Genomic DNA, 57,671 nt, shown 5'->3' with positions numbered 1-57,671 from the left:
TGATTTCTTGACCCCATTGATTTCTTGATTTATTTCCTTGATTGCGCACATTGATTGCGCAAACTCGGCAGGTTAAGCTGGGCTTGTGAAGCCAAACACGTCATCGCCCTCTACAGCCATCCATTTCATCACCCTTTCGCACGCTGCCTCACGGCTTCGTACAAGCAAATGCCGGTGGCTACGGAGACGTTGAGGCTCTCCACGCTGCCGTGCATGGGGATGCGGATCAGCACATCGCAGTGCTCGCGCGTAAGGCGGCGCAGGCCTTTGCCCTCGCCCCCCATCACCAGCGCCAGCGGGCCTTTTAAATCTGCATCGTAGAGGCTGGCGTCCGCCGTGCCGTCGGCGCCGATCAACCACACCCCAGCATCGCGCAACATGCGCAGGGTGCGGGCAAGATTGGTAACCTGAATAAACGGCACCGACTCGGCTGCACCGCTCGCCACCTTGCGCACGGTGGGCGTGAGGCTGACACTTTTGTCGCGCGGGGCAACCACCGCGTGTACGCCTGCGGCATCGGCGCTACGCAGGCAGGCGCCGAGGTTGTGCGGGTCTTGCACGCCATCCAGCACCAGCAAAAAAGGTGGTACGCTCAGCGTAGTGAGCAGGCTGTCGAGATCATCCTCGGTGTGTGCCTTGGCCGGTGCGCATTGCGCCACCACCCCTTGATGGGGCGCGCCTGCGGCCATCGCATCCAGTTGCTGACGCGTAATGGTATGCACGGTGACTTTCGCCTGCTGTGCCAGAGTTAATATTTCCTGCATGCGCGCATCACGACGTGAGTCGTCCACCCATACGCCGGTGACTGCTGCGGCATTACGGCACAGTGCGGCCTGCACAGCATGCAGACCATGAACAAGATGGATTGGGTTATGAGCCATAAAGGTAAGCGATGTGGCTCTAGCGCGCAGTGATGTCTTGCAGCAGCGGTGTGCATCCCCGCTCACGCGTGAGTTCGCCAGCGAGCCGATAGGTATGGCCCGCCTCTACTTCCACTGCAAGCGGAGCGCGAGCCTGTAGCACAATGGAGCGACGCGTGCTTGGCGTCAGCGTGTCGTAATCCGGGTCGAACAGCATGGATTTGACGCGAAAACTGCACTGTACCTCCACGGTATGCGCGCCGGGCAATACCTCTATGCGTAACACTGTGCCGCTCACATGTACTCCGTCCACGCTGCCGAAGAGCGCGCCGCGCGCGGTGATGCCGGGTATCATCGGGTCGGCCTCGATAACAGCGATCTGATCGGGCGCCAGCTCCGGACCGGGATAAAGTCTGGCAGTTGAGGCACAACCGGCAGTTAACAGCACCGCCAGCGCGAGGCCGACCAGAAGCTGACCGTGAACAGGAGTTGTTAGGGTGTGTGCCATGGCAATCACCTCATGCAGGGCTCGGCAGCGACGGCATACGCTTTAGTGTCGCGTACGCCTGCGCTTGGAACGTGACTTGGGCTTCTTTTCCTGGGCTGGTGCCGGCTTTTTGCCTTTAGTTTTGACTACTGTCTCTGCCAGCTCAAAATCGATTTTTCGGTCATCCATATTTACCCGCACCACCCTGACGCGCAATGTGTCAGCGAGGCGGTACACGGTATTGGTACGCTCGCCCAGCAGGCGATGCTTTCCGGCGTCGAAGTGGTAGTAGTCGTTACTGAGCGCGGTGACGTGCACCAGGCCCTCGACATAGATATTCTTCAGCTCGAGAAACAAGCCAAAGCTCGTGACACCGGTGATGACGCCTTCGAACTCTTCGCCAATCTTGTCCACCATGTATTCGCATTTGAGCCAGGTGACGGCGTCGCGCGTCGCCTCATCCGCCCGCCGCTCCGTCATTGAACAATGCTCGCCGAACGACTGCATGGCCTCGTGGGTGTAATCAAACTTCGCCACAGCCTTGCGTGACAAACAGTGGCGAATGGCGCGGTGCACCAGCAGGTCGGGATAGCGGCGGATAGGTGAGGTGAAATGCGTGTAGCCTTCCAGTGCGAGGCCAAAATGGCCGGTGTTGTCGGGTGTGTATACCGCCTGTGCGAGGCTGCGCAGCAGCACGGTCTGAATCAGGTGCACATCCTCGCGCTGCTGGATACTGGCCAGCAATTTGGCATAGTGCCTGGGCTCAGGCTTGTCACCGCCGCCCAGGCTGAGCCCCAGCTCGGCGAGAAATCCGCGCAGATCGGTAAGCTTTTCACTGCCGGGACCATCGTGCACGCGATACAGCGCGGGAATTTCGTGCTCCAGCAGGAATTCAGCCGCCGCAACGTTGGCTGCTATCATGCACTCTTCAATCAGTTTGTGCGCATCGTTGCGCACCACCGGTACGATGCTCTCAATCTTGCGTTGCGCACCAAAAATGATCCGTGTCTCGGTGGTTTCAAAGTCCACCGCGCCACGTTGATCACGGGCATGGCGCAAGGCCTTGTAGAGTGCATACAGCTCATGCAGGTGCGGCAACACTGTGGCATATTTCTGCCCCAGTGCCGTGTCGTCTTCAACCACCATTGCCGCTACTTCTTCGTAGGTCAGCCGTGCCTGCGAGCGCATCACACCTTCAAAGAACCGGTGCCGCTCCACCTTGCCCGTACTGCTCACCTGCATTTCGCACACCATGCACAGGCGGTCGGTGTTGGGGTTGATCGAGCACAAGCCGTTTGACAGCACCTCTGGCAGCATGGGGATGACACGCTGGGGGAAATACACCGAAGTGCCGCGCAACCGCGCCTCGGTGTCGAGCGCCGTGCCCGGCACCACATAACTCGATACATCGGCAATGGCGACCAGCAGCCGCCAGCCCTTGCCCTGACGCTCGCAGAACACGGCATCGTCGAAATCACGCGCATCGGCACCGTCGATGGTCACCAGTGGCAAAGCACGCAGATCTTCGCGGCCACGCTTGGCCGGTTCCGGCACCTCGGCGCCCAGCTGCCCTACTTCGGTCTCCACCTGTAGTGGCCACTCCAGCGGCAGATTATGGGCGCGAATGGCAACATCGATTTCCATGCCCGGCGCCATGTGGTCACCAAGTATCTCCACAATTCTGCCTACGGCCTGAGTACGCTTGCCCGGCTGCGCCGTAAGCTCGGCGATCACGATCTGTCCATGCGCTGCACCGGCCTGCTGGTCGGCGGGGATGACGACGTCATGGCGGATGCGCTTGTTGTCGGGCGACACGGTGCCGATGCCATGCTCGCAGTAAAATCGGCCTACGACACGCGTGGTGTTGCGCTCCAGCACCTCTACAATGGAACCCTCGCGCCGGCCGCGGCGATCTATGCCGGAGACACGCGCCATGGCCCGGTCACCGTGCACCAGTACGCGCATTTCGTGCGCCGAGAGGAATAGGTCATCGCCGCCCTCATCCGGCACCAGAAAGCCAAACCCATCCGGGTGACCGATGACACGGCCACGCACCAGATCCATCTTCTGCACCAGCCCATAGTCACCGCGCCGGTTGCAGATCAACTGGCCGTCACGCTCCATCGCCTTGAGGCGGCGGCGCAAGGCCTCAAGGCCCTGTTCGTCACTGATTTTCAGGTCAGCGGCGATTTGCGCCTGGGTCAGCGGCACACCCTGCTCGGCAAGGCGCTGCATGATGTATTCACGGCTGGCGATGGGGTGGTCGTACTTGGACGCCTCACGCCCGGCGTGCGGGTCATGTCTGTTTCTGGTAGTGGACTGTTTCTTCTTCATTGAAAAAATACCGCCTGTAGAGTAAAGTGCGCACCTTCGGCATGCATCTCAGCAGAGTGTGCCGATGAGCCGGGGTGGCGGAATTGGTAGACGCGCTAGCTTCAGGTGTTAGTGGGGGTAACCCCGTGGAGGTTCAAGTCCTCTCCTCGGCACCATTAAAACAGTAGCGAGTGGCTGGTTGCCAGTAACGCGGAAAAGCGGTTACTCGTCACTGGCTACTCGCTGCTATGCTTTCGGCAATGTTACCCCTGTCTGACCCTGATATTTGCCACCGCGATCCTTGTACGACACGTCGCAGACCTCGTCTGATTCAAAAAATATCACCTGCGCCACGCCTTCGTTGGCATAAATCTTCGCAGGCAACGGTGTAGTGTTGGAAAACTCCAGCGTTACATACCCCTCCCACTCCGGCTCGAACGGCGTCACATTGACAATGACACCGCACCTGGCATAGGTAGACTTGCCCAGGCAGATGGTAAGTACGTTGCGCGGAATACGGAAATACTCCACCGTGCGCGCCAGCGCAAACGAATTCGGTGGAATGATGCACACATCTGCCTTCACATCGACAAAACTGTTGGCGTCGAAATTCTTCGGGTCAACAATGGTCGAGTTGATGTTGGTGAAAATCTTGAATTCGGTGGAACACCGGATATCATAGCCGTAGCTCGATGTACCGTAGGACACAATTGGCCCCTTGTCCGTGTGCTTCACCTGACCCGGCTCGAACGGCTCTATCATGCCGTGCTTCTCCGCCATGCGGCGGATCCATTTATCGGATTTGATGCTCAATCAATCGCTCCTTTTAAGTCGCTAGTGGCCAGGCTAATTTTTTCCTCGCTGCTCACCACTAGTCACTCGCTACTGCAGTCAAGTATTTTGTATCACGATCTTGGGAAATTTAGCGCTGAAATCCCTGGCGCGCAATGAAAGCTTCGCACCGACGTGGCGCGCAATCTCGCGGTAGGCCTGAGCGATAAGACCTTCCGGGTCTGCCACCACGCTCGGGTGCCCCCCGTCGGCATTTTCCCGGATGCTGATGTCGAGTGGTACGGAACCGAGCAAATCCACCTTGTACTGCTGCGCCATGCGCTCGCCGCCACCGGCGCCGAAAATGTGCTCCTCGTGGCCACACTGGCTGCAAATGTGTGTGCTCATGTTCTCGATAATACCCAACACCGGCACTTCGACCTTCTCGAACATCTTGAGCGCCTTGCGCGCATCCAGCAGCGCAATGTCTTGTGGTGTGGTGACAATCACGGCGCCGCTCACCGGCACCTTTTGTGCTAACGTCAACTGGATGTCACCGGTACCGGGCGGCAGGTCTATGACCAGGTAGTCCAGTGCCTCCCAGCGGGTGTCGTTGAGTAGCTGCTCCAGCGCTTGGGTGACCATCGGGCCGCGCCAAATCATGGGTGTCTCTTCATCTATCAGATAGCCGACCGACATCGACTGCAGGCCGTGACCCATCACCGGCGCCATGCTCTTGCCGTCAGCCGACGTCGGGCGCGTCTGCACACCCAGCATACGTGGCTGGCTCGGGCCGTAGATGTCCGCATCTAGTATGCCGACGCTGGCGCCTTCAGCCGCAAGCGCCAAGGCAAGATTCACCGCCGTCGTCGACTTGCCCACGCCGCCCTTGCCGGATGCCACGGCAATGATGTTTTTGATATTCGCGTGCGGCTTTACACTCTTCTGCACGGCATGTGCGACCACACTGGAGGTGATGTTCACCGTCACCTTGGGTACACCCGGCAGGGCACTGACCTTGGACTTAATCGCCAGCGCAAGGGTGGCCTGAAAACCTTGCGCCGGATAACCGAGCACGACATCCACCGTCACGCCGTCAGCATCTATCCCTATGTTCTTTACGGCCTTGGCCGACACCATATCCATTTGCAGATACGGGTCTACCACCTCACGCAAGGCGGCCTCGACCTGTGTCTGGGTAACATTTGCCACTGCAATCCTCCGGGGCGCACCCCACAACTCTCTGCCCAAGCACATAATTTTACACGGATTCAGGGCAGCGCGGCGATCTTTTACGGCGCTGGCTTGCTACAATGGCACTCTTCACAGCCGCCCAACGCCATGCCAGACACACGTAAAATCCTCGTCACCAGCGCCCTCCCCTATGCCAACGGGCCAATTCACCTTGGCCATCTGGTGGAATACATCCAGACCGACATCTGGGTGCGGTTTCAGAAGATGCAGGGGCACGATTGCACCTATGTCTGCGCTGACGACGCCCACGGCACACCCATCATGCTGCGCGCACAGCAGGAAGGCATCACGCCCGAGGCGCTGATTGCCCGCATCAGCGACGAGCACCAGGCGGATTTCAAGGCCTTCGGCGTGGCGTTCGACAACTACCACTCCACCCACTCGCCCGAAAACGAGGCATTTGTACGCGCTATTTATTTAAAACTGCGCCAAAACAGCCACATCACCCAGCGCACCATCAAGCAGGCCTATGACCCGGTCAAGGAGATGTTTCTGCCCGACCGTTTCATCAAGGGCGAATGTCCGCGCTGCGGCGCCAAGGATCAGTATGGCGACAGTTGCGAGGCCTGTGGCGCAACCTACTCACCCACGGATCTGAAGAATGCCGTATCGGCGCTCTCTGGCGCGAAGCCGATCGAAAAGGAATCCGAGCATTATTTCTTCAAGCTCGGCGACTTTGAGCCGATGCTGCGGGCGTGGCTGAATCCTGACATCACCCAGACCCGCCACGTACAGTCCGAAGCGGCCAACAAACTCAATGAATGGTTCGACGCCGGCCTGCAGGACTGGGACATCTCCCGTGATGCGCCTTATTTCGGCTTCGAGATTCCTGACGCGCCCGGCAAATATTTTTACGTCTGGCTCGACGCGCCGGTCGGCTACATGGCGAGCTTCCAGAATTACTGCGCCCGTGAGGGCGTTAATTTTGACGACTACTGGCACAAGGACAGCAGCGCCGAGCTTTATCATTTCATCGGCAAGGATATTTTATACTTCCACGCCCTGTTCTGGCCCGCCATGCTGGAAGGATCTGGCTATCGCAAACCGACAGCGGTGTACGCCCACGGCTTCCTTACCGTGAATGGGCAGAAGATGTCGAAGTCGCGCGGCACCTTTATTACGGCGCGCACCTATCTGAATCATCTAAACCCGGAATATCTGCGTTATTACTACGCCACCAAGCTCAACGACAGCATGGCCGATATTGACCTCAGCCTTGATGATTTTGTTGCCCGCGTAAATTCGGATCTGGTAGGTAAATATGTAAATATCGCCAGCCGAGCTGCGCCGATTCTCCACAAACATTTCGGAGGAAACATCGGAGACCTTGCTCTCGGACAGAGGTACCGGAATAACCAACCAGTATCGGACTATCGAGACGTGATATTAGGGAATGCGCTTGTGTATGCTGACTCGATCTCACAGCTTTACGAACAAAGACGGTTCTCAGCTGCGACCCAGCTTATCATGAAGCTGGCGGATCAGGTCAATAAGTGGTGGGATCAGAGCGAGCCTTGGACCCTTTCAAAAAACTTTCTAACGCCTGAAAACCCGTCCGATCCGGCGTACTTGCACAGAGTGTGCTCCGTTGCAATCGAAGCGTTCAGACTGCTCACACTTCTCCTGAAACCAATCCTGCCAGCGCTGGCAGACAATGCGGAGAAGTTTCTAAATCTAAGCAAACCACTCGACTGGAATGATATACACGCGCACTTACAACCCAGCCATAGAATTGGAACATACTCGCACCTTATGACCCGTATCGACTCCAAACAAATTGATGCCATGCTCGATGCAAGCAAGGAAACCCACACCATGAATAGCCCCACAGCAACGCCCGTCACCAACGAAGCGGCCACTATCAGCATTGACGACTTTGCCAAAATCGATCTGCGGATTGCCAGAATTGTCACTGCCGAACACGTCGAGGGGGCGGAGAAGCTGCTGAAACTCACGCTCGATATTGGCGAGGAACAGCCTCGCACAGTGTTCGCCGGCATCAAGTCGGCCTATCAGCCCGCCGATCTGGAGGGCAAGCTGACAGTGATGGTGGCCAACCTCGCGCCGCGCAAGATGAAGTTCGGGCTGTCGGAGGGCATGGTGCTGGCCGCAGGGCCCGGCGGTAAGGATTTGTGGATAATGGAACCCCATGCCGGTGCTCAGCCGGGAATGCGGATAAAATAAACTCATTACATATAACCAAATATCATATAAATATAAAATAATATTCTTTTTATTTATGTAGGGACGGCCTTTATAATGCGCCTCCCACATAACTCTCAGCGACCATGACGGAATACGCGCTCATTCTCCTCAGCACGGTGCTGGTGAACAACTTTGTGCTGGTGAAGTTCCTCGGTCTGTGCCCGTTCATGGGGGTCTCGCGCAAGCTCGAGACCTCGACCGGGATGGCGCTCGCTACCACCTTTGTGCTCACGCTGTCGTCGGTATGCAGCTATCTGGTGAATGAGTATCTGCTGACGCCGCTCGGGCTGGAATACCTGCGCACGATAGGTTTTATTCTGGTGATCGCCGTGGTGGTGCAATTTACCGAGATGGTGGTGCACAAGACCAGTCCGCTGTTGTATCAGGTGCTGGGTATCTTCCTGCCGCTGATTACCACCAATTGCGCCGTACTCGGCGTTGCTCTGCTCAATGTGCAAGAGCAGCATGGCTTCACCCAGTCGGCCGTGTATGGCTTTGGCGCTGCCGTGGGCTTTTCCATGGTGCTGATTCTGTTCGCCGCCTTGCGTGAGCGTATTCTGGTTGCAGATGTGCCGGTGGTGTTTCGTGGCCCGGCCATTGCGCTCATCACGGCCGGGTTGATGTCGCTCGCCTTCATGGGCTTCACCGGCCTGATCAAGGTCTGAGCATGCTGGCGGCCGTTCTCGCATTGGCCGTGCTGGCGGTCGTCTCGGGGCTGGTGTTGGGTTTTTCCGCCATCCGCTTCAAGGTGCAGGGAGATCCGCTGGCGGACAAGATCGATGCCCTGCTGCCACAGACGCAGTGCGGCCAGTGCAGCTACGCCGGCTGCCGCCCTTATGCCGAGGCCATGGCGAAGGGCGAGGCCGATATCAACCAGTGTCCTCCCGGCGGTGAAACGACCATCGTGGCGCTGTCGGAATTACTCGGGCGCGAAGCCAAGCCGCTCAACGCCGAGCATGGCGTCAGCAAACCCAAGATGCTCGCCATCATAGATGAGCAACGCTGCATCGGCTGCACGCTCTGCATACAGGCCTGCCCGGTGGACGCGATCCTCGGCGGGGCCAAGCATATGCACACGGTGATCGCGGCCGAATGCACCGGTTGTGAATTATGCCTGCCACCTTGCCCCGTAGACTGCATTGATATGGTTCCGGTAACAGCTACTGCTGGCACCTGGAAATGGACTCAGCCCGCCGAGCTGGCACACCTCCGGGGCCAAGGGTGATGCAAAAACTGTGGCGCTTTCCCGGCGGGCTGCATCTCGACGGCCATAAAGCCGAATCCACTACCACGCCGGTTGCCGCGGCGCGCCTGCCCAAGCGGCTGGTGCTGCCGCTGCAACAGCACATCGGTGCGCCCGCCAAACCGCTGGTTGCTGTGGGTACCCATGTACTGAAGGGGCAGGTTATCGCGGCAGCGTCCGGCTATGTGAGCGTCCCTCTGCATGCCCCCACCTCCGGCACCGTGGTCGAAATTGCCGAGCACGCGATCCCGCATCCGTCCGGCCTCAGCGCATTGTGCATTGTGCTGGAAAGCGACGGCGAGGATCGCTGGGGAAAGCGGCACGTGATTGAGAATCCGGCAGCGGTCCAACCCAGTGCATTGCGTAACGTGCTACGTGAAGCAGGTATCGTTGGCCTCGGTGGCGCGGGCTTTCCGAGCTTCATCAAACTGAATCACCTGCCCGGCAGTGTGGTCGATACCTTGGTTCTGAACGGCGCGGAGTGCGAACCCTATATCACCTGCGATGACATGCTGATGCGCGAGCATGCGGATGAAATTCTCGCCGGACTGGCGATTATGCGCCATGCCTTGCAGGCCAGACGCTGCATTATCGGTATCGAGGACAACAAGCCGGAAGCCTACGCCGCCATGCTCCGGGCAGCACAACAGGCGAGCTTGCCGGATGTAGAAGTTATTCAGATACCGACGCGCTACCCTGCAGGGGGTGAGAAACAGCTCATCCATGTACTCACCGGCAAAGAGGTACCCAGCAATGGGCTGCCGATACAGATTAGCGTAGTGTGCCACAATGTCGCCACGGCCCGCGCCGTTTACCGCGCCATTACCCATGGCGAACCGCTGATCACGCGCTACGTCACCGTCACCGGTGACGGTGTCGTAGCGCCGCGCAATCTGGACGTGATGCTCGGCACGCCCATGCAGGAGTTGATTGAGCAATGCGGCGGCGCAGCAGACGGCGCCCGTCTGGTCATGGGTGGCCCCATGATGGGTTTTGTATTGCGGCATTCAGACATCCCGGTTATCAAAACCACCAACTGCCTGCTGCTGACGCGCCCCACCACAGCATCGCAGGCCCTGCCCTGCATACGCTGCGGCGCCTGCGTCGATGTCTGCCCGGCACAGCTGCTGCCGCAACAGATCTACTGGCATGCGCGCGCCAAGGACTTCGCCAAGACCCAGGCCTACAACCTGTTTGACTGCATCGAGTGCGGCGCCTGCGCAGCGGTCTGCCCCAGCACTATTCCGCTGGTGCAGTACTACCGCTTTGCCAAGGGCGAGATCTGGGCGCAGGAGCGTGAGAAGCAAAAGGCCGATGTCGCGCGCCAGCGCCATGAGGCGCGGCTGACACGCTTGACGCTGGAGAAGACTGAACGCGATGCGCGTCATGCCGAAAAGAAGGCCGCCCTGGCCAACAAGGTTGCGCCCCGGACGGAAAACATCAGCTAACATACGTACTCATGCCTACTTCAAGCTCCCCTTATCTGCACCGGGCTGACTCCGTCACCATCATCATGCTGCGCGTGCTATACGCGCTTATTCCCGGCGTGGCCGCCTACGTCTGGTTTTTTGGCTGGGGCGTACTGATCAACATCCTGTTTGCCGTCGTCGTTGCCCTGACCTGTGAAGCCATCATGCTGGCCATGCGCGACCGACCCCTCAAACCTTTCCTGCTTGACGGCAGTGCCGTCGTTACCGCCGTGCTGTTGGCGCTTGCCTTGCCGCCGCTCGCCCCGTGGTGGATGGTTCTGATCGGCACAGCCTTCGCCATCATCATTGCCAAGCAACTCTACGGCGGCCTCGGCTTTAACCCGTTCAACCCGGCCATGGTCGGTTATGTGGTGTTGCTGATTTCGTTCCCGCGTGAAATGACCGTGTGGCTGTCACCGGAGATGGTGAGTGGTCACAGCTTCAGTCTGGCAGAGTCTCTGACCGTTGTTTTCACCGGACAATGGCCCAGCGCACTGACGCTGGATGCCGTCAGCGCTGCCACCCCGCTCGACAGCGTAAAGACCGGGCTCAGCCAGGGGCACGCCGTGGGCGAGACCCTGACGACCAACCCCCTGTTCGGGAGTCTCGGCGGCAAGGGCTGGGAATGGATAAACGGCATGTTTCTGCTGGGCGGGCTGTGGCTGATCTACAAGAAGGTTATCAGCTGGCACATCCCCGTGGCCGTACTCGGCACCCTCGCCGTGCTGGCCGGGTTCTTCTATCTCGTGGAACAGGACACGTTTGCCTCGCCCGTGTTTCACCTGTTCAGCGGTGCGGCCCTGCTGGGCGCCTTTTTTATCGCCACTGACCCCGTCACAGCCAGCACCACACCGCGTGGGCGCATCTACTACGGCGTGGGCATCGGCGCATTCACGTACATCATTCGCACCTGGGGTGGTTATCCGGATGGTATCGCCTTTGCCGTCCTGCTGATGAACATGGCCGCACCTTTGATCGATTACTACACGCAGCCGCGCACCTTCGGCCATAAAGACTGATGACGATTGCAAAACACATTCTGATTACGGGCGTCGTGCTCGGCCTGTTTGCGATAGGCGGCACCGCCATCGTTGCCTATACCTTCGAGCAGACCAAGGCGCGTATCGCGCAAAACGAACGCGATGCCCTGTTGAGAAAACTGCATGCGCTGAGCCCGCCTGCCCTGCATGATAATGACCCACTGCAGGACACCCTCGTGATTCAGGACAAGGGACTCTCCAGCAAACCCGTCACGGTATACCGCGCGCGTAAATCCGGATTGCCTGTCGCGGCGGCATTCACGCCTGTAGTCGCACCCGACGGTTACAGTGGCCCGATCAAGCTGCTGGTAGTGATACGCTACGACGGCGTGCTCGCAGGCGTGCGCGTGATTGCCCATCGGGAAACACCCGGTCTCGGTGATCCGATCGACGAAACCCGCTCCGACTGGATTCTCGGTTTCGCCGGGCGTTCACTCGGCAACCCACCAGCGCCGCAGTGGAAAGTGAAAAAAGACGGCGGTATCTTTGATCAGTTTACTGGTGCTACCATCACCCCACGGGCGGTGGTCAAGGCCGTGCAGAATTGCCTCCACTATTTTGCGGCACACCGGGAAGCGATCTTCCGGCCTCGGCCCACCACAGAGCAGATACAAAAGGATGCCCATGGCTGAGATCGGCTACAACAGAATCATGCGTGACGGGCTCTGGAGCAACAACCCGGCCCTGGTGCAGATACTGGGTCTGTGCCCGCTGCTTGCCGTTTCCTCCACCGTGATTAATGGGCTGGGACTGGGGCTGGCTACAGCGCTTACGCTGTTTCTCTCCAACACCATTATCTCGGCTCTACGCCACTGGATCAGCGACGAAATCCGGTTGCCCGTCTTCGTGCTGGTGATTGCCTGCGTGGTGACAGCGATTGAAGTCGCCATGAACGCCTACTGGCACGAGCTTTACAACATCCTCGGTATTTTCATCCCCCTGATTGTGACCAACTGCATCGTGATCGCCCGCGCCGAGGCCTTTGCCTCGCGCAACAGCGTCGGTCGCGCCTCCATGGACGGGTTGTTCATGGGCTTGGGCTCACTGTACGTACTGGTACTGCTCGGCGCCCTGCGGGAAGCGATAGGTCAGGGCACCCTGCTGGCACATGCCGATCTCATGTTTGGCGAGGCGGCGCGGGGCATGACCATCACCCTGGTCGAGGACTACCCCGGCTTCCTGCTTGCCGTATTACCGCCCGGCGCATTCATCGGTCTCGGTCTGCTGATTGCCATCAAGAATGTGATCGATGCCCGCTTCGCGCGCAGCACTGCAAGCACCATTCCCGTTACGCAAGGTGCGGGCGCACACTTCTGAAACCCAGTCTGCCGCTGCATAGATACAATGGGTCACACTTCTTGCCTCAGACATCTACTATCGCTGTCGACATCCGAACCGCCAAGCCAGAATGAATCTGCAAAAACGCCGTGAGTTGTTCACACGCCTGCAACAGGCCAATCCAGCCCCCACAACCGAGCTGCATTACAATAGTCCGTTTGAACTGCTGATCGCTGTGATATTGTCTGCGCAAGCCACCGACAAGAGTGTAAACCGCGCTACTGCCAGCTTGTTCCGGGCTGCACGTACACCCCAGGCCATGCTTACGCTGGGCGAGGACGGCCTCAAGCAGCACATCAAGACCATCGGCCTTTACAACAGCAAGGCGCGCAACATCATCCGGACCTGCGGGCTGCTGGTCGAACAGCACCGAGGCCAGGTACCGCATGAACGTACCACTCTTGAAGCCCTGCCAGGTGTCGGCCGCAAGACCGCCAACGTCATCCTCAATACCGCGTTTGGCGAACCCACGATTGCTGTCGATACTCACATCTTCCGGGTCGCCAACCGTACCGGCCTTGCACCGGGAAAGAACGTAGTCGCAGTCGAGAACAAGTTGATGCGTGCGGTACCCCCGGAGTTTCGGCTCAATGCCCATCATTGGCTCATTCTGCACGGGCGCTACACCTGCATCGCGCGCAAGCCGCGCTGTACGGCATGCGTCATTTATGATCTGTGTGAATACAGGCACAAAATCACAGACGAAGGAACTTCGGCATGATATTTCCGGAGGGCCGAGAGGACATGCGGCGCATCTTTTTGCGCGCATGGGAAAAGCACAGTACAGAGGAACCGCTAGAGGAGATGGAGCGACGTATCGTGGATGTCATTCTGCTGCACCCCGAATATCATCAACTGCTTGCAGATGGCGATCATGCCCTCAGCCGCGACTACTCACCCGAGCAGGGTGTCTCCAACCCGTTCCTGCATATGGGTCTGCACATCGCCATACGTGAGCAGTTGGCGACCGGGCGCCCCTCAGGTATCGAATCACACTACCAGGCCCTGCTGCTGAAACTGCGTGACCCCCACCAGGCCGAACATCACATGCTGGAGTGTTTAGGTGAAGTGCTGTGGCGCGCACAGCGTGATGCCGCTGCGCCTGATGAAGCTGCCTATCTGGAGTGTTTGCGAGAAATCAGTGACAAGCACTGACAACAGACAAGGTTATGCCCTGCCAGACCCTCTGGCAAGGTCACTTATTCTCAGCCAAGTCTTTCGCTGATGGCCCGCTGCACCTGACTCAGCGTTGCCTCGATACTGACTATCGGCGTGAGGCACTGCTTCATGGCAGTGTCAGGATCTTTCAAACCATTGCCTGTCAGGGTACACACTATCCTGCTGCCTTGCGGTATTTTGGCGGATGCAATATCACGCATCGCACCGGCCAACGATGCCGCCGAAGCCGGCTCGCAGAAGATGCCCTCTTTCTCACACAGCAGTTTCTGCGCCGCAAGTATTTCTTCATCGCTACATTCGTCGAACCAGCCCTCCGACTCCTCGCGCACCTTCCAGGCCTGATCCCACGACTGTGGGTGCCCGATACGAATGGCTGTAGCTATCGTTTCCGGGTTATCCACCATTTTGCCACGCATAAAGGGCGCCGCGCCGCTGGCCTGATACCCCAGCATGCGCGGACGCTGATGAATAATCCCGCTGGCATGATATTCGCTGTACCCCATCCAGTAGGCAGTGATATTGCCTGCATTACCGACCGGTATGCAGTGAAAATCCGGCGCAAAGCCAAGCTCTTCAACGATCTCAAACGCCGCTGTTTTCTGGCCCTGCAGTCGATAGGGATTAATGGAATTAACGATGGTAACCGGCACGGCCTGTGCCACCTCCTTTACCAGGCGCATGCCGTCATCGAAATTGCCCTTGATCTGGATGACTTCGGCGCCATAAATCATGGCCTGGGCAAGCTTGCCGAGCGCAATCTTGCCATCCGGGATCAGTACAAAGGCGGTAATTTCCGCCCTGGCCGCATAGGCAGCGGCAGCAGCAGAGGTATTTCCGGTCGAGGCGCAGATGATCGCGCGACTGCCCGCCTCCACCGCCTTGGTCACGGCCATGGTCATACCGCGATCCTTGAAGGAGCCGGTTGGATTGAGGCCTTCATATTTCACATAGATGTCGACATCCTTGCCTAATTGCCGCGGGATGTTCTGTAGCCGTATCAGCGGTGTATTGCCTTCACCCAGGCTTATGATGCGTGTGTCATCGTGTACCGGCAGGCGGTCGCGGTATTTGTCGATAAGGCCGGTGTAGCGTGAATGCTGTGGCATGAAGAATCTCTCAACAGATAAATGCAGGGTAAGGCGAGACGCAGCGTATCAGCGTGACAGGTGCTCAAGCCGTATCCGCATGATATTACCGCTGATGGAAGGCAGCGCCTCGATACGATTGATCGCCTGGTTCATGGATTTTTCCAGCGTGCTGTGCGTGAGTATGATGATAGGCACCTCGCTCTCACCCGCCATCGGCTCTTTTTGCAATATCGACTCGATGCTGATCGCATGATCCGCAAGAATGCGGGTCACATCTGCCAGCACTCCGGGGCGGTCCAGCGCCTGCAGCCGCAGATAATAGGCCGTCTCCACCTGTTCCATCGGCAGGATCGGAACATCCGACAGCGCATCCGGCTGAAAGGCCAGATGCGGCACGCGGTTCTCGGGGTCAGAGGTCAATACACGCACCACGTCCACCAGATCGGCGACGACGGCAGACGCGGTGGGTTCTGCACCCGCGCCGGCACCGTAGTATAGCGTCGGGCCGACAGCGTCCCCTGTGACCACCACGGCGTTCATGACACCATCCACGTTGGCAATCAGCCGTCGCTGCGGAATCAGGGTGGGGTGTACGCGCAACTCAATACCCTGTGCACTGCGGCGTGCAATGGCCAGGTGCTTGATGCGATAACCCAACTGCTCGGCGTAACCAACATCGGCGCGCGTGATGCGGGTAATGCCCTCGGTATATACCTTGTCGAACTGCAACGGTATACCGAAGGCAATGGCCGCAAGTATGGTAAGTTTGTGCGCAGCGTCGATGCCTTCCACGTCATAGGTGGGGTCGGCCTCGGCGTAACCCAGCCGTTGGGCCTCTGCCAGCACGGCATTGAAATCCTGCCCTTCGTCGCCCATCTTGGTCAGGATGAAATTTCCGGTACCGTTAACAATACCCGCGAGCCATTCAATGCGGTTTCCCGCCAGCCCCTCGCGGATCGCCTTGATGATGGGGATGCCGCCCGCCACGGCGGCCTCGAACGCCACCATCACACCCTTCTTGCGTGCGGCATTGAAAATTTCATTGCCGTGGCGAGCGATCAGGGCCTTGTTGGCAGTAACGACATGCTTGCCATTGGCGATGGCGCGGCTCACCAGATCAAGCGCGAGGTCAGTGCCGCCGATCAGCTCTACAATAATGTCGATATCGGGATCATTGACCACCTCCAGAGGCTGATCTGTCAGCGTGATACCCCGGGTATCACATATGCGCTTCTTTTTGAGATCGCGGGCACTGGCATGCGTCACCTGGATACCGCGCCCGGCACGCCGTGCAATTTCTTCGGCGTTGCGCGCCAACACGTTGACCGTGCCTCCGCCCACCGTGCCGAGACCCAGTAACCCTACCTTGACGGGTTTCATGATATCAGTGCACGCGGCAATGACAGCTGAAAAAGAATGAGACTCATATACCGGCAACCGCTTTTAATGTGTCGTGCGCCGCATACACCTTGTCCTTCTTGAACATTTCACGAATACAACGCACTGCCTGGCGCGTACGGTGCTCATTTTCGATCAGCCCGAAGCGCACGTGGTCATCACCGTATTCACCGAAGCCAATACCCGGCGACACGGCCACCTTGGCCTCTTCCAGCAGCTTTTTGGAAAACTCCAGCGAGCCCAGATGGCGGTAAGCGGGGGGGATCGGCGCCCATACAAACATGCTGGCGCGCGGTTTTTCGACTGCCCAACCCAGCGCATTAAGCCCTTCACATAATACGTCGCGGCGCTGACGGTACATCTCGGAAATTTCGTGCACGCACTCCTGGGGGCCGTCCAGTGCCGTGATGGCCGCGACCTGGATCGGCGTAAACATCCCGTAATCGAGATAGGATTTCATGCGCGCGAGCGCCTCGACAAGATGGTGGTTACCACACATGAAGCCTACCCGCCAGCCAGGCATGTTGTAGCTCTTGGACAGGGTAAAGAACTCCACCGCCACCTCCTTGGCCCCCGGCACTTGCAGGATGGATGGCGCAACATAGCCATCAAAGGCGATATCCGCATAGGCCAGATCGTGCACCACCCAGATTTCGTGCTCGCGGGCGATAGCAATCACCTTCTCAAAAAAATCCAGCTCGACACACTGCGTGGTCGGATTACCCGGAAAATTCAGCACCAGCATCTTGGGTTTGGGCCACGAGCCCTTGATGGCCTTTTCCAGCTCGGCAAAAAAGTCTACGCCCGCCACCAGCGGCACATGCCGTATGTCCGCACCCGCAATCACAAACCCATACGGGTGTATCGGATACGATGGGTTCGGCACCAGCACGACATCGCCAGGCCCCATGGTGGCGAGTGCGAGATGGGCCAGCCCTTCTTTCGAGCCTATCGTGACGATGGCCTCCTTGGCATGGTCCAGTTCGACGTTAAAGCGCCGCTGGTACCAGTTACAGATCGCCTTGCGTAGCCGGGGGATGCCGCGCGAGAGTGAATAGCGATGGGTATCGCCACGCTGTACGGATTCAATCAGCTTGTCCACGATGTGGGGTGGTGTAGGCTGATCCGGATTGCCCATGCCAAAATCAATGATGTCCTCGCCGCGCGTGCGCGCCTTGGCCTTCAATTCGGTTACGATATTGAAGACATAGGGCGGCAGACGCTTGATTCGCTGAAAATCGGTAATCACGCTGGAAGACCCATAAGTATTATCATAAACTTGCAACGATACTGGCGACGCCGCAGCCTGTCAATTGCTTGACAGGCTGCGGCGTCGCCCCCAACCATGATCAACACAGCATGATGCAACTCAGTCAGGCAACAGGCACCGATCGTTACACCATACACTCTTACAGTGATGGTGGAATATGCATACTGCACTCCACCAGCACGGGCGTGAGCCCCCTGCCCGAAACGCTGCACCAAAGCCTGGTGCTCACCCCCAGCCGCCTGATCCGTAACTGGCCACCCCAGCAGTTCGATGCCCTGGCCACCGCGCATTTCGCCATCCTCGATGAACTTCAACCCGAGGTACTGTTGCTGGGGTGCGGCCCCCACCAGCGCTTTCTGCCGCCTGGATTACAGGCGCACCTGGCACAGCGCGGTATCCCTGTCGAACTGATGAATACCGGCGCCGCCTGCCGCACCTACAATATCCTGGCCAGCGATGGCCGCAATATCGCCGCAGCGTTACTGATGATATAGCCGCTGTGGCTCATTAACGCTGCCTGGGCAGATAATGCAAAGGGTCTACCGGTTTGCCATCCCTGCGTACCTCGAAATGCAGCATTACCCGATCGCTGCCGGTACGCCCCATATGGGCAATGGTCTGACCCGACTTGACCAGATCGCCTTCCTTGACCAGCCGCAGCTTGTTGTGCGCGTAGGCACTGAGGAAGGTGCCATTATGCTTGATAATAACCAACTCACCCAGCCCGACCAGACCGTTGCCGCTATACACTACACGCCCCTCGGCTGCCGCGTTAATCGCATCCCCTTCCCGGCCTGCGATATTGATGCCCTTGTTGCCATCGGCGTTGAAGGTCGCAATCACCTCGCCGCGCGTCGGCCATGCCCAGACAGGCCTGGCGGCAGCGGCCGCCACATCCTCATTCGGAGACGGCTGGGGCGGGGGTGCTTTATCGGCAGGGGTCGTAGCTGGCTTGCGTTGCTGTGGGCTTGCGGGTGTAGTCTGCTGCGTTTCTGCGGTTACGGCAGTTGGCTTCAGGCTCAACGTCTGCCCGGCATAAATCCGGTACGGTGCCCTGATGCGGTTCCATTGCGCCAGCGTTTTGTAATCCAGTCCGTACTGCCAGGCGATGGAATACAGGGTATCGCCACGCTGTACCCGATAGTAACCCCCGGCGGCCTGCCGCGCCTGCCCACTGGCGGACACGACGGGTGCAGCCCGCTCCGCTGGAGGCGGCACAGACTCTGCCCGCACCGGTGCCGCTACCTGACGGCCGCCACAGGCAACCAGCAGCAGGCACAGAACCACGACAGAGAGGGCCCGTTTCATCCGTGCCAAAGATAAATGGCCAGTGCAAGCAGCACAACGGTCCAGCCAATGCGGTCTATGTATTCCAGCAGCATGCGTTGCATGCGTACGCCACCCCAGACCATCAGAGCTGCTACCAGAAAAAACCGTGCGCCACGCCCGATCAGTGAAGCAATGACAAACGGCAACAGTGCCATCGCGATGACACCCGCCGCAATGGTAAACATTTTGTAGGGTATGGGTGTAAACGCGGCAATAAATATCGCCCAGAAACCCCAGCGCTGGAACCAGTCGTGGGCGCGCAGGTAAAGCTCCCAGTAACCGGCCTGGTGCAGGACTGGCTCAATCAGCGTAAAAGCGGTGTAGCCTATAACATACCCCAGCAGGCCACCCAGCACCGACGCTACCAGCGTCAGTGTAGCAAAGTGCCAGGCGCGATCAGGCTGCGCCAGCGCCATGGGCGCCAGCATCACATCCGGCGGCACCGGAAAAAATGACGATTCGCTGAAGCTCAGGGCGGTGAGATACCACGGCGCGCGGGGGTGGGTCGACCAGCGCATCACACGTGTGTACAGGGCGGAAAACAGGTGCATCAGGCCGCCCCGCCCAGCAACGGCACAAAACTTACCCGGTCGAGGGATTCGCGCGTGTAGCCGTCGCGCGTGCGTGTCACCCGGATCAGGTCTTGCGCACCGGGGGGGCCCACGGGCGCCACCAGGTGACCGCCTTCGGCCAGCTGCTCCAGCAGGCTCTGCGGCACCTCCAGCGGGGCGGCACTCACCAGAATGGCGTCGTAGAGGGCATGCTGCGCCCAACCGGCGTAGCCATCACCATGCTTGATCTGAATATTGCGCAGCTTGAGCTCACTGAAGCGCAAGCGCGCACCGGCGAGCAGCGATGCAATTCGCTCAACGCTGTACACTTCGTTGACCAGCCGGGCCAGTATCGCCGTCTGGTAGCCGCAGCCGGTACCTATCTCCAGCACCTTGTGTGGCGTGCCGCCCTCCAGCAGGGCCTGTGTCATGCGGGCAACGATATAAGGCTGCGAGATGGTCTGGCCATGGCCGATGGGGAGCGCCGTATCCTCGTAGGCACGGCTTGCCAGGGCCTCATCGACAAAGATATGCCGTGGCGTGGAGCGTATGGCCTGCAACAGGGCCGGGTTGCTGATGCCTTGTTCTTCCAGTCGCTTCACCAACCGTTCGCGGGTGCGTTGCGAGGTCATGCCAATGCCGTGGTGTTGCAGACTCACGGTTGGCCGCCCTCCCGCACCACATCACGCGTGGCATTGAGCCCGGACGCGCCCTTCAGCCAGCTCGCTACCTTGTCGAGTGCGGTATAACGCGTGAGGTCGATCAAAATAGGTGTTACCGATACATGCCGGCGCCGAACGGCATCGAAATCAGTGCCGGCACCGGCGTCCTGCTCCGCACCCGGGGGGCCAACCCAGTATATCGGCCGCCCCCGCGGATCCGCGGCCTGAATGACACGCTCCGCCCTGTGTCGGTGACCCAGGCGGGTGGCCTCGAAGCCCGCGATGTTCTGCCACGGCAGGTCCGGCACATTGATGTTCAAAATGGTATCCGCGGGCAACGGGTCGGATTGCAACCGCTCGATAATATGCAGCGCCACCTGCGCGGCAGTATCGTAATGCTCATGCCCTACCAGTGAGATGGCCAGCGCTGGCAGACCCAGAAACCGCCCCTCCATGGCAGCGGCCACCGTTCCTGAATAGAGCACATCATCGCCCAGATTAGCACCCGCATTAATTCCCGACACGACCATGTCCGGCTCCTGCTCCAGCAGGCCGGTGATCGCGAGGTGGACGCAGTCCGTCGGCGTACCGTCGACCCGGATGCAGTCATTGTCAGTCCAGGTAGCCCGGATCGGGCTGTCGAGTGTCAGTGAGTTGCTGGCGCCGCTACGGTCACGATCCGGGGCCACCACGGTCACATCGGCCCGTGTGCGCAGTGCCTGCGCCAGACGGATAATGCCCGGGGCCAGGTAGCCATCATCATTCGTCAGCAGAATTCTCATGACCCTATCGTTACAAGAACGTAAAAAATATTTACGCAAAAGGCTGCAGGATCCACCCTCGGACGCCTTACATAGAGGCAGGCCCGACGTAGTGCATCACAGCCGGTGCACCCCGGCATATACCACCAACCTAAGGCCTGATAATTAAACACCTCTTGATTATCAAGCCGTTTACTTTATTCTCACAGGGTTCAGTGACACTATAACAACGACGACTGGAGACAATCTGTCCCCGCCGGCTTGTCCCCGTCTTTTCCCATATGTCGGGTCGTATGTTTTTAGTGTAACCGCCATCTCAGGTACATTTTACCTGAGGGCAGTGCGGTTGCGGCTAATTTTAATGTGAGATCCGATATGAACCTGCAATTGCTGTTGGCAAGATGCCTGCCTCACCTGTTGGGCGTCTGTCTACTACTGCTCGGCAGTTCGTGGGCGCATGCCAAGTTTATCCTGTTCCCCACTCTCACACTGAAATCACATCAAGGCGCGAACCCGCACGCAGCGTGCAGCGCACCCAAACAGAGTGCGCTGGGGGCGCAACTCGACCTTTTTTACGCCGACGATAGTGGCCGTCTGCGCTTCCTGCCTGAAGCCCTGTTAACTCCGGAGCAGCATCCAAAGCGCCTGCAGGTCGGCTGGCCGTTTATGCCCGGCACTGCCATCTGGGCGTTCTATGGCGTGGGCGCCAAGGGCGTGGATAATATCCAGATTGCAGACAAACTCAAAAATCTCGGCTGTGACCATGCCCAAGGCTATTACTTTGGCCATCCACTACCCGCAGACAAAGTAACATTGTTGCTGAACGAATCACATCAGCCTGCATCCAATTAGCCATGCAGCGCAGATCAAAGATATCGCAGAAGGATGCCGAGTTGTTCCGTCATGCGGTCAGCAAGACCGTGCCTTTGCGCAACGACAAGGTTACTTTCATGGCGAAGAAGCCGTCACCTCACCCACGCCAAAAGGAGATCGATGAGCAGCAGGTTCTGCGTGACATGCTTTCAGACAGTCCCTACACGGCAGAAGTAGAAGCAGGTGAGGAGCTGCTGTTTCAACGCAGCAGCCTCCAGCACGGACTGTTACGCAAGCTGCGCCGCGGCCAGTTCAGCGTGGGTGCCGAGCTCGATCTCCACGGCATGACTGTGCCCGAGGCACGCAACGCCCTGACGCGTTTTCTGGCTGCTTGCCGCCGCAATGATGTGCGCTGTGTACGCATGATTCACGGCAAGGGCCTTGGGTCACGCCACAAGCTGCCGGTATTAAAGGGGAAGCTTAGTCACTGGTTACAGCAGCGCGATGAAGTGTTGGCATTCTGCTCGGCCCGCCCCGCAGACGGCGGCACAGGCGCCGTTTATGTACTGCTGAAAAAGGCGGGCAACTAGCACTCCACTCCATCGCAAAGCAGCAGCATCCTATCCTTCCCTGGGCGTGTCGGGCTGGAGCTCCTTCAGCATCACCACCGCATGGGCCTCGATACCTTCAGAACGGCCTATATATCCCATCCCCTCGGTGGTCTTGGCCTTGATGTTGAGGCGTGAGACATCCATGCCGAGGTCATCCGCCAGCAGCTTGCGCATATCTTCGATATGCGGCGCAAGTCTGGGTGCCTGCGCCACGATTGTGCTGTCGATGTTCGAAATGCCCAGACTGTGTCCGCGCAGCAAAAGCACGACCTCCTGCAGCAACACACGACTGTCAATGTCGTGGTAGCGGACATCAGTATCCGGGAATATTCGGCCGATGTCGCCCAGCCCCGCCGCACCCAGCAATGCATCGCAAACTGCATGAATCAGCACATCACCGTCCGAATGCGCCGCCAACCCTTTCGCATACGGGACAACGATGCCTCCCAGCACCAGCCTTCTCCCTTCCGCGAAGGCATGTGCATCGTAACCATAGCCAACTCTCACTGTTCATTCCTCTGTTGGCTTAAGTAAAACTCGGCGAGCACCAGATCCTGCGACCGGGTAATTTTGATATTATCAGCCGCGCCCTGTAGCATGAGGGGCACTGCACCGGTGCGCTCCATCGCAGCACACTCATCTGTCACTGGCACCCTGTCTGCCAGCACACCTCTCAGTGCAGCATCCAGCGCACCCAGCCGGAACGCCTGTGGCGTCAGGGCCCGCCATAACAAACTGCGGTCCAGTGTCGCCTCTACCCGGGATGCTGAGTCTACGCGCTTGATCGTATCAAGCAACGGGAGGCCCAACAAAGCACCTGCCACATGCCCACCAAGGGCTTGCAGCAAGCGGTCAATATCATCCCGGCGGATACATGGGCGCACCGCATCGTGCACCAGCACCCAATCCGTCGCGGAGGCTGTCTGCGCCAGCAACTGGAGCGCACTCAGCACAGACTGAAAACGCTCGGCCCCGCCCTCTGCTACCAGCAAAGGCTTGCCGTGGTCGGCAAGCCTGGCCCTGATCGCGGCAAAGTGACTATCGTCGGCGGCAACTGCCACGACAACGCCCGTTATCGTTTCATGATCGAGCAGGCGTTGCAGCGTATGCTCGATGACTGTACGGCCAGCAAGCGGCAGATACTGCTTCGGTAGCGCTGCCCCCATTCGTGTGCCACTACCGGCAGCAGGCACTACCGCCCAGTAACGCTGTTCAGTCTGTATGCTGTTTGGCTGTCTCAAGTCTGGCGCAAGCGGTCAGTATCTGCTATTCGTGTATAACCTGGTAAAATGTCTCGTCTTTTTTTGTCATGCCAAGCTCGCTACGGGCCCGTTCCTCAATTGCAGCCAGGCCTTGCTTCAAATCATTTACTTCGGCTTCAAGCGCCTGGTTGCGCTCCATGAGCATATGATTCTCTGCTTGCTGGACATCACGCTCCTGCCGTAACTTCCAGGTATCGACAAGGCTGCCGCTACCCATCCAGAGTGGATATTGCAGCGCCAGCACCAACACCCCCAGCAGAGCGATAACAATCTTCACAGTGCGCCTGTGACCCTCACGATTGCAGGCTGCGAAATGCGGCACGCCCGGCATACTCCGCCTGCGCACCAAGCTCCTCCTCAATTCGCAACAACTGATTATACTTCGCCACACGATCTGAGCGTGACATGGAACCGGTCTTGATCTGCCCTGCACCCGTCGCCACTGCCAGATCGGCAATGGTAGTGTCCTCGGTTTCACCGGAGCGGTGCGAGATCACGGCCGTGTAATCGGCCTGTTTCGCCATGGCAATGGCGGCCAGCGTTTCACTCAGTGTGCCGATCTGGTTTACCTTGATCAAGATCGAGTTGGCAATATTTTTGGCAATGCCCTGTTCAAAAATCCGGGTATTAGTGACAAACAGGTCATCACCCACCAGCTGCACACGTCCGCCCAGGCTACGGCTCAGTAACGCCCATCCGTCCCAGTCAGTCTCTGCCATGCCGTCCTCAATGGTGAGTATGGGGTATTTGTCTACCCAGGCCGCAAGATAGTCGGAAAACTCGGCGCCGGTAAGGCGCTTGTTTTCGGACGCCAGCACGTAGTGGCCGTCACGGTAAAACTCCGAGCTTGCGGCATCCAGGCCGAGGTATACGTCCTGCCCCGGCGTGTAACCGGCACGTTCGATGCCTTCCAGTATCACCTGTATGGCGGCCTCGTTGGAGTCAAGGTCGGGCGCAAATCCGCCTTCGTCACCCACTGCCGTGCAGAGTCCTTTATCGTGCAGCACCTTCTTCAGGGCATGGAACACCTCGGCACCACAGCGGATCGCCTCACTCAGGCTCGGCATGCCCACTGGCAGAATCATGAACTCCTGCAGGTCAACATTATTATCCGCATGCGCGCCGCCATTAATGATGTTCATCATCGGCACCGGCAGCACGAACTTTCCGCCCGTCGATGGTGCCAGGTACCTGTACAGTGGCTGACCTGAATCTGCAGCCGCAGCGTGCGCGGCCGCGAGCGAGACGGCAAGAATTGCATTTGCGCCCAGCCGAGCCTTGTTCGGCGTACCGTCCAGCTCGCACATAACAGCATCCAATCGTGCCTGATCACTGGCCGGGATACCTGTCAGGGCCTGGCGCAGCACCGTGTTCACATGTGCTACTGCCTGTAGCACGCCCTTCCCACCGTAGCGGCTGACATCACCGTCGCGTAGCTCGATCGCTTCTCTCGCACCGGTGGAAGCACCGGACGGCACTGCTGCCCTGCCACGCACACCTGACTCCAGAATAACGTCTGCTTCTACTGTGGGATTACCGCGTGAGTCGATCACTTCCCGTGCACGCACATCCTTGATTTTTACCACCGCGCCCTTTCCTTATAAATAATCGTGTTAACCCATTTCACAGCAGACTGCCGGTCCGAATCCCTGCGAATCACATAGCTGCTCATCGCCCAGCACAAAATACAAACTGGCCTAAAGTCGATCTTCAATAAAGCCGCGTGCCTTGGTGGCCTTATCCAGCAGCAGCAACGTCGTCAGCAACTCTTCCATGTGCGCCAGAGGCCAGGCATTAGGGCCGTCGCTCAGCGCCGTCTCAGGCGTGGGATGGGTTTCCATAAATACGCCTGCAACGCCTGCCGCGACGGCAGCCCGCGCCAATACCGGCACGAATTCGCGCTGCCCGCCGGAGCTCGTTCCCTGCCCGCCGGGGAGCTGCACCGAATGCGTTGCATCAAACACCACTGGACAACCTGTCGCTCGCATCACCGCGAGCGAGCGCATATCAGACACCAGATTATTGTAACCAAATGACACGCCGCGCTCGCAGACCATGATTGCTTGATTCCCGGCCTCACGTGCTTTTTCGACCACATTTTTCATGTCCCAGGGCGCCAGAAACTGCCCTTTCTTGATATTCACTGGCTTGCCAAGACGCGCGACACTTTGGATAAAATTGGTCTGCCGGCACAGAAAGGCAGGGGTCTGCAACACATCCACCACCTCAGCAACTTCATCCAGTGGCGTATCTTCGTGCACGTCAGTGAGCACCGGTACACCAAGCTGCTGTTTGACAGCTTGCAGGATGCGCAGACCCTGCTCCAGGCCCGGGCCACGAAAACTTTTTCCTGAGGAACGGTTCGCCTTGTCGAAGGACGATTTATAAATAAATGGAATATCGAGCTTGGCGGTGATCTCCTTGAGGCGCCCCGCGCTCTCCAGTGCCAGGGCGTGGCTCTCAATCACGCATGGCCCGGCGATCAGGAACAGTGGGTACTCCTGTCCCACTTCGAAATCGCACAGTTTCATCAGTTGAATGCCGCTTCCGGCATACGCTCCGCGCTCTGCGCATGCTGCCGGCGGGCTGCCTGTATAAAGCCGCTGAACAGTGGATGACCTTGACGCGGCGTGGACGTAAATTCGGGGTGGAACTGACAGCCCACGAACCACGGGTGCGATGCAATCTCGATCATTTCCACCAGCCTGTCATCCAGAGAGCGGCCCGAAATAACCAGCCCCTTCTGCTGCAAGATATCGAGATAGTTATTATTGAACTCATAACGATGCCGGTGTCGCTCTACAATCACATCTTTGCCGTATAGCGTGTGCGCAATCGTTCCCGCAACAAGACGGCAAGGCTGCGCACCCAGCCGCATGGTACCGCCCAGATCGGACTCTACGCTGCGCTTTTCCACCATACCATCCGCCGTCTTCCATTCGGTAATGAGCGCGATCACAGGATTCTCGGCCTGTGGATTGAACTCGGTGCTGTGCGCCGCAGTGAGTCCGGCCTGATTGCGCGAAAATTCGATCACCGCCACCTGCATACCGAGGCAGATACCCAGATACGGGATGCCGCGGGTGCGGGCATAGTTGACCGCACGTATCTTGCCCTCTATACCGCGCTCACCAAAACCACCTGGCACCAGTATCCCGTCGACACCCTCCAGTTGTGCAATTCCGTTCTTCTCAATCTCCTCGGAATCGACATACACGATACGCACTCGCGTAAGCGTGTGGATACCGGCATGCGTCAGCGCCTCCGACAGAGACTTGTAGGATTCAGTCAGGTTGACATACTTGCCCACCATCGCGATGGTGACTTCGCCATTGGACTGCTCCCCTGCGCGCACCACCGCCTCCCACCCCGACAACTCTGCCTTGCCCACCGTGAGGTGCAGCTTGTCCGCCACGATTTCATCAATGCCCTGCTCATGAAATAACAGCGGGATTTTATAAATGTTGTCGACGTCCAGGGCGGAGATCACAGCCTTTTCCTGTACATTGGTGAACAATGCGATCTTGCGTCGCTCGGCCTCCGGCAAGGCGCGCGCGGTACGGCACAGCAGCATGTCGGGCTGAATACCAATGCTACGCAGTTCCTTCACCGAGTGTTGGGTGGGTTTGGTCTTGATCTCACCCGCGGTGGCAATATACGGAACCAGTGTCAGATGCACAAACAACGTATGCTGCGGGCCCAGTTCAACACCCATCTGGCGAATCGCCTCAAGGAACGGCAATGATTCAATATCGCCTACCGTGCCACCAATTTCCACCATGGCAATGTCAGCGTCGCCTGCACCCTCGCGGATACAGCGCTTTATCTCGTCAGTAATGTGCGGAATCACCTGCACCGTACCACCGAGATATTCGCCGCGACGTTCCTTGCGAATGACATTCTCGTATATCTGGCCGGTAGTGAAATTGTTGCGTTTGCTCATGGTGGCGCCCACGAAGCGTTCGTAGTGACCCAGGTCAAGGTCAGTCTCCGCGCCGTCTTCGGTCACAAACACCTCTCCGTGCTGAAACGGACTCATGGTGCCAGGATCGACGTTGATGTAGGGGTCGAGCTTGAGTAGCGTTACTTTCAGTCCACGCGCCTCCAGAATGGCCCCAATTGATGCGGAGGCGATGCCCTTGCCCAACGAGGACACGACGCCGCCGGTGACGAAAATAAATTTGGTCATGAAAACCCGGTGTTTATGGCGCTCAGGGAATGACGCCAGATGGGACTGCAGAGTACCAGAAAGCCTGGTCCCGCACAACGGAAAGTGGGCACTCAGGCACCCGACCAGGCCTGCTGAATGATGAGCAGCCCGTCTTCTCCGGGCCCGGCATGGAGCGGCTCGCAACACCATAAAGCACCCACTGCGGCGAGAGTAGGGCCTACATAAATCAAGGGTATGCGGTCACGCTGCCAAGGCGGGATACCGGCCTCCTGATATAATTTCCGGAGCTCATGGCTGTGACCGCGCCGGGCCGGGCGGCAGCGCTCGCCACCGCGGCGGAAGCGCACACTGACATCCGCTGCGCCACACAGCGATGCCTTGAGCCCGCAACCCTGGGCGGGTATCGCACTGAGGGTGCCGAGATCGGCCGGGAGCGGCAGTGGGCGCTGCATGTCCCACGGCAGAACCATCGCGGCGTCATGCGCCTGCAAGGGTGGCAGCGCATACAGGAGGTCGCGATAGCGCCGCACCTCTACCCCCTGCCAGCGTACACAGGGTACCCGATCGCTCGCGACTGCTACCATGTCATGCAGAATGTGTTCGATGTGGGCAGTCGACGGCAGTGACAGCCTCAGCTGCCTGAACCAGGCCCGCAATATGTTGCGCTGGCGCGGCGACTCCAGAGTTCTCAGTCGTGCCACGGAAAGCCCGCCGGACTCATCCGCCACCTGCGCAAAGTCACCCTGCGCCATGGCATCCAGCAGGCAGGCAGCGTCTGCCGCGTGCCGCGCGCTGCGCGCAAACGTATTGCTGACAGCTGGCCAGCGTGCTTCCAGTCGCGGCATGATTTCATGCCGCACATAGTTACGGTCGAAGCTGGTTTCGGCATTGCTGGGATCTTCAATCGAAGCCAGCTGTTGCTCATGGGCATAATGTTGCAATTGGGCGCGCGTAAACTCCAGTAACGGCCGCAGATGCATGCCCGCGCCGAATCTGGCAGACACCGGCATCGCCGCCAAGCCATGCAGTCCAGCACCGCGCAGAAGCTGTAACAACAGTGTCTCGGCCTGATCGTCGCGCTGATGCGCCGTCAGCAGGATATCACCTTTCCGCATCATGCCTGAGAACGCCTGGTAGCGTGCATGGCGTGCCGCCGCCTCTGGACTCTCGCCCACGGCTGAGGCGGCATTGACGTGCAGTACATGACAGGGAAGCTGTAATGCGGCGCATGTCAGCGCACAGTGTTCTGCCCACTGCTGGGCATGGATTTGCAGTGCATGGTTGACGTGTATCGCCTCTACGGCGATCTCCGGCAGACGACCGCGCAGACTCGCCATGGCATGCAGCAACACATGCGAATCCAACCCGCCGCTGTAGGCTACCCAACAGCGTGCAGCGGGATAGTGTGCCAGTAGCGCATGCAGACGAGAGACAAGTAATGAGCGGTGTGGTGAGGACATCACAGAAAGTGCCTGATTGCCGCGCAACTTCAGGTGACTATTCCTGATAGGCTCCAAAGCGCAGCAAACGTTCGTAACGCGTGCCCGTAAGCTTCTCCACCGGCATACCCTCCATTCGCCCAAGACTGTCCAGCAAGGCACGCTTGATCTCACGCGCCATGGCCGCAACATCCCGATGCGCGCCGCCCAACGGTTCCGGCACCACTTCATCCACCAGCCCCAGATTTTTCAGGCGATCAGAGGTAATACCCATGATTTCTGCTGCCTCGGGCGCCTTGGCAGCACTCTTCCAGAGGATGGAGGCACAACCCTCCGGCGAGATGACGGAGTAGGTGCCGTATTGCAGCATCATGACATGGTCGCCGACACCGATGGCCAGTGCTCCGCCAGAGCCACCTTCACCGGTAACGGTACAAATGATCGGTGTTTGCAGTGTACTCATGGCCATCAGGTTACGCGCAATGGCCTCGCTCTGTCCACGCTCTTCCGCGCCCACACCCGGATAGGCGCCGGGTGTATCGATGAAGGTAAGAATAGGCAGGCGGAAACGCTCCGCCATCTGCATCAGGCGTAACGCCTTGCGGTAGCCTTCCGGGCGCGGCATGCCGAAATTGCGCCACACTTTTTCCTTGGTATCAACGCCTTTGACGGTACCCACCAGCATGACCGGACGCCCCTCCAGCCGCGCCACACCACCCACGATAGCTGCATCATCGCCGAAGCAACGGTCACCGTGCAGCTCTTCAAAGTCGGTAAAAATACGTTCGATATAGTGCGGCATCTGCGGTCGCTGCGGATGGCGTGCGAGCTGCGAAATCTGCCAGGATGTCAGTGACGCAAAGATGGATTCGGTGAGCTTGCGGCTCTTGGCTTCAATGCGGAGGATTTCATCGCTGAGATTGACGGCGTTGTCACTGTCAACATAACGTAGCTCGTCAATCTTGGCTTCAAGCTCGGCGATTGGCTGTTCAAAATCAAGAAAGTTGAGCTTCATGGATAAACGTCGCGCCTCTATGCAGTCGGGTGGTTATATACTACCTTGACGTGATCTTTCCCCACCAGCCCTTCAAGGCGGTGCAGCAGTTCATCCGTGGGATGTACGCGCCATTCTTCGCCCAGCGCAAGATCTGCATCGATCCTGCTGCCATTATACGCATTACTGTAATTTATCCATACCGGGCAACCTCCATTACGGAATGGCTCCAACAATTCTGAAAGTTGGGCCGCAATGCCAATATCCCCCTGGAGTGGCTCGAGATCAATCACCAGTCTCCGGGCATGACGCTCACGTGCCTGGTTAATATCGGTGATGTGCAGGGCGCTCATCTTGTAATTGCCCGTGTACTCATCCAAACTGACTTCACCCTCAATCACCAGCAGCTTGTCCTTGGCAAGCAACTCGCGATGATGCTGGTACACGTCCGAGAACACCGCAATCTCAACCCGTGCCGTGCGGTCGTCAAGCGTAATAAACGCCATTCGCTCACCGCGCCGGTTATTCATTACCCTTAGCGCCACGACCAAGCCACCTACGATGACACTCTGGCCCTGCATTGGCCTGATGTCGGCCAGCACACAACTAACGATGCTGGCAAGCTCTTCCCGATAGCGCTCAACGGGATGCCCGGTGAGGTACAAGCCAAGCGTTTCTTTCTCATGCTGCAGGCGCTCGCCTTCAGTCCATTCATCCACGGACACAAATTGCAGGGTTTCGGAGGTGCGCCGTGCGCCTGTGCCAAACAGGTCGTCCTGCCCGGCGATACGGTCGCGCAATTCATGCTCCGCCGCATTCAGCGCTAGTGGCAACGTCGCAAACAGGGTAGCGCGGCCTGGTCCCAGGACATCCAGCGCACCTGAGCGAATCAGCGCCTCCAGAACGCGCCGGTTGGCCTTGCGCATGTCGATGCGGCGGCAGAAATCAAACAGGTCGACGAATTTTCCCGCCTTGCTGCGGTTTTCCAGCACACCCTCTATAGCCGCCGCACCAACACCCTTGATGGCACCCAGCCCATACAGCAACGCACTGTCGTCGTGCACGGTGAATGCATGGTCGCAGCGATTGATGTCAGGCGGCACGATAGTGAGATTCATGGCCCGGCATTCGTCCATCAGGGCCACGATCTTGTCGGTATTGTCCATGTCGGCCGATAATACTGCTGCCATAAAGGCCGCTGGATAATGCGCCTTGAGCCAAGCGGTCTGGTAGGCGATCAGGGCATACGCGACGGAGTGCGATTTATTGAAACCGTAGTCCGCGAACTTTTCCATCAAATCGAAGATATGGGTTGCTGCAGCCGGTCTGACGCCATGCTTGGCCGCACCTTGCATGAAAATGTCACGCTGTTTGGCCATTTCGGCCGGCTTCTTTTTACCCATCGCACGCCGCAGCATATCCGCAGCGCCGAGCGTATAGCCCGCCAGCACCTGCGCTATCTGCATCACCTGCTCTTGATACAAGATCACACCATAGGTCGGCTTGAGAATGGGCATCAGATCCGGGTGCGGGTAATCCACCCGTGCCTTGCCATGTTTGCGGTTGATGAAGTCATCCACCATACCGGACTGCAGTGGGCCGGGCCGAAACAGCGCCACCAAGGCCACGATTTCATCAAACCGGTCGGGCTGCAGCCGTTTGATGAGATCACGCATGCCGCGTGATTCCAGCTGAAATACAGCGCTGGTAGCACAGGATTTCAGCAACTCAAAGGCGGCCTTGTCATCCAGCGCCAGCCGGGCAATATCTACCTCGACGCCGCGCTGGCGCAGATTCTTCACTGTCCAGTCAATGATGGTGAGTGTGCGCAGCCCGAGAAAGTCAAATTTGACCAGGCCGACGGCCTCGATATCGTCCTTGTCGAACTGGGTCACGCAGACCTCCGCCCCCTGTTCACAGTACAACGGCGTGAAGTCGGTAAGCGCCGAAGGTGCAATAACCAGTCCACCGGCATGCTTGCCTGCATTGCGGGTGATGCCTTCGAGCTTGCGCGCGAGATCCAGCAGGGTGCGGGCTTCATCTTCGTTTTCACATCTCTCGCGCAGGGCTGGCTCCTGCTTGAGAGCGCGCTCCAGCGTAATACCAAGCTCAAACGGGATCAGCTTGGCGATGGTATCGACATAGCCATAAGGTAATCCCAGCACCCGGCCCACGTCGCGCACCACTGCCTTTGCCGCCATGCTGCCGTAGGTGATGATTTGCGATACGCGTTCGCGCCCGTAGCGTCGGGCCACGTAGTCAATTACCTCATCCCGGCGCTCCATGCAGAAATCAATATCGAAATCCGGCAGAGAGACCCGCTCCGGATTAAGAAAACGCTCGAACAGCAGCCCATGATAAATTGGATCAACATCTGTAATACCCAGCACGTAGGCCACCAGCGAGCCCGCCCCCGAACCGCGTCCTGGCCCCACGGGAATACCGTTATCCTTGGCCCAGCGTATGAAGTCCGCTACGATCAAAAAATAGCCCGCGAAACCCATCCGGTTGATAACATCGAGTTCGGTCGCAAGCCTGACCTGATAGTCGTTGGCAGGCACGGTGACCGCCTCCAGCAAGACAGCGATCCGTAGCTGCAATCCGCGCTCAGCTTCCACACGCAGATGATGCTCAAGCGTAACGCCGTCCGGCACCGGGAAATCGGGCATGTAATTTTCACCCAATCGCAGACTGAGATTGCAACGGCGCGCGATCTCGACTGTGTTCTCCAATGCCTCTGGCAAATCGGCAAACAGCTCGGCCATTTCTTCCGGGCTACGCAGATATTGCTGTTCCGTGTAGTGACGTGGCCTGCGCGGGTCAGCCAGGATACGGCCCTCATGAATGCAGGCACGCGCTTCGTGCGCTTCAAAATCGTCCCGCGCCAGAAAACGTACGTCATTGGTGGCCACTACCGGGGTCTGCGTATCCAACGCGAGCTGCACCGTTGCATGCAGACAGTCTTCCTCGCCCTCGCGCCCGGCACGACTCACTTCGAGATAAAAGCGTTCCGGAAATAACCCCAGCCATTCCTGCAGCAGTGCTTCGGCCTGGGTGTGTTGCTGCGCCAGCAGGGCCTGACCAATGTCCCCTGCATGCCCGCCGGAGAGTGCTATCAGGCCCTCACTCGCACCGGCAAGCCATTCCTTTTGCAGTGTGGGTGCACCCTGCTGCTGGCCTTCGGTATAGCTGCGTGTGACGAGGCGCGTGAGATTGCGATAGCCGCGCTCATTTTGGCACAGCAGCACGAGCCTGCCAGGTGCTGCATTTCCACTGCGCCGTATCCACACGTCTACACCGATAATTGGCTTGATACCGGCCTGCGTTGCCGCACGGTAAAACTTAACCATCGCAAACAGATTGCACTGATCGGTCAGCGCTACCGCCCCCATGCCAGCCGAGCGCAGCGACTGCATCAGAGGCTCAATGCGCACCGTCCCGTCTATCAACGAGTATTCGGTGTGCAGACGCAGATGCACAAAACTTGCTGTCATGCTGTACCTCTATGAGCGAGCTGCACACGTACCGGTGCAAATGAACGGCGGTGTTCCACACAGACACCCAGGCTGCGCAAAGCTTCCATGTGCTGCGCCGTGCCATAGCCCTTGTGTTGGGCAAAGCCATAGCCCGGATAACGCTTATCGAGTTCAGTCATGATGCCGTCACGCTCTACTTTGGCGATAATCGATGCAGCGCTGATCGATGCAACCGTGGCATCACCCTTAACAACAGTGATCACCGGGTAAGGCGCTGCGGGGCTTACGTTGCCATCAACCAGCACATAGTCTGGCGCAACCGTGAGCGCTTCAATCGCGCGCTGCATGGCCAGCAGTGTGGCACGGCCAATGTTCAATTGGTCTATCTCGTCGACCGAGGCAGCGCCCAGCGCCCAAGCTATCGCCGATGCGCGTATCTGTATGGCCAGTCTCTCACGCACCTTGCTGCTCAGTTTTTTTGAATCGGCCAGCCCCACGATGCCCTGTCCCGGCGCCAGAATTACTGCCGCTGCCAGCACCGGCCCTGCCCACGGCCCACGGCCTACCTCGTCAACACCTGCAACCCTGCCCTCCGGCAGCGAAAAACTCAGGCCATACTGGCTGTCAACGTTATGCTTCATGCTTGGCTCAACAGCCCCAGCACGGCCTCAGCCGCCGCCGAATCCGCATTACAACGCAGTGCCTGATGAATCCGATCAAACTCTTTCATCACAGCACTCTGTTGTTGCGTTTCATCTAAACAGGCCAGCAATGCAGGCCCCAGATTTTCAACCGTTACCTGCTCCTGACTGAACTCGGGCACCAGCGCCTTGTCCGCCAACAGATTGGGCAGCGAAAAATACGGTACCTTCAGCATCCGGCGCGTGATCCATGCAGTCAGGGGTGCCATGCGATAAGCGACCACCATGGGCCGCCGCAACAACAATGCCTCCAGTGTTGCCGTGCCGGAGGCGACAAGCACAGCATCAGCGCTGCGCAGGGCATCCTGCGCCCTGCCGTTGACAAGGGTAATCGGGAGGTGTGGCGCATGCTGCGCCAGTGCCTGCTCAAACAGTGTGCGCGTCTGTGCACTGGCCTGTGGCGCGATGAACTGTAATTCGGGCCGATGCCTCACGCACCAGGCCGCCGCTTCGATAAACGGTGCGGCCAGACGACCCAACTCGGTTTCACGGCTACCCGGCAGCAATGCAATTACCGGCACATCTTCCACCAAGCCTAATTCACGCCGCAATCTCAGTCGCAACGCTGCATCCTCTGCGGCAGGCGGGCCTATCATGTCCGCGAGCGGGTGGCCGACAAAGCATGCTGGTACCTGGTGGCCCGGCTGCGCCGCGTAGAAATCGGCCTCGAAGGGAAACAAGGTCAACATGAGATCTACCGAATACCCTATCGTACGTACACGATAATTTCGCCAGGCCCATACCGAAGGGCTGACATAATGTACGGTGCGTATACCAGCGCGCTTGAGCCCTCGCTCAAGCCTCAGATTGAAATCCGGCGCATCGATGCCGATAAAAATATCCGGCGGATTATCGATAAAGTGACGCAGCAGTTGCGCCCTGATCTTGAGCAGTTCAAACAAACGACCCAGTACTTCTGAAATACCCATGACCGCAAGTTTATGCGCCGGATAAAGCGCGCAACACCCCTGCTCTATCATGCGTGGACCAGCGATACCCTCAAACACGGCATCTGGGTGACGCGCCCTGATGGCGCGTATCAACCCCGCACCCAGAATATCCCCGGACGCCTCGCCCGCAACAATGCCGATACGCATTTAACGGCAGATACAAGAGAAAATGGGAAAGAGGAAAGTAGCGCCCCTTCTCCATTCCGATTTTCTCTTATGTCTATTTTCTGTCATCTTACTATTCCGCGCGTCACGCGCTCCAGAAAGGCCACCAGCACACCCACCTCGGAGCACTCGTGTTGCATCTCTTTAAGTCGCACAAGCGCCTGGACTACTGTGAGCTTGGATTTATAGAGTATTTTGTACGCCTCGCGCAGATGGCGCAGGGTGTCAGCACTGAAGCCGCGACGCTTAAGCCCCTCGCTATTAAGGCCGTGGGCACGCGCCATATTGCCGGAAACCATGGTATAGGGCGGAATATCCTTGGAAATAACACTGCCCATGCCGCAAAAACTGTGTGCGCCAATGGCGCAGAACTGGTGCACCAGTGTAAATCCGCCCAGTATTGCATAATCTCCTACCGTCACATGCCCGGCAAGCGACGCCGAATTGGCGAAGATGGTTTGGTGACCCACTGCGCAGTCATGCGCAATGTGCACGTAGGCCATGATCCAGTTGTCATTCCCTACCTGCGTAATGCCGCCACCCTGGCCTGTGCCGCGACTCATGGTGCAGTGCTCACGTATGACATTGCGATCACCGATTGTGAGTAAGGTATCTTCGCCGGAATACTTTTTGTCCTGCGGTTCCTCGCCGAGCGAAGCGAATTGAAATATCCGGTTATTGCATCCAATATGGGTACGTCCTGTGACGACCACGTGCGGCCCGATCCATGTACCAGCACCGATCTCGACCTGCGGGCCGATTATGGAATAGGCGCCTATACTCACACCAGGGGCAAGTTTTGCGCCAGGCTCGACAACGGCGCGCGCATCAACCATGGCCTTCTCCACCGTCAGACTTCCTTGCGGGCGCACATCAGGTTGGCATTTGCCACCAGCTTGCCCTCCACCTTCGCCTCGGCGGAAAATTTCCACAGGCCACGCATGTTGCGCTCCGTACGCACCTCGATAATCAGCTGATCGCCCGGTTCTACAGGCTGCTTGAAGCGCGCATCATCGATACCCACCAGGTAGTAGAGCAGGTGTTCACTGGGGCGTGTCTGGGTGGTGCGAAATGCCAGGATGCCCGTGGCTTGCGCCATGGCCTCAAGTATCATCACGCCCGGCATTACCGGCCGATGCGGAAAGTGGCCCTGGAAATACGGCTCATTGACGGTGACATTCTTGACCGCCGTCAGTGACTCACCAGGCGTACACTCAAGGACACGATCGATCAGAAGAAAGGGATAGCGATGCGGCAAGTATTGCAGCACTTCGTGAATATCCATACCACTCATGTGTATCCCTTTTTTTTAGTATTACTGCTGCACTCGACAGGCATGCCCTCCAGCGCGCTCAGGCGCTTGCTAAGCTGCTCCAGTCGCCGCAGGCGCGCAAGATTCTTGTTCCAGGCTGCTACTGGCTCGGCAGGGACGCTGGAGGAATAGACGCCAGACGTGCGTATGGATTTGCTCACCAGCGACATACCGGTAACCGTTACATCATCTGCGATTTCCAGATGACCGGCAATCCCTACGCCACCACCGATACGGCAACGCTGGCCAATGCGTGCACTGCCGGCAATCCCCACGCACCCCGCAATTGCCGTATGTGCGCCAATATGGACGTTGTGCGCCACCTGTATCTGATTATCCAGCTTGACACCCTCACCTATGACGGTATCGTCAAGTGCGCCGCGATCAATGGTGGTATTGGCGCCGATCTCGACATCATCACCTATCCGCACACGTCCGAGCTGTGGGATCTTGATCCAGACCCCATGATCGTTGGCCAGGCCAAATCCGTCACTGCCGACCACAGCTCCTGGGTGAATCAGAACGCGGCGGCCAATGATGCTGCCATGGCAGACGGTAACCTGTGCCACCAGGCGGGAATCCGCGCCTATGCTGACACCGGCCTCGACCACACAGCCCGGACCCAGCTGGACATTGGAGCCCAGCGATACGCCAGCCTCGATGACACACTGCGGACCCACCCAGGCGCTCTCATCAACGCGTGCCTGCGGACTAACCCAGGCCGAAGGGTGTACACCCTGCCTTCCAGGCTGTGCTGTCAGCAGGGTGGCGGCACGCGCATAGGCCAGCTCTGGATCAGGTACGATCAGTACAGCGACCGGGCAGTGAGGGGCATTCTGTGCCGAAAGAATAACCGCAGAGGCGCGGGTGTGGGACAGAAATTTGCGATAGCGCCCACTACCTGCAAGATAGCTCAGCTCCCCTGATGTTGCACGCTCCAGCGGTGCGAGCCCATGAATGACGCAGTCCGCATCACCCCGGACTTCGGCACCAATATGGCGGGCGATCTCAGCGAGGATGCGACCCACTGAGCACCACCATTACTGCTTGGGTACGGCAGTTTGTGGGCCGCCGTTCTTGCCTGCCTCCAGCGGCGCCGCCTTGAGGCGCGCCATTACCTTGTCGGTGATATCAATACGCTCGCTCGAATAGATTGCGCCATCGCCTATGATCAGATCGTAGCTCTCCTGCTTGGCCAATGCCACGATGGCGTCATACACCAGTTTCTGCAGTTTTGAGAACTCTTCATTGCGACGAATATTGAAATCCTCGCGCGCCTCGTCCTGTTCACGCTTCATGTCACGCCGCAAGGCGTTGATATTACGCTCAGCCTTGGCACGCTCGACATCGCTCATTACCGCCGCGTCCTTGCTGACCTTGTCTTCCAGGGTCTTGAGTTCCTTCTGGCCATCAATCAGCTTTTTGTTGCGTGCGGAAAATTCTTTTTCCAGCTTGTTGCGTGCGGCATCCGCCTGCGGGGCCTCTTCCAGTATCTTGGCCGCATTGACAAACCCAAGCTTGAGCTCGGCTGCGGAGGCCGCTCCAGTCCAGACCAGCATCACCGCAACTGCAATCATTGCATATCTTTTCAAATGCCTGCTCCTGAGTTAAAAAAGTGAGCCCAGTGTAAACTGGAAGCTCTGTTCATCATCTTCCGGACCGCTATTTAATGGTTTCGCGACACTGACGGTCAAGGGACCCAGTGGCGACAGCCACACTGCAGACAAACCGCTTGAGTAGCGCAGTTCACTTGCCTCAAAACCCTCATCACCGTAAACATTTCCTATGTCTACAAAAAAACTCAAACGAACCGACTTGCTATCCCTGACAAATGGCACTGGAAAAAATACCTCTGCATTTCCCACCACCTTTAGGTTTCCGCCCAGTGGCCGGTCATTAGAGCCCCTGGGGCCAAGTGTATTATCCTTGAAGCCACGCACTGAACGGCTCCCTCCCGCAAAAAAATTCTCAAAAAACGGGAGCTCCGGAGTATCACCAAAGCTTTTACCATAACCAACATCACCATTCAGTGACAGGGTCCAGTATTTCGCCAGCGGGTACAGCAACAGGTGCCGGTATCTGACTTTATAAAATTCCAGATTGGTGCCCGGTGCAGTCACCTCGGCACTCAGATTTTGAAACATGCCTTCATCGGCAAAAACAGCGCGATTGCGTGTGTCGTGCGACCACCCTCCGGTCAGTTTTATTGTAGCAAACTCTTCCCGGCCGGCGGCATCGAGGAAGTCGGTATATTCCGTGGGCGTTTGGGTGCCTGTTTGTATGCTGGTGCCCTCGTAGCCCGCGCTCAAGCGCACGCTGTCGTATTCGTTCAGTGGAATACCGTAGTTGACAAAAGCACCTTGAACGTCGGTGCTGTAATTGGATATGTTGGCGTTGCTCGCATCCGTCGTTCTGTAAAAAAGGCTAAAGCCGCGGCTGATGCCATCGGGCGTATGGTACGGATTGGTATAGGCGAAACTATACACCGTATTAACCCGACTGTTATTGAAGGCTGCGCTCACGTGCTTGCCGCTGCCGAGGAAGTTGTCCTGTTTGATGCTGGTATTGAAAATGATACCCTGGCTCTGTGAAAAACCCAGACCTGCAAGCAGATTTCCGGAAGGCTTCTCAACCACCGTGAAATTCACGTCTACCTGGTCGGTTGTGCCGGGGACTGCCGGCGTCTCCACATTCACCTCCTCGAAGTAGCTGAGCTTGTCCAGGCGCACGCGCGAGCGCTTGACCTTCTCGGTCGATATCCATGCACTTTCCAGCTGCCGCATCTCGCGCCGCAACACTTCATCACGCGTCTTGGTATTACCGGCCACATTAATACGCCGCACATATACCCGCTTGCCAGGATCCACAAAAAAGGTCAGCCCCACCTGTCTGTCTGTCTGGTCAATCTCCGGAATGGCATTGACATTGGCAAAGGCATAGCCCTCATCACCCAGCCGCTCAATCAGTTTGGTGGTGGTATCGGTTGCACTTTTACGTGAGAATATTTCACCCGGCTTCACCGTCACCAGCGCCCCCAGCTCCGCCTCCGACAACACCAGATCACCCGCGAGCTTGACGTCTTTTACCGTAAATTTATCACCCTCGACCACATTGATGGTGATGTAAATATCTTTCTTGTCCGGGGTAATGGATACCTGCGTAGAACTGATGGAGAAATTGATATAGCCCCGATCCAGATAGAAGGAGCGCAGGGTCTCCAGGTCAGCAGACAGCTTCTGCTTCGAGTATTGATCGTCCCCGGTGTAAAAGGAAAACGTGCCCGTAATCCCCGACTGGAAATCAGCCAGCAGATCCTCATCGTCAAAGGTGTCATTGCCGATGATATTGATCTCACGTATACGCGCTGCACGACCCTCCGAGATATCAATCGCAATGCCGACACGATTGCGCTCCAGCGGTGTGGCGGTGGCAGAAATCTCTACACCGTATTTGCCACGGCTGAAATACTGGCGCCTGAGTTCCTGCTCGGCCCGGTCCAGCAATGCCCGGTCAAAGGTCAGGCCGTCGCCCAGGCCCTGCTCCTTCAGCGCCTTGATCAGCTGATCGGTGTCTATGTCTTTATTGCCTGTGATCTTGATGCTGGAAATGGCAGGCCGCTCGGTGACGAACACGACCAGCACATCACCTTCACGCTCCAGCCGCACATCACTGAAGAAGCCGGTCTGGAACAGGGCGCGTATGGCCTCGCTGGCGTGCGTATCATCCATGGTTTCACCCACCTTCACCGGCAGGTAATTGAACACTGTGCCGGCCGCGATGCGCTGCAAACCTTCGAGTCGGATATCCTGCACCGTGAAGGGCTCCATCGCCCACGCCGGTACGGCGACCAAGCACCACAACCCCAACAGCCCTATCCGCAATAGTTTACACATCACGCACCCATTATTACTCAACGTCACCCGCTTGGTGTACGGCTTACAGACCAAGCAGGCGCGTCAGATCATTATAAAAAGCCAGCACCATGAGTCCGAGCAGCAGAGCGATACCCAATTGCTGCCCAATGTATTGAACCTTTGGGGATACTGGGCTACCTTTCACCGCCTCTGCCAAATGATACATCAAATGGCCGCCATCCAGTATCGGTACCGGCAAAAGGTTGAGAACGCCGAGACTGACGCTGACCAGGGCCAGGAAGCGCAGGAAGGGCGCGAACCCGTCGCTCGCCGAGTAGCCGGCATACTGGGCGATGCCGATGGGCCCGCTGATATTCTCCAGGGAGGCCTGCCCCATCACCATCTTGGCCAGCAGGCGCAAGGTCAGCAGACTCATCTCCCCCGTATGCCGCACGGCCTTGACCAATCCATCCAGAACGCCGTAGCGTTGCTCGGCGCGCAACTCCGGCGGCAGGCCCTGGAGCGGCTCCGGGCCTGCCTCAATGCGGCCGATGATCCCGTCGGGCGATGGTTTCGCTTCCGGTGTTATCTCCATTTGTAAAGCCACGCCCCCGCGCTCAACTGCCAGTCTGATGGGCGTGTTGGCGTGGCTGCGCACATATCCAGCCCAGGCATCCCAGTCTGCCAATGGCTGGTCATCCGCACTCAGCAAGCGGTCGCCTGCCTGCAGGCCGGCACGGGCAGCCGCACCCTCTGGCAACACCCGCCCGAGCACGGCAGGCACTGATGGGCGCAAAGGCCGCACCCCAAGCTGCTCCAGAAGATCGCCACGGTCAGGTTCATTGACCGCACTGAGATCAAGTGCATGTATACGCCGTTGCCCGTCCTGGCCTTGCACCGTCAACACTATCCGTTCACGGTCCAGCGCCTTGTCCAGCATGGCAAGTTGCACCGTACTCCATGTAGGGGTTAGATCACCCGCCACCTCAAGCACCGTATCCCCCGACTGTAGTCCCGCCTGCTGGGCTACCGAGGGCTCAATCACCGCGCCTATGATGGGCCGCACACCGCTGACACCGATCACGAACATCAACCAGTAGGCCAGGATGGCAAAGGCAAAATTGAACAGCGGACCCGCAAGTATGATGGCGCTGCGCGCGGCCAGTGGTTGGCGGTTAAAGGCCTGCGGCAAGTCCGCGCTCGGCACCTCGGCCTCACGCTCGTCGAGCATGCGCACATAGCCCCCCAGCGGCAGTATCGCCACGGCGTATTCCGTCCCGTCCTTGCCGCGCCGCATCCACAATGCCTTGCCGAAGCCTATGGAGAAGCGCAGTACCTTTACCCCCAGTCGCCGCGCCACCCAGAAATGCCCGAACTCGTGCACCGTGATCAGGATGCCGAGGGTGATGAGAAAGGCCAGTGTTGACCACAGGATCGAACTCATGCGCCGCTCCGTGCCGCCAATGATCCGCCGCGAGAGGTGCAGCCCCGTACATGTTGCAGCGCCTGTATACGCGCGGCGGCATCGTCTTCCAGTATTACCTCGAGCGATGCCGCCGCGCGCACCGGCCTGCTCGCAAGGGTACGTTCAATCACCTCGGGGATGCCGGTAAAGGACAGGTGTCCATCGAGGAAGGCCGCTACCGCCACCTCGTTGGCGGCATTCAGCGTCACGCTTGCCGTGCCGCCGCAGGCATGCGCCTGATACGCCAGCTGCAAACACGGAAAGCGCGCATGGTCAATCGGGGCAAAATCAAGTCGTGCATCCAGCAGGCTCAGGGCTGGCGCGGGCGAGGCGAGGCGCTCCGGCCACCCCAGTGCATGGGTGATCGGCGTACGCATATCGGGGCTACCCAGTTCCGCCAGCAGCGACCCGTCCACATACTCGACCAGGGAATGCAGCATGCTCTGCGGATGCAACACCACGTCGACCTGATCCAGCGTGGCGTTGAACAACCAGCAGGCCTCAATCACCTCCAGTCCCTTGTTCATCATGGTGGCTGAATCGACTGAAATCTTGCGTCCCATCACCCAGTTCGGGTGGGCACAGGCCTGTGCTGGTGTGACATATGGCAGTTGCTCCAGCGGAGTAGTGCGAAACGGCCCGCCGGAGGCGGTCAACACAATGCGCCGCACGCCCGCTTGCCGCAGGTCGCCGCGAAAGTCATGCGGCAGGCACTGAAACACGGCGTTGTGTTCGCTGTCTATCGGCAACAGCTGCACATCGTGCGTGCGTACCGCATCCATAAATAGCTTGCCCGCCATCACCAGTGCCTCTTTGTTGGCCAGCAACACACGCTTGCCCGCACGCACTGCGGCCAGCGTAGGCAGCAACCCGGCTGCGCCTACAATCGCCGCCATCACCGTGTCCACCTCCGGCAATGCAGCCACGGTCTCCAGACCCGCCTGCCCGCTCAGCACCTCGATCTCCGGTGCCTCACTCCGCAGCCGCACACGCAGTTGCTCCGCCGCTGCGGGTTCGGCCATCACCGCATACCGCGGCCGGTGCGTCAAGCACTGTGTATAAAGTGTATCCACCGAATTGCGGGCCGTGAGCGCCATCACTTCGAACCGATCCGGATGACGCGCGAGCACGTCGAGCGTGTTCACGCCGATAGAGCCCGTGGCACCCAGTATTGTGACGCCTGTCATTGCACGCCTCCGAGCAGCCACACACCCAGCACGAACACAGGCGCCGCCGCCGTCAAGCTGTCGATGCGATCCAGCATTCCGCCGTGACCGGGCAGCAGGCGACCGCTGTCCTTCACTCCCCGTATCCGCTTGTAGATGCTTTCAAAGAGATCGCCAACAATGGAAAATACCACTGTCCCCAGACAGAGCACAATAAACCATGTCAGCTGCGGCCGAGCCAGCCCGGCGACGATTCCGGCAATGGGTGCAATGAGCAGTGTCGCTGCCAGCGCACCCCAGACCCCAGCCCAAGTCTTGCCCGGGCTGATGCTGGGCGCGAGCCGGGTCTTGCCCCAACGTCTGCCGGCGAAATAGGCCGCGCCATCGGCTGACCATATCAAGGCCATCAGGAACAGCACCCAGTATGGGCCTTGCGCAGGCAATGCGTGCAGGTGCGTCACGGCAAGCCAGGCTGGCGCCAGTACCCAGAGTCCCGCCACGGCGGCGACATTGTGGCGCGACAGCAGCGCCACACCGGCAGGGTGACGCAGTTCTGTCACCGCCGCCAAACACCAACCCGCGACTGCCGCTATCAGCACTCCGGCGGGCGCCGCGGTGCTGATTCCCCATAACGTCAACAGCAGCAAGCCTATATAAAGGGCGCGCCCGCGGATCTGAGTGATACCGGCCAAGGCAGACCACTCCCAGGCGGCCTGCGCCATAATCAGCGCCACCAACACGGAAAAATAGGGTGTGGGCAGTGCCAGCACGCCCCAGATGACCAGAGGGATCAGCACCGCCGCAGTCAACAGACGTATCTTAAGCACCTCTAACCTGCTGCTCCTGCGTCAGTGACGGGGCAACCGCCTCCACTTCCGCTTCAGCCTCGCTCACCCGCCCAAAGCGCCGTTGGCGCTGCGCATAGGCGGTCAGCGCCGTTTCGAATTCCACTGCGTTGAAGTCGGGCCACAACACATCGGTGAAGTACAACTCCGTGTAAGCCAACTGCCAGAGCAGAAAATTACTGATCCGTTGTTCATCACCCGTGCGAATGAACAGATCAGGTTCCGGCATGCCGGCCAGCGACAGCTGCGAAGCCAGCTGCGCATCGTCAATGGCATCGGCGCGCAGTTCGCCGCGCTCGACCTTACGCGCCAATGCGCGTGCAGCCTGGGTGATATCCCAGCGTCCGCCGTAATTGGCGGCGATGTTGAGGACAAGGCCTGTGTTGTCGCAGGTCAACTGTTCGGCAGCGGTGATCTGCTGCTGCAGTTTTTCCGAAAACGCCGAGCGTTCGCCAATGACTTGCAGGCGTATACTGTTGCGGTGCAGTTCCTGCATCCGGTTTTGCAGAGCGCGCAGGAATAAATCGAGTAATTGAGTGACTTCGGTCTTGGGGCGTGACCAGTTTTCGCTGCTGAAGGCAAACAGGGTAAGTATGCCTATACCCCGGTGCACGCAGGTACGGATCACCGCATCGACTGCATCTGTGCCCGCCTTGTGACCGGCACTGCGCGGCAGCATGCGCGAGCGTGCCCAGCGGCCATTGCCATCCATGATAATGGCGACGTGGCGTGGGAATGAATCAGACGTGCGCGCTGATTGAACAGGATTAGTGGATTTCAGGTTCATTGAATAATGGCTAGCAGCGGATGTCGAGCAGTGAGGTAACCTTACGAGGTAACCTTACAAGGTTATTGCTCGTCACTCGTTATTAGCTACAGCATTAAACCTCCATCAATTCCTTCTCTTTTGCTGCCAACAGCTTGTCAATTTCAGCAATATATTTGTCGGTAAGTTTTTGCGTATCTTCTTCCGCGTGCCGCTCTTCGTCCTGAGAAATATTTTTCTCCTTAAGCAGCAGCTTGGCCTCAGCATTGGCATCGCGGCGCACGTTTCGCACCGCCACACGTGCCGTCTCGGCCTCGGCTCTAACCACTTTCTGCATATCACGCCGGCGTTCTTCGGTCAGTGCCGGCAACGGCACCCGGATCACGGCCCCCGCAGCAGCTGGGTTCAAACCCAGATCAGATGTAAGTATGGCCTTTTCGATAGCGGCCGCCATCTGCTTTTCCCACGGCGTCACCACCAGCAGGCGTGCATCTGCCACACTGATGCTCGCCACCTGACTCAGTGGTACTTCATTGCCATAGTAGGGCACGCGCACATGATCCAGCAGACTGGGATGCGCACGTCCACTGCGTATCTTTGAAAATGCCTGCTTCAATGCATCAATGCTCTTCTGCATGCGCACCGTGGATTGATTGATAATGTCATTCAACATGGGTCGCCCCCACCAGTGTCCCCTCGTCTTCGCCCAGCACTATGCGCATTAGCGCACCGGGCTTGTTCATGTTGAATACACACAACGGCATGGCGTAGTCGCGGCACAAGACAATCGCCGTGACATCCATCACCATCAGCTTGCGCTCAATCACCTCGTCGTAGCTGAGACGCTTGTAGTACTGCGCGTCAGCATGCTTGAGCGGATCTGCGGAATACACACCATCAACCTTGGTGGCCTTGAGTACCAGATTGACACTGAGTTCGACGCCACGGAGGCTGGCGGCGGAGTCTGTGGTGAAAAACGGATTGCCCGTGCCGGCGGCAAGTATGACCACACGGCCTTTCTCAAGATGACGTACCGCACGACGGCGGATGTAATCTTCACAAATCTGGTGCATCTTGAGTGCCGACATTACGCGCACCTGCATACCACGCTGCTCCAGCGCATCCTGCATCGCCAGGGCATTGATAACAGTGGCAAGCATGCCCATCTGGTCTGCCGTGACCCGATCCATGCCGCTTGCAGCCAAGCCTGCACCGCGAAAAATATTGCCGCCGCCAATAACCAGTGCTACCTGCACACCCAACTCGACTACTGCACGCACCTCATCGGCCACACGTATAAGCACCGCGGGATCGATACCATAGTCGGCACCTCCCATCAGCGCCTCACCACTCAGCTTTAGCAGGATGCGCTGATAGGCAGGTTTCGGGGCGGCAAAAGACATGTGTTAGCCTCCCCGTGCTTGCGCCATCACCTCGGCGACAAAGTCGTCGGCTTTCTTTTCAATACCTTCGCCCACCTCAAAACGCTGGAATCCGAGTACCCTGGCCTTTGCCTGCCCGAGCAAAGTCTCCACCGTGAAATCAGGATTCTTCACGAATGGCTGACCCAGCAGGGTAATCTCGCCTATAAACTTCTTGATGCGCCCATCCACCATTTTCTCAATGATGGCGGCAGGTTTGCCACTGTCTGCGGCCTGCGCGGCAAAGATTTCCCTTTCTTTGGCGATCAAGTCGGGCGCCACTTCGTCAGACGAAACACAGACGGGTTTGGCGGCTGCAATATGCATGGCGATATCCTTGGCCAGTACCTCGTCCCCACCTTCAACCTCCACCAGCACACCGATGCGACTGCCATGCAGATAGACGCCGATTTGACCAGTTGTTGCAAGGCGGACACTGCGCCGCACACCGATATTCTCGCCGATCTTGGCAACCAGCCCTTGGCGCACGGTGTTGATGTCGGCGCTGTCACCGTCTCTCAGTGGCAATGCCAACAACGCATCCAGGTCCGCCGGGTGACTCTTCAATACACGCTGCGCCACGGCTTGCGCAAACCCCCTCAACTCCTCCCCGCGCGAGACGAAGTCCGTCTCGCAGTTCACCTCTATCATCGCGACATGCTTGCCGGTGGTATCGGCCTCGATCACGATAACGCCCTCGGCGGCAATCTTGCCTGCCCGCTTGTCGGCCTTGGCAAGACCACTCTTGCGCATCGCCTCTGCGGCCGCATCAATATCACCCTTGGCCTCGACCAGCGCCCGCTTGCACTCCATCATGCCAGAGCTGGTGCGCTCGCGTAGTTCCTTGACGAGTGCGGCTGTAATTTCCATTATGACTGTCCTCTCGTAATCTACCGTTATGACGTCGGGACGCCTTACTTGGCCTTGGCTGAAGTAGCAGCCTTTGACTTTGTTACGGGCTTTTTACGCGCCGCTGCTGTCGTGGCCGTACCCTCGCCTTCCTTGGTCGATGCCGCGGCCGCCTTCCTGACCGGCTTCTTCGCAGCTGTGCGGACAGGCTTCTTGGCTGCTTCTGCCGTCTTCACGGCAGGGGCACCGGTTTCGCTCAGCTCCACGAACTCATCCGTGGAGGCAGTGAATGCCTGCACTGAGCTACGCCCTTCCAGAATGGCATCAGCGGCACCACGCGCATACAGCTGGATGGCGCGAATGGCATCGTCATTTCCGGGCACCATGTAATCGACACCGTCCGGATCATTATTACTGTCCACGATGCCGATCACCGGAATACCCAGCTTGCCAGCCTCGCGCACGGAGATTTTTTCGTTGCCTACGTCGATCACAAACAGGGCATCAGGGATATGATCCATATCCTTGATGCCGCCCAGGGCGCGTTCCAGCTTGTCGCGCTCACGCGTGAGCAGCAGAGCTTCCTTCTTGTTGATGCGATCAAAGCTGCCGTCCTGGGCCATCAATTCCAGATCCTTGAGACGCTTGATGGACTGACGTACGGTCTTGAAGTTGGTGAGCATGCCACCGAGCCAGCGCTGGTCTACATATGGCATACCGCAACGCTTGGCCTCCTCGGCGATGATTTCCTGTGCTGCACGTTTGGTTGCCACGAACAGGATGGTGCCGCGGTTTGCCGCCATGCGACTGATATAGTTCATCGCGTCGTTGTATAACGGCAGGGTGGCTTCAAGGTTGATGATGTGTATCTTGTTGCGCTGGCCGAAAATGTACGGTGCCATCTTCGGGTTCCAGTAACGGGTCTGATGACCGAAATGCACGCCGGCCTCCAGCATTTGACGCATGGTCACATTAGCCATGTTGTATACTCCTCATTGTTGGGTTAGTCCTCCATGCGCCCCGGCAGCGAACCCCTGGCTATCACCAGTTGGCACCCCGCTGTTCGGGTAGTGGCACATGTGTGTAGTGTACTGCTGCTGTTAAAGCGCGGTTATTGTACCAGAAACCCTATGACCGTCACCATCAAAACAACTGGCGAAATCGAAAAGATGCGTATCGCAGGCCGGCTGGCCGCCGATGTGCTGCATATGATCCGCCCCCACGTCCGGCCCGGTATTAGCACCGGCGAACTCGACCGCCTGTGCCACGACTATATCGTCAACGTGCAGCAGGCCACCCCGGCACCGCTCAACTACCATGGCTTTCCCAAGTCCATCTGCACCTCGGTCAACCACCAGGTCTGCCACGGGATACCGGGTGACCGGGTGCTGAAGGACGGAGATATCGTCAACATCGACATCACCGTCATCAAGGACGATTACCATGGCGACACCAGCAAGATGTTCTTTGTTGGCGAGCCCTCCGTCATCGCCAGGCGGGTGACACGTGTAAGCTACGAAGGCATGTGTATCGGCATTGAGATGGTCAGGCCTGGCGTGCGTCTGGGTGACATCGGCCATGCCATCCAGCGCCATGCCGAAGCCAACCACTGCTCCGTGGTACGCGAGTATTGCGGCCACGGCATTGGCCGGGTATTCCATGAAGAGCCGCAGGTGTTGCACTATGGGCTACCCGGCACCGGCATGATACTGGAGCCGGGCATGACCTTCACCATCGAGCCCATGATCAATGCCGGCAAACGCCACGTAAAACTGCTGCCGGATCAGTGGACCGTGGTCACCAAGGATCACAGCCTTTCGGCCCAGTGGGAACACACCCTGCTCGTCACTGATACGGGCCACGAAGTGCTTACCCGGCGACCCGACGACACCCTCTGATAACCCATGAGCCTGCTCACGGCAACTCACAGCGCCCTCCTTGACAGTGCCGCGCTGGAACGGGCACTGGCGGACGCCGAGCCTGTAGCGTCCACACTGCGTGCGCTGCTGGCACAGCACGACGCCAGCTTGCGTCAGGGCTTCGAGGCCAACCTGCCTGTCACCCAACTGGTGCGGGCACGTGCGGCCTTTATCGATCGGGTACTGCTGCGAGTATGGCAGACACAGGCATCTCCACTCCCTGCCTCGGCAGGCCTGATTGCTGTTGGTGGCTATGGGCGCGGAGAACTGCACCCGGGTTCAGATATTGATCTCCTGATCCTGCTGGAGGGTGCGCCTGCTGAGCCCGCCCGCAGGGCAATCGAGCAATTCACCCAGTTGCTGTGGGATACCGGCCTCGCCCTGGCACACAGTGTCCGCACCGTCGAACAGTGCGCACATGAGGCAGCGCGGGACGTGACCATCATGACCAGCCTGATGGAGGCACGCCTGCTCACAGGGCCACCCGCGCTGTTCGATGACCTGCGCAGCGCTATCGCCACACACGCCATCTGGCCAACCCCCGAATTTTTCCAGGCCAAGTACGACGAGCAGAGGCGGCGGCATCACAAATATCACGACACGGCTTACAACCTTGAGCCCAACATCAAGGAAGGCCCGGGCGGACTGCGTGACATCCAGACCATCAGCTGGATTACCTTGCGTCATTTCGGCAGCAACCACCTGCATGACCTCGTTACTCACGGCTTTCTCACCGAAAGCGAACACACCCTGCTGCGTGAGGGCAGGGAGTTTTTATGGCGCATCCGTTTTGCGCTCCACCTCCTCACCGGACGCTGCGAAGACCGCCTGCTGTTCGACTACCAGGGCACGCTGGCCACGCAATTCGGCTACCACGACGAGGGCCATCGCCTTGCCGTCGAACAACTCATGAAGCGCTACTACCTTGCAGCCATGGAGCTGGGCCGACTAAACGAAATGCTATTACAGCATTTTCAGGAAAGCCTCCTGTATGCCGCCACCCACAGCGCCGAGATCAGGCCCATCAATAAACGCTTCCACCTCCGCAATGACGTCATTGAAGTCGTACACCCCGACGTGTTCCGTCGCTACCCGTTCGCCCTGCTGGAGATTTTCCTGCTGCTGGCGCAGCAGCCCAAGCTCAAGGGCGTACGCGCCTCCACCATCCGTCTGATACGGGATCACCGCTACCTGATAGACCAAGCCTTCAGGGCCGACCTGCGCTGCCGCATGCTGTTCATGGAGTTGTTGCGCCAACCCCAGGGCATCATGCGTGAGCTGCGACGCATGCATCGTTATGGCGTTCTCGGCGCCTACATCCCCAGCTTTGGCGCAGTTGAAGGCCAGATGCAATACGACCTGTTTCACGTCTATACGGTAGACGAGCACACGCTGTTCCTGTTACGTAACCTGCGGCGCTTCTCGCTACCGGAATTTTCCCAGGAATTTCCATTATGCAGCGAGATATTCCAGCGCCTGCCGAAACCCGAGATTCTCTATCTGGCCGGCCTGTTTCATGACATCGCCAAGGGTCGTGGCGGCGACCACTCCACACTGGGCGCTGAAGACGCCCTTGGCTTCTGCCTGCATCACGGCATGAGCGCCCATGACGCACGCATTGTGGCCTGGCTGGTCAGGCACCATCTGGTGCTCTCGCGCACTGCACAACGCGAGGATATCCAGGATCCCGAGGTCATTGCCCACTTCGCCTCAGCCGTCTGTGATAATACTCATCTCGACTACCTGTATCTGCTGACAGTGGCCGACATTCGCGCCACCAACTCCACTCTCTGGAACAGCTGGAAGGGGGCGCTGCTGAGCGAGCTCTACCTTGCAACGGCAGCCTTGCTGCGGCGCGGGCTGGGCGCCCCCATCGATCAGACCGAGCGCATCCGTACCACCCAGGCCGAAGCCCGGGCGCTGCTGCATGCAGAGTCAGTAGATGACCACGCCATCACCCTTTTCTGGGATGCGCTGGACGATGATTATTTCCTGCGGCACGAGGCGGATGAAATCGTCTGGCATACCGCAGCCGTCGTTGGCGCCACTGCCGGCAATCAGCCACTGGTGCGTATTCGCCACAGCGCACAACGGGGCACAGAACTGTTCATTTACACCCGCGACCAGAAAAACCTGTTTGCCCTGACTACGGCCGCGCTCGATCAGATGGCGTTATCTATCGTCGGCGCCCGCATTGTTACTGCGCACACCGGCTACACGCTGGATACCTTTCATATTCTCGAGGAATCAGGCGAGTCCGCCCTCACGCCACAGCGCATGCATGAAATCGTCACCTTTCTGGAACACACACTGGCACAAGGGGAAACCGGCCCGGTGACACGCCGGGTACGCCGTCATGTCAGGCACTTCAAGGTACCGACACAAATCACCTTCACCGATGACACACGCAACCGGCGCACTGTACTTGAGGTTATCAGCGCCGACCGCCCGGGTTTGCTCTCCGCTATTGGTCACGCGCTCATGGCGGCCGGCGTACAACTGCAAAATGCCAAGATCGCCACCTTGGGCGCACGAGCCGAAGATATTTTTTTCATTACTGACGCACACAATCAGCCATTGTCCCCGGAGCAGCAGTGGCAGCTTCAGCAAGCACTGTTGCACAGCATCGACCAGCCCCTCAAAAACCAGGCCTGACCCAGGCTTAAAGCAGTGCCGCGAAGATGCTAGCCCTCCTGCCGGGCGCCATGTGCGGATAGCCACGCCGCCACAACAATCAGCAAACCACCCGCCCATTCCTGTGCCGTCAGAATTTCATGCGCGAGCCAGGCAGCAGACACCGCACCTACAACCACCTCAAACAGCAGAATGACCGCCGAACGGTGCACTGGCATGTGACTCACACCGTATTGCACCGCCAGTGTCATAAGCGTGATTCCTAATATCCCCAGCGCCGCCGCCAGTGCAAACATCACCGGTTCGACTGCAGGGACTGGCGTACCGGCATAGCCTATCCACGCGATGGCCAGCACCACGCCCCCGACCCAGGCTGCCATGGTCTTCACCGTCACCGGTACATCCGCCATTTTGCGCACCAGCACATTCGATACCGCAAAGGCGACACCCGATGCCAGCGCCAGCCAGTCAGCTGACTGTTGTGGCCAGGGCCATCCGAGACTGGTATCCCACAACATGATCAAGGCACCGCTCATGGCCATCACCAGCGTAATCCATGCCGTGACTGACAAGCTTTCCCGTAACAGCCACCAACCCAGCAGCGACGCCCATACCGGTGCGAGATAAAACAGCAGCAGCACTCTGACCACAGTACCGTCGATCACGGCGAGGATGAACGCAGTATTGCAAAACCCGGCGGCCAGCATGAGAAGCAGCAGCTGCACAACAGGCGCGCGCGCAATCTCACGACGCTGGCGTATGAGCAAGGGAAGGCATGAACCCAGGGCGGCGGCATTCATGATCAGACTCACCCACAAGCCCGTGAGGCCGCTCTCCTCAAACCAGCGTAGTGGGTACCAGAGCACGCCCCAGAGTGTCGCACCCAGTAATAGTGCTGCTACAGGCAAAGTGGACAACGCGCGGCGGGCTACTATGGCGTGAACCATCGGGCAGACTTCCTGCAGCTGGGGCTGAAAAGGTCATCACCTGCGTCACGCGACACATGATACGTGGCGCTGGGTCATGGGGGTACTTTATACTACAGCATATGAACTGCATGCACCGGCCCGATATCCTTCATGAACCCTGATCTGTCCACGCTGCTACCCTACCCCTTCGAGCGCTTGAACCAGCTTATGGGCGACGCTAGCCAGCCGCACGGCAAGACGCCCATCGTGATGTCCATGGGCGAGCCCAAGCACAAGCCGCCTGCCTTCATCGCCACTGAAATCAAGGCTCAGCTGTCCAGCCTTTCCAGCTACCCCACGACTCGCGGTACACAGGCGCTGCGACAAGCCATCGCCGACTGGCTGACACAGCGCTTTCATCTGCAGGCATGCCCGCTGGATGCCGAGCGCCACATCCTGCCGGTGAATGGCACCCGCGAGGCGCTGTTTGCGCTCGCCCAATGTGTCATCGATCGTCAACCCAGACCGCTGGTGCTGATGCCCAACCCGTTCTACCAGATCTATGAAGGTGCAGCGCTGCTTGCAGGCGCGCAGCCCTGGTTCATGAATACCACGCCACAGACCGGCCTGCTGCCCAATTTTGACGCCGTACCGGCATCCGCATGGAAACAGTGCCAGCTGATCTACATCTGCTCCCCCGGCAATCCTACCGGTGCAGTGCTGGGTACCGCGGCGCTGGAGCAACTGATTCTGCTCGCCGACAAATATGATTTCGTGATTGCCGCTGACGAATGCTACTCGGAAATCTATACTCACGAAGATCAGCCGCCCCCCGGCCTGCTTGAGACCGCCGCCCGCATGGGACGCGATGATTATCGCCATTGCATCGTGTTTCACAGTCTGTCCAAGCGCTCCAGCGTCGCCGGCATGCGCTCTGGGTTTGTAGCGGGTGACGCCCGCATCATCGAAAAATTCCTGCTCTACCGCACCTATCACGGCTGCGCCATGCCGCTTTATGTCCAGGCCGCGAGTATCAAGGCCTGGCGCGACGAGAAACACGTCACGGAAAATCGCAAGCTATACCGCAAGAAAATAGACGCCGTGATCGACGTACTGGCGCCTGTCATCGACGTACCGCAGCCTGCAGGTGGATTTTGCCTCTGGCTGCCCACGCCCATTGACGACCAGGCCTTCACCCGCGAACTCTACGCCCACCATAACGTAACCGTATTACCCGGCAGCTTCCTGTCACGCAAGGCGCACGGCAACAATCCCGGCCAGAACCATGTACGCATCGCATTGGTGGCAGAAGAACAGGAATGCATCGAAGCCGCACACAGGCTGTCTGATTTTATTCGCAGTTTGTAACTTGATAGTGGAGAAGACAACACCATGAGCAGCACACAGGAAATCATCGAGCAGGGCTTTGAAAGACGCGCCGAAATCACGCCGCAAAATGCGGACGCACGCCTCAAGCAGGCTATTCAGGAGACGCTCGAGCAGCTGGATGCCGGCACGCTGCGTGTGGCGCAGAAACAGTCTGATGGCGGCTGGACTGTCAACCAGTGGCTGAAGAAGGCTGTGCTATTGTCGTTTCGGGTGGAGGAGAACCGCTTTATCCAGGGTGCCTACAGCGCTTACTACGACAAGGTTCCCGGCAAATTCAGCAGTTATGACGACGCCCGCTTCAAGCAAAGCGGTGTGCGCGTGGTGCCGCCCGCGATGGCGCGCAAGGGTTGCTACATTGCACCGGGCGTGGTGCTCATGCCCTCCTACGTCAATATCGGCGCCTATGTCGACTCCGGCACCATGGTCGACACCTGGGCCACCGTAGGCTCCTGCGCCCAGATCGGCAAGAATGTGCACCTCTCCGGCGGCGTCGGCATCGGCGGCGTGCTGGAGCCGGTGCAGGCCGGGCCGACGATCATCGAAGACAATTGCTTCATTGGCGCCCGCTCCGAAGTGGTCGAGGGTGTGATCGTCGAGGAAGGCTCGGTGATATCGATGGGCGTTTACATCGGCCAAAGCACCAGGATATTCAACCGCATGACCGGTGAAGTCAGCTATGGCCGCATCCCGGCAGGATCAGTGGTAGTCTCCGGTAACCTGCCCTCCAAGGACGGCAGCTACAGTCTGTACTGCGCGGTCATCGTAAAACAGGTTGACGCCAAGACCCGCAGCAAAGTCGGCATCAACGAGTTGTTGCGGGATATTTAAATGACCACGCTATACGGCATCAGCAATTGCTCCACCGTGAAAAAGGCACGTACCTGGCTGGAGCAGCACGGTGTGGATTACCAGTTCCACGACTTCCGCAAGGACGGCCTGGATGCGGCCACCCTGAAAGCGCTGATTGACAAGCTGGGCTGGGAAACACTGCTCAACAAAAGCGGCATGACCTGGCGCAAGTTACCGGAGCAGGATAAAACCGGTGTCACCGCGAGCAAGGCCCGACGCCTGATGCTGTCTCATCCCGCCGTCATCAAGCGCCCGGTGTTAGTCGCGGACAGGAAATACCACGCTGGCTTCACAGAAAGCGATTATCAACATCTGCTGGGGAAGAAACGCTGATGTCTGCCACACTGGAACTGTTACAAGACCTGATCGCCCGCCGCTCGCTCACACCGGAAGATGCCGGCTGCCAGGCGCTGATCGCGCAACGTCTGCAGCCGCTGGGCTTTGAAATCGAACATTTGCATTACGGCGACGTGGACAACCTGTGGGCACGGCGCGGCAATACAGCACCGCTGTTTGCCTTTGCCGGACACACCGACGTGGTACCCACAGGCCCGCTCGATCAATGGCACTCCGACCCTTTTATACCCACTGAGCGCGACGGTTATCTATACGGCAGAGGTACGGCCGACATGAAGGGCAGCATTGCCGCGATGGTGACTGCGGTTGAACGCTTCGTGCAGACTCATCCCACACACCGGGGCTCGCTTGCCTTCCTCATCACCAGCGACGAGGAGGGTCCCAGCGTCAATGGTACGGTCAAGGTAGTCGAGCAGCTGGAGGCGCGCAACGAAAAAATAGACTGGTGCCTGATTGGCGAACCTACCTGCGTAAGCCGCGTTGGCGACACCATCAAGAATGGCCGCCGCGGATCACTTACCGGCAAACTCATCGTGCACGGTACGCAGGGCCACGTCGCCTACCCACACCTGGCCGCCAACCCGGTGCACTTGTTTGCCGCCGCGCTGGCTGAGCTGTGCGCCGTGCAGTGGGATCAGGGCAATGAATTTTTCCCACCCACCACCTTCCAGATATCCAACATCCACGCCGGTACCGGTGCCGACAACGTCATTCCCGGCGACATGGAGGTCATCTTCAATTTCCGTTTCTCCACCGAGCTTACGCCGGAGAACATAAAACAACTGGTACACACTGTTCTGGATCAGCAAGGCCTGCGCTACGATCTGGACTGGCGTCTTTCCGGACAGCCGTTCCTGACCGCCAAGGGCGAACTGGTGGATGCCGCACGCAACGCGATCAGGGACATCGCCGGTATCGATACTGACATCTCCACCTCAGGCGGCACTTCCGATGGGCGCTTTATTGCACCTACTGGCGCGCAGGTGCTGGAGCTCGGCCCGGTCAACGCCAGCATTCACAAGCTCAACGAATGTGTAAAGCTGGATGAACTGGAAACACTGAGCAGGATATACCAACGCACGCTGGAGACGTTGCTGGCCTGAGGCAATACACGCCGAGGTGATATTAAATCTCCCGCCTGCCGCTAAAGGCATGGGACAGTGTCCCGCTATCGACGTACTCGAGCTCGCCACCCAAGGGCACGCCATGCGCGATGCGCGTGGGCTTGATGCCGCGTGCGCGCGCCAGCTCGCTGATGTAATGCGCCGTGGCCTCGCCCTCGACGGTCAGGTTGGTGGCGAGTATGACTTCCGTAATCTCGCCCGCGTCAAAGCGTGCCGCCAGCTTGTCGATACCCAGCTCATTGGGCCCAATCCCGTCTAGTGGCGACAGGTGGCCCATGAGCACAAAATACAGCCCTTTAAAATCCGTGGCACGATCCACCGCCAGCACATCGGCAGGCGTCTCCACCACACACAGCAGGCTGATGTCACGCCGGGAGTCGGCGCACAAGCGGCATAGCTCGCTCTCGCTCAGGCTGCGGCACGACTTGCAATGATGAATGTTCTCCATGGCTGCTGTAAGCGCCTGCGCCAGTGCACGCGCACCGGCGCGGTTACGCTCCAGCAGATGAAACGCCATGCGTTGCGCCGATTTCGGCCCGACACCCGGCAGGCAGCGCAGGGCTTCGATGAGATGGTCGAGACTGGAAGGGGTTTTCATTTTTGAGTGAAATGTGAAAAGTGAAGCCGCTCCGCTGCGCCGCGCTGTGAAGGGTAAAGGATATTAACGCTTCACGCTTCACGCTTCACGCTTCACATTTCACGAGCCTTTAAAACGGCAGCTTGAAGCCCGGCGGCAGGTTCAGGCCGCTGGTAAAGCCCGACATCTTTTCCTGGCTGGTCTGCTCCACGCGGCGCACGGCATCGTTGACCGCCGCAGCCAGCAGGTCTTCCAGCATTTCCTTGTCTTCAGTCATCAAGCTGTCGTCGATGCTGACGCGCTTGACGTCATGGCGGCAGGTCATGACGACTTTCACCATGCCGGCGCCTGCCTGGCCTTCCACTTCCACCGAGGCCAGTTGCTCCTGCATCTTCTTCATGTTGTCTTGCATCTGCTGGGCCTGCTTCATCAGACC

The 57,671-nt window shown here is 58.5% G+C and carries 57 protein-coding genes and 1 tRNA gene; 19 read left to right on the top strand and 39 right to left on the bottom strand.

Annotation, left to right across the window (positions count from 1 at the left end; genetic code table 11):
* Positions 1–128: 128 nt before the first annotated feature.
* The 3 genes from rlmB to rnr are packed head-to-tail and all read right to left on the bottom strand — an operon-like array spanning position 129 to position 3,681.
* Positions 129–881, bottom strand: a complete 753-nt coding sequence (rlmB, locus tag Q8L89_00290) for a 23S rRNA (guanosine(2251)-2'-O)-methyltransferase RlmB (protein ID MDP1707508.1) — start codon at positions 879–881, stop codon at positions 129–131.
* Positions 882–900: 19 nt separating this feature from the next.
* Positions 901–1,368: a hypothetical protein gene (locus Q8L89_00285; protein ID MDP1707507.1), complete on the bottom strand. Its 468-nt coding sequence runs from the start codon at positions 1,366–1,368 to the stop codon at positions 901–903.
* A 42-nt stretch (positions 1,369–1,410) separates the two neighbouring features.
* The gene (rnr, locus tag Q8L89_00280) at positions 1,411–3,681 is read right to left on the bottom strand and encodes a ribonuclease R (GenBank protein MDP1707506.1); all 2,271 of its coding nucleotides are present in this window, start codon (positions 3,679–3,681) and stop codon (positions 1,411–1,413) included.
* A 68-nt stretch (positions 3,682–3,749) separates the two neighbouring features.
* Here rnr and Q8L89_00275 point away from each other — a divergent pair.
* Positions 3,750–3,836, top strand: a tRNA-Leu gene (locus tag Q8L89_00275).
* A 70-nt stretch (positions 3,837–3,906) separates the two neighbouring features.
* Here Q8L89_00275 and dcd read toward each other — a convergent pair.
* On the bottom strand, positions 3,907–4,473 hold the full coding sequence (dcd, locus tag Q8L89_00270) for a dCTP deaminase (GenBank protein MDP1707505.1): 567 nt from the start codon (positions 4,471–4,473) through the stop codon (positions 3,907–3,909).
* Between the two features lie 78 nt (positions 4,474–4,551).
* Entirely contained in the window at positions 4,552–5,643 is a 1,092-nt protein-coding gene (gene apbC, locus Q8L89_00265; protein MDP1707504.1) for an iron-sulfur cluster carrier protein ApbC, read from the bottom strand.
* Between the two features lie 129 nt (positions 5,644–5,772).
* Here apbC and metG point away from each other — a divergent pair, with 129 nt between their 5' ends.
* From metG to Q8L89_00220, 9 genes are all read left to right on the top strand, one after another.
* On the top strand, positions 5,773–7,869 hold the full coding sequence (gene metG / locus Q8L89_00260) for a methionine--tRNA ligase (protein MDP1707503.1): 2,097 nt from the start codon (positions 5,773–5,775) through the stop codon (positions 7,867–7,869).
* Between the two features lie 104 nt (positions 7,870–7,973).
* Positions 7,974–8,555, top strand: coding sequence for an electron transport complex subunit RsxA (gene rsxA, locus Q8L89_00255; GenBank protein MDP1707502.1), 582 nt, complete (start codon positions 7,974–7,976; stop codon positions 8,553–8,555).
* A gap of 2 nt (positions 8,556–8,557) precedes the next feature.
* The gene (gene rsxB, locus Q8L89_00250) at positions 8,558–9,115 is read left to right on the top strand and encodes an electron transport complex subunit RsxB (GenBank protein ID MDP1707501.1); all 558 of its coding nucleotides are present in this window, start codon (positions 8,558–8,560) and stop codon (positions 9,113–9,115) included.
* Positions 9,115–10,581 (top strand): electron transport complex subunit RsxC, encoded by a 1,467-nt coding sequence (gene rsxC, locus Q8L89_00245; protein ID MDP1707500.1) that lies wholly within the window; start codon positions 9,115–9,117, stop codon positions 10,579–10,581. The genes rsxB and rsxC overlap by 1 nt, the downstream gene beginning before the upstream one ends.
* A gap of 11 nt (positions 10,582–10,592) precedes the next feature.
* A complete protein-coding gene (gene rsxD, locus Q8L89_00240) occupies positions 10,593–11,621 on the top strand; it encodes an electron transport complex subunit RsxD (GenBank protein MDP1707499.1) in 1,029 nt (342 codons plus the stop codon).
* Entirely contained in the window at positions 11,621–12,274 is a 654-nt protein-coding gene (rsxG, locus tag Q8L89_00235; GenBank protein MDP1707498.1) for an electron transport complex subunit RsxG, read from the top strand. The genes rsxD and rsxG overlap by 1 nt, the downstream gene beginning before the upstream one ends.
* A complete protein-coding gene (locus tag Q8L89_00230) occupies positions 12,267–12,959 on the top strand; it encodes an electron transport complex subunit E (protein ID MDP1707497.1) in 693 nt (230 codons plus the stop codon). Before rsxG ends, Q8L89_00230 begins: the two co-directional genes overlap by 8 nt.
* A gap of 91 nt (positions 12,960–13,050) precedes the next feature.
* Entirely contained in the window at positions 13,051–13,701 is a 651-nt protein-coding gene (nth, locus tag Q8L89_00225) for an endonuclease III (protein MDP1707496.1), read from the top strand.
* Complete coding sequence (locus Q8L89_00220) at positions 13,701–14,135, top strand: DUF1841 family protein (protein MDP1707495.1); 435 nt, start codon at positions 13,701–13,703, stop codon at positions 14,133–14,135. The genes nth and Q8L89_00220 overlap by 1 nt, the downstream gene beginning before the upstream one ends.
* 50 nt (positions 14,136–14,185) lie before the next feature.
* On the opposite strand, the gene thrC is transcribed toward Q8L89_00220, so the two are convergent.
* From thrC to alaC, 3 genes are read right to left on the bottom strand one after another with little or no spacing between them, the layout of a single operon-like run.
* The gene (gene thrC / locus Q8L89_00215; GenBank protein MDP1707494.1) at positions 14,186–15,265 is read right to left on the bottom strand and encodes a threonine synthase; all 1,080 of its coding nucleotides are present in this window, start codon (positions 15,263–15,265) and stop codon (positions 14,186–14,188) included.
* Between the two features lie 48 nt (positions 15,266–15,313).
* Positions 15,314–16,627 (bottom strand): homoserine dehydrogenase, encoded by a 1,314-nt coding sequence (locus tag Q8L89_00210; protein ID MDP1707493.1) that lies wholly within the window; start codon positions 16,625–16,627, stop codon positions 15,314–15,316.
* A 43-nt stretch (positions 16,628–16,670) separates the two neighbouring features.
* Entirely contained in the window at positions 16,671–17,891 is a 1,221-nt protein-coding gene (alaC, locus tag Q8L89_00205; protein MDP1707492.1) for an alanine transaminase, read from the bottom strand.
* A gap of 113 nt (positions 17,892–18,004) precedes the next feature.
* Here alaC and Q8L89_00200 point away from each other — a divergent pair, with 113 nt between their 5' ends.
* Positions 18,005–18,409 (top strand): MTH938/NDUFAF3 family protein, encoded by a 405-nt coding sequence (locus Q8L89_00200; protein ID MDP1707491.1) that lies wholly within the window; start codon positions 18,005–18,007, stop codon positions 18,407–18,409.
* Between the two features lie 13 nt (positions 18,410–18,422).
* Here Q8L89_00200 and Q8L89_00195 read toward each other — a convergent pair whose 3' ends face one another.
* Genes Q8L89_00195 through surE form a run of 4 tightly spaced genes read right to left on the bottom strand, consistent with a single transcriptional unit; the run spans position 18,423 to position 21,239 of the window.
* Positions 18,423–19,223, bottom strand: coding sequence for a peptidoglycan DD-metalloendopeptidase family protein (locus tag Q8L89_00195; GenBank protein MDP1707490.1), 801 nt, complete (start codon positions 19,221–19,223; stop codon positions 18,423–18,425).
* On the bottom strand, positions 19,220–19,795 hold the full coding sequence (locus tag Q8L89_00190) for a YqaA family protein (GenBank protein MDP1707489.1): 576 nt from the start codon (positions 19,793–19,795) through the stop codon (positions 19,220–19,222). Before Q8L89_00190 ends, Q8L89_00195 begins: the two co-directional genes overlap by 4 nt.
* Positions 19,795–20,427 carry a protein-L-isoaspartate(D-aspartate) O-methyltransferase gene (locus Q8L89_00185; protein MDP1707488.1) on the bottom strand — a complete coding sequence of 211 codons (633 nt, stop codon included), beginning with the start codon at positions 20,425–20,427 and terminating at the stop codon, positions 19,795–19,797. Before Q8L89_00185 ends, Q8L89_00190 begins: the two co-directional genes overlap by 1 nt.
* A gap of 23 nt (positions 20,428–20,450) precedes the next feature.
* On the bottom strand, positions 20,451–21,239 hold the full coding sequence (gene surE / locus Q8L89_00180; protein MDP1707487.1) for a 5'/3'-nucleotidase SurE: 789 nt from the start codon (positions 21,237–21,239) through the stop codon (positions 20,451–20,453).
* A 354-nt stretch (positions 21,240–21,593) separates the two neighbouring features.
* On the opposite strand from surE, the gene Q8L89_00175 reads away from it, so the two are divergent.
* Together Q8L89_00175 and Q8L89_00170 are read left to right on the top strand one after the other, a co-directional pair.
* Entirely contained in the window at positions 21,594–22,070 is a 477-nt protein-coding gene (locus tag Q8L89_00175; GenBank protein ID MDP1707486.1) for a hypothetical protein, read from the top strand.
* Between the two features lie 2 nt (positions 22,071–22,072).
* A complete protein-coding gene (locus Q8L89_00170; GenBank protein MDP1707485.1) occupies positions 22,073–22,621 on the top strand; it encodes a Smr/MutS family protein in 549 nt (182 codons plus the stop codon).
* Positions 22,622–22,651: 30 nt separating this feature from the next.
* Here the strand turns inward: Q8L89_00170 and ispF are convergent, their stop codons facing one another.
* The 24 genes from ispF to rpsB form a co-directional block, all read right to left on the bottom strand.
* Positions 22,652–23,149, bottom strand: coding sequence for a 2-C-methyl-D-erythritol 2,4-cyclodiphosphate synthase (gene ispF / locus Q8L89_00165; GenBank protein MDP1707484.1), 498 nt, complete (start codon positions 23,147–23,149; stop codon positions 22,652–22,654).
* Positions 23,146–23,883: a 2-C-methyl-D-erythritol 4-phosphate cytidylyltransferase gene (gene ispD / locus Q8L89_00160; GenBank protein ID MDP1707483.1), complete on the bottom strand. Its 738-nt coding sequence runs from the start codon at positions 23,881–23,883 to the stop codon at positions 23,146–23,148. Before ispD ends, ispF begins: the two co-directional genes overlap by 4 nt.
* A 25-nt stretch (positions 23,884–23,908) precedes the next feature.
* On the bottom strand, positions 23,909–24,181 hold the full coding sequence (ftsB, locus tag Q8L89_00155; GenBank protein ID MDP1707482.1) for a cell division protein FtsB: 273 nt from the start codon (positions 24,179–24,181) through the stop codon (positions 23,909–23,911).
* A gap of 16 nt (positions 24,182–24,197) precedes the next feature.
* A complete protein-coding gene (eno, locus tag Q8L89_00150; GenBank protein ID MDP1707481.1) occupies positions 24,198–25,490 on the bottom strand; it encodes a phosphopyruvate hydratase in 1,293 nt (430 codons plus the stop codon).
* A gap of 111 nt (positions 25,491–25,601) precedes the next feature.
* Positions 25,602–26,435, bottom strand: a complete 834-nt coding sequence (kdsA, locus tag Q8L89_00145) for a 3-deoxy-8-phosphooctulonate synthase (protein ID MDP1707480.1) — start codon at positions 26,433–26,435, stop codon at positions 25,602–25,604.
* Positions 26,435–28,093 carry a CTP synthase gene (locus Q8L89_00140; protein MDP1707479.1) on the bottom strand — a complete coding sequence of 553 codons (1,659 nt, stop codon included), beginning with the start codon at positions 28,091–28,093 and terminating at the stop codon, positions 26,435–26,437. The genes kdsA and Q8L89_00140 overlap by 1 nt, the downstream gene beginning before the upstream one ends.
* Positions 28,094–28,185: 92 nt before the next feature.
* On the bottom strand, positions 28,186–29,535 hold the full coding sequence (gene tilS, locus Q8L89_00135; protein ID MDP1707478.1) for a tRNA lysidine(34) synthetase TilS: 1,350 nt from the start codon (positions 29,533–29,535) through the stop codon (positions 28,186–28,188).
* Positions 29,536–29,572: 37 nt separating this feature from the next.
* Positions 29,573–30,529, bottom strand: a complete 957-nt coding sequence (locus Q8L89_00130) for an acetyl-CoA carboxylase carboxyltransferase subunit alpha (protein ID MDP1707477.1) — start codon at positions 30,527–30,529, stop codon at positions 29,573–29,575.
* A gap of 17 nt (positions 30,530–30,546) precedes the next feature.
* Positions 30,547–34,002, bottom strand: coding sequence for a DNA polymerase III subunit alpha (gene dnaE, locus Q8L89_00125; protein ID MDP1707476.1), 3,456 nt, complete (start codon positions 34,000–34,002; stop codon positions 30,547–30,549).
* Positions 33,999–34,625, bottom strand: a complete 627-nt coding sequence (gene rnhB / locus Q8L89_00120; GenBank protein MDP1707475.1) for a ribonuclease HII — start codon at positions 34,623–34,625, stop codon at positions 33,999–34,001. Before rnhB ends, dnaE begins: the two co-directional genes overlap by 4 nt.
* Positions 34,622–35,782, bottom strand: coding sequence for a lipid-A-disaccharide synthase (gene lpxB, locus Q8L89_00115; protein MDP1707474.1), 1,161 nt, complete (start codon positions 35,780–35,782; stop codon positions 34,622–34,624). The genes rnhB and lpxB overlap by 4 nt, the downstream gene beginning before the upstream one ends.
* Before the next feature lie 83 nt (positions 35,783–35,865).
* Positions 35,866–36,636 carry an acyl-ACP--UDP-N-acetylglucosamine O-acyltransferase gene (lpxA, locus tag Q8L89_00110; GenBank protein ID MDP1707473.1) on the bottom strand — a complete coding sequence of 257 codons (771 nt, stop codon included), beginning with the start codon at positions 36,634–36,636 and terminating at the stop codon, positions 35,866–35,868.
* A 14-nt stretch (positions 36,637–36,650) separates the two neighbouring features.
* Positions 36,651–37,094 carry a 3-hydroxyacyl-ACP dehydratase FabZ gene (gene fabZ / locus Q8L89_00105; GenBank protein MDP1707472.1) on the bottom strand — a complete coding sequence of 148 codons (444 nt, stop codon included), beginning with the start codon at positions 37,092–37,094 and terminating at the stop codon, positions 36,651–36,653.
* The gene (gene lpxD, locus Q8L89_00100; protein MDP1707471.1) at positions 37,091–38,140 is read right to left on the bottom strand and encodes a UDP-3-O-(3-hydroxymyristoyl)glucosamine N-acyltransferase; all 1,050 of its coding nucleotides are present in this window, start codon (positions 38,138–38,140) and stop codon (positions 37,091–37,093) included. The genes fabZ and lpxD overlap by 4 nt, the downstream gene beginning before the upstream one ends.
* A gap of 12 nt (positions 38,141–38,152) precedes the next feature.
* Positions 38,153–38,704: an OmpH family outer membrane protein gene (locus tag Q8L89_00095; GenBank protein MDP1707470.1), complete on the bottom strand. Its 552-nt coding sequence runs from the start codon at positions 38,702–38,704 to the stop codon at positions 38,153–38,155.
* Between the two features lie 15 nt (positions 38,705–38,719).
* A complete protein-coding gene (gene bamA, locus Q8L89_00090; GenBank protein ID MDP1707469.1) occupies positions 38,720–41,005 on the bottom strand; it encodes an outer membrane protein assembly factor BamA in 2,286 nt (761 codons plus the stop codon).
* A gap of 43 nt (positions 41,006–41,048) precedes the next feature.
* Complete coding sequence (rseP, locus tag Q8L89_00085; GenBank protein MDP1707468.1) at positions 41,049–42,410, bottom strand: RIP metalloprotease RseP; 1,362 nt, start codon at positions 42,408–42,410, stop codon at positions 41,049–41,051.
* A complete protein-coding gene (ispC, locus tag Q8L89_00080; GenBank protein MDP1707467.1) occupies positions 42,407–43,618 on the bottom strand; it encodes a 1-deoxy-D-xylulose-5-phosphate reductoisomerase in 1,212 nt (403 codons plus the stop codon). Before ispC ends, rseP begins: the two co-directional genes overlap by 4 nt.
* Positions 43,615–44,424, bottom strand: a complete 810-nt coding sequence (locus Q8L89_00075; protein MDP1707466.1) for a phosphatidate cytidylyltransferase — start codon at positions 44,422–44,424, stop codon at positions 43,615–43,617. The genes ispC and Q8L89_00075 overlap by 4 nt, the downstream gene beginning before the upstream one ends.
* On the bottom strand, positions 44,417–45,229 hold the full coding sequence (locus tag Q8L89_00070) for an isoprenyl transferase (protein MDP1707465.1): 813 nt from the start codon (positions 45,227–45,229) through the stop codon (positions 44,417–44,419). Before Q8L89_00070 ends, Q8L89_00075 begins: the two co-directional genes overlap by 8 nt.
* Before the next feature lie 94 nt (positions 45,230–45,323).
* Positions 45,324–45,881: a ribosome recycling factor gene (frr, locus tag Q8L89_00065; GenBank protein ID MDP1707464.1), complete on the bottom strand. Its 558-nt coding sequence runs from the start codon at positions 45,879–45,881 to the stop codon at positions 45,324–45,326.
* Positions 45,871–46,611 carry a UMP kinase gene (gene pyrH, locus Q8L89_00060; GenBank protein ID MDP1707463.1) on the bottom strand — a complete coding sequence of 247 codons (741 nt, stop codon included), beginning with the start codon at positions 46,609–46,611 and terminating at the stop codon, positions 45,871–45,873. Before pyrH ends, frr begins: the two co-directional genes overlap by 11 nt.
* 3 nt (positions 46,612–46,614) lie before the next feature.
* On the bottom strand, positions 46,615–47,499 hold the full coding sequence (gene tsf, locus Q8L89_00055; protein ID MDP1707462.1) for a translation elongation factor Ts: 885 nt from the start codon (positions 47,497–47,499) through the stop codon (positions 46,615–46,617).
* A 44-nt stretch (positions 47,500–47,543) separates the two neighbouring features.
* Positions 47,544–48,458 (bottom strand): 30S ribosomal protein S2, encoded by a 915-nt coding sequence (rpsB, locus tag Q8L89_00050; GenBank protein ID MDP1707461.1) that lies wholly within the window; start codon positions 48,456–48,458, stop codon positions 47,544–47,546.
* Positions 48,459–48,608: 150 nt separating this feature from the next.
* Here rpsB and map point away from each other — a divergent pair, with 150 nt between their 5' ends.
* Positions 48,609–49,376, top strand: a complete 768-nt coding sequence (gene map / locus Q8L89_00045; protein ID MDP1707460.1) for a type I methionyl aminopeptidase — start codon at positions 48,609–48,611, stop codon at positions 49,374–49,376.
* A gap of 6 nt (positions 49,377–49,382) precedes the next feature.
* Entirely contained in the window at positions 49,383–52,052 is a 2,670-nt protein-coding gene (glnD, locus tag Q8L89_00040; GenBank protein ID MDP1707459.1) for a [protein-PII] uridylyltransferase, read from the top strand.
* Positions 52,053–52,081: 29 nt separating this feature from the next.
* Here the strand turns inward: glnD and Q8L89_00035 are convergent, their stop codons facing one another.
* The gene (locus Q8L89_00035; protein ID MDP1707458.1) at positions 52,082–52,978 is read right to left on the bottom strand and encodes a DMT family transporter; all 897 of its coding nucleotides are present in this window, start codon (positions 52,976–52,978) and stop codon (positions 52,082–52,084) included.
* 132 nt (positions 52,979–53,110) lie between these two features.
* On the opposite strand from Q8L89_00035, the gene dapC reads away from it, so the two are divergent.
* From dapC to dapE, 4 genes are read left to right on the top strand one after another with little or no spacing between them, the layout of a single operon-like run.
* A complete protein-coding gene (gene dapC / locus Q8L89_00030; protein MDP1707457.1) occupies positions 53,111–54,307 on the top strand; it encodes a succinyldiaminopimelate transaminase in 1,197 nt (398 codons plus the stop codon).
* Between the two features lie 24 nt (positions 54,308–54,331).
* Positions 54,332–55,156 (top strand): 2,3,4,5-tetrahydropyridine-2,6-dicarboxylate N-succinyltransferase, encoded by an 825-nt coding sequence (gene dapD / locus Q8L89_00025; GenBank protein ID MDP1707456.1) that lies wholly within the window; start codon positions 54,332–54,334, stop codon positions 55,154–55,156.
* Positions 55,157–55,510 (top strand): ArsC family reductase, encoded by a 354-nt coding sequence (locus tag Q8L89_00020; GenBank protein ID MDP1707455.1) that lies wholly within the window; start codon positions 55,157–55,159, stop codon positions 55,508–55,510.
* The gene (gene dapE / locus Q8L89_00015; protein ID MDP1707454.1) at positions 55,510–56,637 is read left to right on the top strand and encodes a succinyl-diaminopimelate desuccinylase; all 1,128 of its coding nucleotides are present in this window, start codon (positions 55,510–55,512) and stop codon (positions 56,635–56,637) included. The genes Q8L89_00020 and dapE overlap by 1 nt, the downstream gene beginning before the upstream one ends.
* Before the next feature lie 22 nt (positions 56,638–56,659).
* On the opposite strand, the gene recR is transcribed toward dapE, so the two are convergent.
* Together recR and Q8L89_00005 are read right to left on the bottom strand one after the other, a co-directional pair.
* The gene (recR, locus tag Q8L89_00010) at positions 56,660–57,256 is read right to left on the bottom strand and encodes a recombination mediator RecR (GenBank protein MDP1707453.1); all 597 of its coding nucleotides are present in this window, start codon (positions 57,254–57,256) and stop codon (positions 56,660–56,662) included.
* A gap of 109 nt (positions 57,257–57,365) precedes the next feature.
* On the bottom strand, positions 57,366–57,671 hold a 306-nt coding region (locus tag Q8L89_00005; protein ID MDP1707452.1), incomplete at its 5' end, for a YbaB/EbfC family nucleoid-associated protein.

The sequence above is a fragment of the Gammaproteobacteria bacterium genome, from assembly GCA_030680605.1.
In the GTDB taxonomy this organism is placed as follows: Bacteria; Pseudomonadota; Gammaproteobacteria; order SURF-13; family SURF-13; genus JAQBXX01.
This window is presented reverse-complemented; position numbering and strand designations above follow the sequence as displayed.

What these genes read in the sequence shown, in the direction of transcription:
- Q8L89_00185 (MDP1707488.1), bottom strand. Translation starts at nt 20,427, where the DNA reads ATGACCTCGCAACGCACCCGCGAACGGTTGGTGAAGCGACTGGAAGAA.
- frr (MDP1707464.1), bottom strand. Translation starts at nt 45,881, where the DNA reads ATGTTGAATGACATTATCAATCAATCCACGGTGCGCATGCAGAAGAGC.
- rlmB (MDP1707508.1), bottom strand. Translation starts at nt 881, where the DNA reads ATGGCTCATAACCCAATCCATCTTGTTCATGGTCTGCATGCTGTGCAG.
- dnaE (MDP1707476.1), bottom strand. Translation starts at nt 34,002, where the DNA reads ATGACAGCAAGTTTTGTGCATCTGCGTCTGCACACCGAATACTCGTTG.
- glnD (MDP1707459.1), top strand. Translation starts at nt 49,383, where the DNA reads ATGAGCCTGCTCACGGCAACTCACAGCGCCCTCCTTGACAGTGCCGCG.
- rsxC (MDP1707500.1), top strand. Translation starts at nt 9,115, where the DNA reads ATGCAAAAACTGTGGCGCTTTCCCGGCGGGCTGCATCTCGACGGCCAT.
- rseP (MDP1707468.1), bottom strand. Translation starts at nt 42,410, where the DNA reads ATGAGTTCGATCCTGTGGTCAACACTGGCCTTTCTCATCACCCTCGGC.
- lpxB (MDP1707474.1), bottom strand. Translation starts at nt 35,782, where the DNA reads ATGCGTATCGGCATTGTTGCGGGCGAGGCGTCCGGGGATATTCTGGGT.
- Q8L89_00175 (MDP1707486.1), top strand. Translation starts at nt 21,594, where the DNA reads ATGAACCTGCAATTGCTGTTGGCAAGATGCCTGCCTCACCTGTTGGGC.
- Q8L89_00130 (MDP1707477.1), bottom strand. Translation starts at nt 30,529, where the DNA reads ATGAAGCTCAACTTTCTTGATTTTGAACAGCCAATCGCCGAGCTTGAA.
- rnhB (MDP1707475.1), bottom strand. Translation starts at nt 34,625, where the DNA reads ATGAAGCATAACGTTGACAGCCAGTATGGCCTGAGTTTTTCGCTGCCG.
- rsxG (MDP1707498.1), top strand. Translation starts at nt 11,621, where the DNA reads ATGACGATTGCAAAACACATTCTGATTACGGGCGTCGTGCTCGGCCTG.
- thrC (MDP1707494.1), bottom strand. Translation starts at nt 15,265, where the DNA reads ATGCCACAGCATTCACGCTACACCGGCCTTATCGACAAATACCGCGAC.
- Q8L89_00285 (MDP1707507.1), bottom strand. Translation starts at nt 1,368, where the DNA reads ATGGCACACACCCTAACAACTCCTGTTCACGGTCAGCTTCTGGTCGGC.
- Q8L89_00195 (MDP1707490.1), bottom strand. Translation starts at nt 19,223, where the DNA reads ATGAAACGGGCCCTCTCTGTCGTGGTTCTGTGCCTGCTGCTGGTTGCC.
- Q8L89_00230 (MDP1707497.1), top strand. Translation starts at nt 12,267, where the DNA reads ATGGCTGAGATCGGCTACAACAGAATCATGCGTGACGGGCTCTGGAGC.
- dapD (MDP1707456.1), top strand. Translation starts at nt 54,332, where the DNA reads ATGAGCAGCACACAGGAAATCATCGAGCAGGGCTTTGAAAGACGCGCC.
- tilS (MDP1707478.1), bottom strand. Translation starts at nt 29,535, where the DNA reads ATGTCCTCACCACACCGCTCATTACTTGTCTCTCGTCTGCATGCGCTA.
- Q8L89_00210 (MDP1707493.1), bottom strand. Translation starts at nt 16,627, where the DNA reads ATGAAACCCGTCAAGGTAGGGTTACTGGGTCTCGGCACGGTGGGCGGA.
- ispC (MDP1707467.1), bottom strand. Translation starts at nt 43,618, where the DNA reads ATGACAGGCGTCACAATACTGGGTGCCACGGGCTCTATCGGCGTGAAC.
- Q8L89_00070 (MDP1707465.1), bottom strand. Translation starts at nt 45,229, where the DNA reads ATGAACCTGAAATCCACTAATCCTGTTCAATCAGCGCGCACGTCTGAT.
- surE (MDP1707487.1), bottom strand. Translation starts at nt 21,239, where the DNA reads ATGAGAATTCTGCTGACGAATGATGATGGCTACCTGGCCCCGGGCATT.
- bamA (MDP1707469.1), bottom strand. Translation starts at nt 41,005, where the DNA reads ATGTGTAAACTATTGCGGATAGGGCTGTTGGGGTTGTGGTGCTTGGTC.
- kdsA (MDP1707480.1), bottom strand. Translation starts at nt 26,435, where the DNA reads ATGAAACTGTGCGATTTCGAAGTGGGACAGGAGTACCCACTGTTCCTG.
- Q8L89_00190 (MDP1707489.1), bottom strand. Translation starts at nt 19,795, where the DNA reads ATGCACCTGTTTTCCGCCCTGTACACACGTGTGATGCGCTGGTCGACC.
- Q8L89_00200 (MDP1707491.1), top strand. Translation starts at nt 18,005, where the DNA reads ATGATGCAACTCAGTCAGGCAACAGGCACCGATCGTTACACCATACAC.
- Q8L89_00035 (MDP1707458.1), bottom strand. Translation starts at nt 52,978, where the DNA reads ATGGTTCACGCCATAGTAGCCCGCCGCGCGTTGTCCACTTTGCCTGTA.
- rpsB (MDP1707461.1), bottom strand. Translation starts at nt 48,458, where the DNA reads ATGGCTAATGTGACCATGCGTCAAATGCTGGAGGCCGGCGTGCATTTC.
- tsf (MDP1707462.1), bottom strand. Translation starts at nt 47,499, where the DNA reads ATGGAAATTACAGCCGCACTCGTCAAGGAACTACGCGAGCGCACCAGC.
- lpxA (MDP1707473.1), bottom strand. Translation starts at nt 36,636, where the DNA reads ATGGTTGATGCGCGCGCCGTTGTCGAGCCTGGCGCAAAACTTGCCCCT.
- Q8L89_00140 (MDP1707479.1), bottom strand. Translation starts at nt 28,093, where the DNA reads ATGACCAAATTTATTTTCGTCACCGGCGGCGTCGTGTCCTCGTTGGGC.
- Q8L89_00020 (MDP1707455.1), top strand. Translation starts at nt 55,157, where the DNA reads ATGACCACGCTATACGGCATCAGCAATTGCTCCACCGTGAAAAAGGCA.
- fabZ (MDP1707472.1), bottom strand. Translation starts at nt 37,094, where the DNA reads ATGAGTGGTATGGATATTCACGAAGTGCTGCAATACTTGCCGCATCGC.
- dapE (MDP1707454.1), top strand. Translation starts at nt 55,510, where the DNA reads ATGTCTGCCACACTGGAACTGTTACAAGACCTGATCGCCCGCCGCTCG.
- recR (MDP1707453.1), bottom strand. Translation starts at nt 57,256, where the DNA reads ATGAAAACCCCTTCCAGTCTCGACCATCTCATCGAAGCCCTGCGCTGC.
- rsxA (MDP1707502.1), top strand. Translation starts at nt 7,974, where the DNA reads ATGACGGAATACGCGCTCATTCTCCTCAGCACGGTGCTGGTGAACAAC.
- rnr (MDP1707506.1), bottom strand. Translation starts at nt 3,681, where the DNA reads ATGAAGAAGAAACAGTCCACTACCAGAAACAGACATGACCCGCACGCC.
- pyrH (MDP1707463.1), bottom strand. Translation starts at nt 46,611, where the DNA reads ATGTCTTTTGCCGCCCCGAAACCTGCCTATCAGCGCATCCTGCTAAAG.
- rsxD (MDP1707499.1), top strand. Translation starts at nt 10,593, where the DNA reads ATGCCTACTTCAAGCTCCCCTTATCTGCACCGGGCTGACTCCGTCACC.
- metG (MDP1707503.1), top strand. Translation starts at nt 5,773, where the DNA reads ATGCCAGACACACGTAAAATCCTCGTCACCAGCGCCCTCCCCTATGCC.
- map (MDP1707460.1), top strand. Translation starts at nt 48,609, where the DNA reads ATGACCGTCACCATCAAAACAACTGGCGAAATCGAAAAGATGCGTATC.
- dapC (MDP1707457.1), top strand. Translation starts at nt 53,111, where the DNA reads ATGAACCCTGATCTGTCCACGCTGCTACCCTACCCCTTCGAGCGCTTG.
- nth (MDP1707496.1), top strand. Translation starts at nt 13,051, where the DNA reads ATGAATCTGCAAAAACGCCGTGAGTTGTTCACACGCCTGCAACAGGCC.
- rsxB (MDP1707501.1), top strand. Translation starts at nt 8,558, where the DNA reads ATGCTGGCGGCCGTTCTCGCATTGGCCGTGCTGGCGGTCGTCTCGGGG.
- Q8L89_00170 (MDP1707485.1), top strand. Translation starts at nt 22,073, where the DNA reads ATGCAGCGCAGATCAAAGATATCGCAGAAGGATGCCGAGTTGTTCCGT.